We start from the raw sequence: 55161 nt of genomic DNA on the forward strand, positions 1-55161 counted from the left end.
GTCGTCGAACACGTGCCAGCCGTCGACGCCCTCGATGACCGGCTGATCCGAGAGCCAGACCCGCAGATCGGGGCCGTCGCTGGTGTCGAGACCCGCGATCGCCAAGACGCGGGATCCGTCGGGTTGCTGCACCAGGCGCACCGAACCGCTGGTCTCGTGCTCGTGGGTGATGAACGAGCCCCGAGCGAGGTCGGTGTACACGGGGTCTGCGGAAGCGGCCGGCGCCGGAGTCTCCGTCGGCGCAGATGCTGCCGGCTCGGCCGTCGCGGTGGACGTCGATGTCGTCTCTCCGGGCGGAAGCGCGTCGTCGACCGTCGTGTTCGTGAACAGCCGCCACGGCTGGAAGAGCGCAGCGGCCACGACCACGACGGCCACGAGCACCACTCCGGTCGAGGACCAGAGGATCGCTCGCTTACGGGTCATGACCGTCTCCTTCGCTCGCGCCCAGACTAGGCCGCGACGAGGCGGGCGTCTTGTGCGTGCAGAAAACGTCACCGAATCGAAAGAGTCACCGACGGATGCGCGCGCGCGTGCGGGTGACGCTGCGCAGCGTCGCGCGCACCGGCGCGCCGATGTAGAGGCCGAGCGAGGCGCCCACGGCGAGGCTCACACCGATGATGCCCGCACCCACGAGGGTGGTGAGGCCCGTGAAGAGCTCCGCCGTGTTCTCGCCCGACTCCACGACGCCCAGGAGTCCTCGGAAGACCGCGGCTCCGGGCACCATCGGCAGGATCGCGGCGGTCGTGATGGCGACCGAGGGCACGTGCAGACGATAGGCGACGACCACCCCCACGAAGCTCCCCACGAACGCGCCGACCCCGCTGGCGGCGGCGGTGTCGAATCCGATGGCGGATGCGGCGACGTAACCGAACCACGCCAGCAGGCTCAGCAGCGCGCTGACGATGATGATGCGGCTGCGCGCTCCGTTGAAGACGGCCACGGCGATGGCGATGAGGGCGGCTCCGGCGAACTGCAGGCCCACCGGCCCGAGGGGGAGCGCCATGCTCGGCGGTGCCATGCCGAAACCGATGACGCGCGCGGTCTCGAGGCCGGCGAGGATGCCGATGACGACGCCCAGGGTCTGCGTGATGAGTTCGAGGATGCGGCCGGTCGCCGTGAGGGCGAAGCCGTCGATGGCATCCTGGGCGGCCCCGACGACGGTGAGGCCCGCGAGCATCAGCACGATCCCCGAGGCGACGATGACCGAGGGGCGGATGGACTGCGCCATCTCCCACCCGGTCGCGGCGAGGAGCGGCGACAGCGCGGCGAACAGCGTCAACACGAACGCCCCGGCGATCTGGCTGAAGAAGAACGGCACCTTCGCCCGCGCGAGGCCGAACTGCGTGAGGGCGGCAAGGCCGGCGGCGATGAAGGCGAGCAGGATGAGCAGCCCGTTCGCCCCGAACATCACGGCGACGCCGACGGCGAGCAGCGCCTGCGCGAGGATCACCACGGGTGGGCGGTAGCGGAACGGTGTGCGGCGGATCTCGCGGTACCGCGCGACCGCTCCGTCGAGGGCGAGACCCCCGTCGATCTCGGCCACGAGCGCCTGCAGACGCAGCAGCCGCTCGTGGTCGGGCGCCGATCCGCGGACGACCCTCATCAGGGTCAGCGGCTGCGCGGCGTCACTGCGGTGATAGGCGACGGTGATCGAGTTGTACGTGACGTCGACGTGCACGGGGTCGAGACCGTAGACGGCGCTGACGCGCACGATCGTGAGAGTGGTGTCGCTCGCCGTGGCTCCGGAGACCAGCATCGACTCGCCGATGCGGATCGCGAGATCGAGGATGCGCACTCCCAGCGCGTCGTCGATGATCGGGAGCACCGCGGTCATCTGCGCGTCGGACGGGTCGGAGCGGACCAGTCCGGTCAGAGAAGAGAGGAGTCCTCGGCGTCGCTGCTGCACGTGGATCTCCGTTCATCGGGTGGGCGCTGCGCATTCCTCGGCCTCACGAGCGCCGCCGCCTCTCGAGTCTACGAGCCGGATCCGGCATCGAATCGGTCGCCCCCGTCACATGGCGGGCACAGCATGCGGGGCTCCCTAGAATGGCGGGGTGGGCGCAGCATCCGCCCGTTCGTTCCCGGGAGTTCCCTCATGGCGCTGATCGTCCAGAAGTACGGCGGATCCTCCGTCGCCGACGCCGAGAGCATCAAGCGCGTCGCCAAGCGCATCGTCGACGCCCGCCGCGCCGGGCACGAAGTCGTCGTCGCGGTGAGCGCGATGGGCGACACCACCGACGAACTGCTCGATCTCGCGCAGCAGGTGGCGCCGATCCCCGCCCCGCGCGAGCTCGACATGCTGCTCTCCAGCGGAGAGCGCATCTCGATGGCGCTGCTGGCGATGGCCATCCACTCGATGGGGTTCGAAGCGCGCTCGTTCACGGGCAGCCAGGCCGGCATGATCACCGATGCCACTCACGGCGCCGCCCGCATCGTCGACGTCACCCCGATCCGCCTCCGAGAGGCGCTCGATGAGGGCGCGATCGTCATCGTCGCCGGCTTCCAGGGCTTCAACCGCGACACCCGCGACATCACCACGCTCGGCCGCGGCGGCTCCGACACGACCGCCGTCGCGCTCGCCGCGGCGCTCAGCGCCGACGTCTGCGAGATCTACAGCGACGTCGACGGCATCTTCACCGCCGACCCGCGCGTCGTACCGAAGGCGCGCAAGCTCTCGCGCGTCTCGAGCGAAGAGATGCTCGAACTCGCCGCCAACGGCGCCAAGGTCCTCTATATCCGCGCCGTGGAATACGCCCGCCGTCACGGTGTGCTGATCCACGCCCGATCCACGTTCAGCTCGAGCGAGGGCACCTGGGTGCTCGACCGTTCGCGCCACCACGAACTCGTCCCCGAGGGAGAAGAGATGGAAGAGCCCATCGTCGCCGGTGTCGCCACCGACCTGAGCCAGGCCAAGATCACCGTCATCGGTGTGCCCGACGTCCCCGGCAAGGCGGCCGACATCTTCAAGATCGTCGCGAAGTCGGGTGCGAACGTCGACATGATCGTGCAGAACGTGTCGGCGGCGGCGACCAGTCGCACCGACATCTCGTTCACCCTGCCGAAGACCGACGCGACCACCGCCCTCAAGGCGCTCGCCGCCGAGCAGTCCGAGGTCGGGTTCGAGAACCTCGTCCACGACGACCAGATCGGCAAGCTCTCGGTCGTCGGTGCCGGCATGCGCACGCACTCGGGCGTCTCGGCGACGCTCTTCGAGGCCCTGAGCCTCACCGGCGTGAACATCGAGATGATCTCGACCTCCGAGATCCGCATCTCGGTCGTGCTGCGCGGCGACGACCTCGCCGAGGCTGCGCGCGTCGTGCACACGGCCTACGGGCTCGACGGCGACACCGACGCCACGGTGCACGCCGGCACGGGTCGCTGACGCCGCATCCTGCGGTCTCCGGCGTAGGAGAAGCGTCCGGCGTAGGCCGATGCGCCGAAAACCTTCCTACGCTCGGCGCATCTCCTACGCCCGCGACGGCGCTCAGGCGCGCGTGGCTCCGGGGATCGCTCCGAGCAGCTCGCGGGTGTAGTCGTGCCCGGGCGCGGCGAAGATCTGCCGGGCGTCGGCCTGCTCCACGATGCGGCCGTCCTTCATGACCGCGATGCGGTCTGAGACCTGCCGGATGACGCCGAGGTCGTGCGAGATGAACAGGTACGTGAGCCCGTGCTCGGCCTGCAGATCGACGAGCAGCTGCAGCACCTGCTCCTGCACCGACACATCGAGCGCCGACACCGGTTCGTCGAGCACGACGAGCTCGGGGCGGAGCGCGAGCGCCCGCGCGATCGCCACGCGCTGGCGCTGACCGCCCGACAGCTCCGTGGGGCGTCGGGAGAGCAGCTCCGGTGCGAGGCGCACGTCGGCGAGCAGGCCCCGGACCGCCGCGGAACGCTCGGAGCGCGAGACGCCGAACGCCTGGAGCGGCTCGGCGACGATCCGCTCGACGGTCATGCGCGGGTCGAGGGATCCGAACGGGTTCTGGTAGACGACCTGGATGCGGCGCCGCAGCTGCCGCAGCGCCGAACCGGCGAGGTCGGTGATGTCGGTGCCGTCGAACGTGACGGTCCCGGCGTCGGACGAGACGATGCGCGCGACCATGCGCGCGGTCGTGCTCTTGCCCGACCCCGACTCGCCGACGAGCGAGAACGTCGACCCGCGGGGGACGGCGAACTCGACCGCCTCGACGGCGCGCACGGCCTGTGTTCCGCTGCCGTAGGTCTTGGCGAGCCCGACGACCGACAGGAGCGGCCCGTCGCCGTCGGGGGCCTCCGCGGTGCGCGGGGCCACGGTCGGCGTCAGCCGACGCGCGTTGAGTCCGGGGGCGGCGGCCACCAGCCTCTGCGTGTACGGGTGCGAGGGAGACGACAGCACCGACGCGGCGGTTCCGCTCTCGACGATCTGCCCCTTCTCGACCACGACGATGCGGTCGGCCCGGTCGGCGGCGACGGCGAGGTCGTGGGTGACCAGCAGCACGGCGGTGCCGTGCGCCGACGCCAGCGACTGCATCCGATCGAGCACGTGGCGCTGCACGGTGGCGTCGAGGGCGCTCGTGGGCTCGTCGGCGATCACGAGGGCGGGCTCGCACGACCACGCGATACCGATGAGCACGCGTTGGCGCAGGCCGCCCGAGAGTTCGTGCGGGTACTGCCCCGCCCGTCGCTCCGGGTCGGGGATGCCGACCTCGCCGAGGATCTCGATCGCTCTGGCCGCAGCATCCTTCTTCGACAGGTCGCGGTGACGGCGAAGCGTCTCCGCGATCTGTTCGCCGACGCGCATGAGCGGGTTGAGGCTGTGCGAGGGGTCCTGCGGGACGAAGCCGATGCGTGCGCCACGGATGCGGCGGAGCGCGGCCGGCCGCGCACGACCGAGGTCGTCTCCCTCGAAGCGGATCTCGCCCTCGCGCACGCGGGCCTGCGTCGGGAGGAGCTGCACGATCGCGTGGGCGATCGTGCTCTTGCCCGACCCTGACTCGCCGACGACCGCCACGATCTCGCCCGGAGCGATCTCGAGGTCGACGCCGCGGAGGGCGGGTGTGACGCGGCGGCCCTGGCCGTAGTCGACGCGGAGTCCGGTCACGGAGAGCAGAGCGGTCATCGGGTTCCTCCGATCGAGCGCGACACCTGGTTGACCGCGAGCACGATCGCGAGGATCACGGCGCCCGGGAGCAGGCTGAGCCACGGTGCGGTGGCGACGAAATCGCGGCCCGCCGAGACGAGTGCGCCCCACTCGGGCGCGGGAGGCTGCGCCCCGAAACCGAGGAAGCTCAGCGCCGACACCGCGAGGATCGCCAGCGCCAGCTCGAGAGCGGCCATCGCGATGATCGGGCGGGCGGCGTTGGGGAGCACGTGGCGCACGAGGATCGTGGGGCCCCGGACGCCGAGTGTGCGTGCGGCCTCGATGTACTCCTCGCCGCGCACGCGCAGCACCTGCGAGCGCATCACGCGGGCGAACGAGCCGGCGGTGCCGAGCCCCACCCCGAGCGCGATGGACAGCGGACCGAAGCCGAGCGAGGCGACGACGATGAGGGCGAGCAGGATGCCGGGGATGGCGATGAGCACGTCGACGAACCGCATGGCGATGAAGTCCACAGCTCCGCCGACGTACCCGGTGACCAGGCCGATGATCGATCCGACGACCACGCCGCCGACGACGGCCAGTCCGGCGGCGAACAACGACAGCCGTGCGCCGTAGACCACGCGCGAGAACACGTCGCGAGCGAGGTGGTCGGTGCCGAAGAGGTGCTCCGGCGAGGGAGGCGCGAGCCGCGCCGTGCCGACGGAGTCGAACGGGTCGTAGGGGGCGAGCAGCTCCGGCGCGATCAGGGCGGCGGCCGTGAGCGCCAGCACGAGGATCGCGAGGATGAGGGCGGGTTTGCGCAGAACGGTCATCGGGTCGCTCCCTTCCGGCCGACGAGGCGCGTGCGGGTGCGGGGGTCGATGACTCCGTACAGGCCGTCGACGACGAGCGTGACGACGGCGTAGACGAGGGCGACGACGATCACGACGCCCATCACGACGTTGATGTCGCGGGCGAGCACCGCGTCGACGGTGAGGCGGCCGATGCCGTCTCGCGAGAAGACGGTCTCCACGACCGCGGTGCCGCCGGCGAGGTAGCCGATCTGCAGGCCGATGATCGTGATCGAGGGGAGGAGCGCGTTGCGGAGCACGTGACGCACCACGACCGTGCGCTGGGCGAGGCCCTTGGCGTTCGCGGTGAACACGAACGGGCTCGCTCCCGCGTCGAAGACGGCGGCGGAGAAGACCTGGAAGAAGATGGCGGCGGTCGGCAGCGCCAGGGTGATCCCGGGGAGCACGACGCTGGCGAACCCGTTGGTTCCGGATGCGGGGAACCAGCCGAGCCCGAAGGAGAAGACGGTGATGAGCACGAGCCCGCTGAGGAAGGCGGGGATCGCGATCCCCAGCGGCGGGATCTGCGCGACGACGTCGCGCATCCAGGCCGGACGGGCCACGTACGCCCACACGGTGAACGCGAGGGCGATGAGGAAGCCGAGCACGAGGGCGAACAGTGCCACGGCGATGGTGTGCGGGAAGGCGCGCCCGATCATGTCGCCGACCGGCTGGCCGGTCGCGATGGAGGTGCCGAAGTCCCCGCGCACGAGGGCGAAGAGGTTCGAGAAGTACTGCTGCCAGAGCGGACCGTCGAAGCCGTAGCGCGCGCGCAGGGCGTCGAGCTCGGCGGGATCGGTCGAGGTCGCGTCGCCGCCCCGCAGGGAGAGGGCGGCGAGTACCGGGTCGCCGGGCAGCGCGTGGATCAGCAGGAAGGCGACCGTGTAGGTCGCCCAGACCACGAAGAGGCACTGCAGGATCTTCGGGATCAGGAAGCGAGCGACGGACGCCGCCCTGCTTCCTCCGTCCGCTGACGCCACGCGCTGCACCGGCTGTGTCATCAGTCCGAGACCACCGCGGTGTCGTAGAGGTGCAGGCGGGCGGCCGAGTCGAACGTGATGCCTTCGACGCCGGCGCGCGAGCCGTGCAGCTGCACGGTCTCCAGCGTCGGGATCACGTAGGCGCGCTCGGCGACGATCTGCTGGATCTCGTCGACCAGCTCCTGGCGTGCGGCGGTGTCGGCGGTCTGCGACTGCTCCTGCAGCAGCGTCTCCAGCTGGGCGTCGTCGACGATGCCCCAGCGCGACTTCGACGCGGTGGACAGGAGCGTCCGCAGAGCGTCGGGGTCGGTGCGGGTGAGGGCGGCGCCGAGCATGTCGTAGTCGCCCGAGGCGATCGCGCCGAAGAAGTCGCCGGAGGAGACCATCTTCAGCTGCAGGTCGATGCCGACCTTCTTCAGGTCGATCTGCGCGGCTTCGAGCACGTCCTGCGCGTAGAAGGCCGTGACCGTGACGGTGAGCGGCTGGCCGTCCTTCTCGTAGATCCCGTTCGACCCGAGGGTCCAGCCGTCGTCTTCGAGCAGGGCCTTCGCGCCGTCGGCGTCGTACGCGAGCACGTCGCCGAGGTCGGTGTAGCCGGGGGTGGAGGAGGTCAGGACGCTCGTCGGTGCCTGGCCGCTGATCGAGCCCGCGATGATGTTGATCTGGTCGCGGTCGAGCCCCTTCGAGATCGCCTGCCGAACGGCCTCGTCACCCAGCGGACCCCGCGTGGTGTTGATCACGAGGGAGTTGGGAACGCCCGGGTTCGCCTTGGCGTAGAGGTTGTAGTCGCCGGTGCTGAAGCGCGACTCGTCGACGTACGGGACGTCCTGGATGACGTCGTACTCGCCCGACTCGAGGCCGCCGGTGCGCACGCTCGGCTCGGAGATGATCGGGAAGGTCACCGAAGACAGGTAGGCCTCGCCCTCGTGCTGCCGCAGCTGCGACGCCCAGTCGTAGCCGTCGCGGCGGACGACCTTCACCGAGTCGTTCGGCACGTACGAGTCGAGCACGAACGGTCCCGTGCCGGCCACCGAGGCGCACCGCGTCTCGGCGGGCGCGGCCACCGTCTCGGGCGAGAGGATGCCGAGCGAGATCGTCGTGGCGCCCTGCTGGAACTGCACGTTCGGGGTCGAGAAGTTCACGGTGAACTCGGTGTCGCTGGTGACGTCGGTGCCCGCGTATCCCGCGAGGTAGCCGTTCGCGAGCGAGGCGGACGCGCCGAGCGCGACGATGGCGTCGAAGTTCGCGGCCACCGCGTCGGAGGTCAGCGGGGTGCCGTCGCTGAAGGTGACGCCGTCGCGCAGCGTGAACGTGTACGAGGTGAGGTCGTCGCTCACGTCCCACTCGCTGGCCAGCCACGGCACGATCTCGCCGGTGTCGGGGTTCTGGTCGAGCAGCGAGTCGGTGAGCTGGCGTCCGACGATGAGCGAGGTCGTCACGGACGACTGCTGCGGGTCGATGCAGGTCGGGTCTTCCTTGAGCGCGAAGACGATGTCCTGGGCGACGTCGGCGCCGGGCGTGGCGGAGGTCTCGGCGGCGCCACCGGCGCAGCCGGCGAGGGTGAGGACGGCGAGGCCGGCGATCAGAGGAGCGGCGATGCGGCGCGCTCCGCGGGTTCGAGGGGTGGTCACGGGTTCTCCTTCATGGGCGGAACAGGTCAAGTGGTGCGAAATCGTGGGCTCACGCGGGCAGTGCGCCGGCGATCAGCTCACCGCGGGCGACGACGGCGACGATGTTCTCGGCGGTGAGATCGTCGATGTCCTCCCAGGGCTTTCCGCGCACGACGAGGAAGTCGGCGCCCTGGCCGGGGTGGAGGCGACCGACCTTGCCGGCGAGGCCGATGGCGTCCGCAGCATCCGAGGTTCCGGCGCGCATGGCACGCTCGCTGGTCCAGGCGAACGACTGCTTCATGAGGCGGAGCTCCTCGAGCTGATCGCCGAAACGCACCATCACGCCGTTCGCGTCGGTGCCCAGCACGAAGCGGATGCCCGCGGCCGCGGCGCCGGTGAAGTTGGCGTCGCGTTCGGTGACGACGGCGCGGCCCTTCTCGGCGGCGTCGTCGCTGACCGGGATCTTGCGATCGGCGATGGCGTCGTTGATCAGCAGCGTCGGGGCGACGGGAATGTTGCGCTCGAGCAGTGTGTCCCAGTGGCGCTCGAGGATGCCGGTGCCGTGCTCGATCGAGTCGACCTCGAAGCGCAGCGCGATGTCGACGCCCTCGGCGGTGTGCGTGTGGGCGGCGACGAGCATTCCGAGCGCGTGCGCTTCGTCGACGGTCGCGGCGATCTCGGCCTCGGTCTGGTTGCGCCAGCCGACCTTGTCGCCCATGGAGAGCACGCCGCCGCTGGTGTAGATCTTGATGCCGTCCGCACCCGAGCGCGCCCACTGGCGTACCAGGCGACGGCATTCGTCGGGGGAGTCCGCCACGGGCGGACGCTGCGCGTAGTGCGGCGGGGTGAACAGGTCGCCGTGCCCGGCGGTCATTCCGACCGGGCCGTGCACCAGCAGCCGCGGACCGGGGATGATGCCGGCCGCGAGAGCGCGCGCCGCGGAGAACTGCACGTCGCCGCCGCCGAGGTCGCGAAGGGTCGTGACGCCGGATGCGGCGGCACGGCGCGCGTGCGAGACGACATGCAGCGACCGCTCGGAGGCGGGGGTGATGAGCGGCCACGTGAGCCAGTCGTTCGCCGGTGCTCCCGCCGAGGAGTCGAGGTGCACGTGCGTGTCGACGAGGCCCGGGACGACGCTGTACTCCGACTCGCCGGGGGCGGTCTCTTCGACCGCGGTGATGCGGTCGCCCTGCCACGAGAGGGTGGCGGTGCCGCGGGGGCGGTCTCCATCCCACAGGGGCAGGCCGGGAAGGGAATGCAGGCTCGCGGGCATGAGGACTCCTCGCAGAGAAGGGCGTTCGGGGGGACGCCGGGAGGGGAAGTGGACGATGGGTTCGCCGGGGGTGGTGGCAACGCTGGTCCGGGCGCCAGGATATCGGCGCCGACGAGGCCTGCTTCGACAATGGCGGCCGCTACGCCGCATCCTTTACAGAACGGAAACATGGCGCAGGCCGCTCAGAAGGCCTCGGATCCCGCTCCCCGGGCGAGATCCCGCCCGGAATGTAACGATCGTCCATCAACCCGTGTCGCCGGGGTAGGAGAAGGGCCGGAGGTCGGACGATCCGGCCGGAATCCTCCGACCTTCGGCGCTCCTCCTACGCTCGCGACCGGCGGCGTCGCCCGCCGCGCCGATAGAATCGCGGAAACCGACCCGAGCAGCATCCGAGGAACGCCATGACCCGCATCTCCGATTCAGGAATCTCCCTCGCCATCGTCGGCGCCACCGGCCAGGTCGGCACCGTGATGCGCGAGATCCTCATCGATCGCTCGTTTTCGATTCGCGACCTGCGTCTGTTCGCGACGGCCCGCTCGGCCGGCACGTCGATCGAGTTCGGCGGACACGACATCATCGTCGAAGACGTCGCCACGGCCGACCCGTCGGGCATCGACGTCGCGCTGTTCTCGGCAGGCGCCACCGGCAGCCGCGCGCACGCCCCGCGCTTCGCCGAGGCCGGTGCCCTCGTCATCGACAACTCCAGCGCCTGGCGCATGGACCCCGAGGTTCCGCTGGTCGTCAGCGAGGTCAACCCGCACGCGATCGGCGAGGCGAAGAAGGGCATCGTCGCCAACCCGAACTGCACCACGATGGCCGCGATGCCGGTGCTGAAGGTGCTGGATGCTGAGGCCGGCCTCGAGCGACTGATCGTCAGCACCTACCAGGCCGTCAGCGGCTCGGGCCTCGCCGGTGCGCAGGAACTCCTCGGCCAGGTCGAGGGGGTGCTCGCGCAGGGCGACGTCGACCGGCTCGTCCGCGACGGCTCGGCCCTGGACTTCCCCCAGCCGGAGAAGTACATCGCCCCGATCGCCTTCGACGTCATCCCGTTCGCCGGAAACCTCGTCGACGACGGCGACAACGAGACCGACGAGGAGAAGAAGCTCCGCAACGAGAGCCGCAAGATCCTCGAACTCCCCGACCTCCGCGTCGCGGGCACCTGCGTGCGCGTGCCGGTGTTCACGGGCCACTCGCTCAGCATCAACGCCGAGTTCGCGCGTGACATCACGCCCGACCGCGCGCGTGAGGTGCTCGCGAGCGCCCCCGGCGTGCAGCTCGAGGAGGTGCCCACGCCGCTCCAGGCGGCCGGCACCGACCCGAGCTACGTCGGACGCATCCGCGCCGATCAGTCCGCCCCCGAGGGCAAGGGCCTCGTGCTGTTCATCAGCAACGACAACCTTCGCAAGGGCGCGGCGCTGAACGCCGTGCAGATCGCCGAGCTCGTCGCCGAGCGCTTGGGCGCCCACGCCTGATTGTTCGAGGCGGTGCGCACTCGCGATTCGACCCTCTGAATCGCGCCTAGGATTGCCTGGTGAGCCAAGACATCGACGTGCTGCTCATTGGTGGCGGCATCATGAGCGCCACCCTGGGCACGTTTCTGAAGGAACTCCAGCCCGACTGGAAGATCGCCGTCTACGAGCGGCTGAGCGACGTCGCGCTGGAGAGTTCGAACGCGTGGAACAACGCGGGTACCGGGCACGCCGCGCTGTGCGAGCTGAACTACATGCCGCAGGCTGCCGACGGCTCGGTCGATCCCGCGAAGGCGATCACGATCAACGAGCAGTTCCAGCAGAGTCGGCAGTTCTGGTCGTCGCTGGTGGAGAAGGGCGAGCTCGACGCCCCGTCGACGTTCATCAACGCCACCCCGCACATGACGTTCGTCCGCGGTGAGAAAGACGTCGAGTACCTGCGCAAGCGCTACGAGGCGCTCAAGACGCAGCCACTGTTCGAGGGCATCGAGTTCAGCGAGGACTCCCGCGTCATCAACCAGTGGGCGCCGCTGCTGATGAAGAAGCGGCTGAAGAGCGACGAGCCCTTCGCAGCCACCCGCGTGCCCGCGGGAACCGACGTCGACTTCGGGTCGCTCACCCACCAGCTCTTCGCGAACCTCAAGGAGAAGGGCGTCGAGGTCGTCACGAACCGCGAGGTGCGAAAGCTCAAGCGCGACGGTAACGGCGGCTGGCGGGTCACCACCCGCGAGACCTTGGGCCGCACGCCCGGTCATATCACCGCGAAGTTCGTCTTCGTCGGAGCGGGCGGCTGGGCGCTGAAGCTTCTGCAGCGCTCGGGGATTCCCGAGATCAAGGGCTACGGGGTCTTCCCCATCGGCGGGCAGTGGCTGAAGACCGACAACCCCGCGCTCGTCGCACAGCACAAGGCGAAGGTCTACTCGCAGGCGTCGGTCGGCGCCCCGCCCATGTCGGTGCCGCACCTCGACACCCGTGTGGTCGACGGGCAGACGTCGCTGCTGTTCGGTCCGTTCGCGACGTTCAGCCCGAAGTTCTTGAAGAACGGTTCGCCCTGGGACATCGTCTCGCAGGTGCGCCCGCACAACCTGCTGCCGATGCTGAAGGTGGCCATCGACAACCCGGGCCTCATCAAGTACCTCGTGGGTGAGCTGTTGAAGACCCACGCCCGCAAGGTCGACAGCCTCAAGACGTTCGTGCCCTCGGCGGAGGGCAAGGACTGGGAGCTGCTCGGGGCCGGTCAGCGCGCCCAGGTCATGAAGCGCGACCCGAAGAAGGGCGGCGTTCTGCAGTTCGGCACCGAGGTCGTCACGGCGAAGGACGGCTCGATCGCCGGTCTTCTCGGCGCCTCGCCGGGCGCGTCGACCGCCGTGTCGATCATGCTCGGTCTGCTCAAGACCTGTTTCCCCGACGACATCGCTCGCTGGGAGCCGCGCCTCAAGGAGCTCGTGCCGAGCTACGGCGAGACCCTCAACACGCGCCCGGAGGTCGCGCGCGAGGAGCTCGCGAAGACCGCCGGCGTACTCTCGATCTCGGTCTGACACGGGCTGTGGCCAAGCTCTACTTCCGCTACGGGGCGATGAACTCCGGCAAGTCGACCGCGCTCCTGCAGGCGGCCTACAACTACGAGGAGCGCGGGCAGCGAGTGCTCCTCGCCAAGCCCGAGATCGACACGAAGGGCGCCGACCAGATCGAGAGCCGCCTCGGCGTCTCGCGTACGGTCGACTTCCTGGTGTCGCCCGATGCCGACGCGCGCGAGGCCCTTCGGGCTGCCGCCGGCGAGGCCCCGGTGGCCTGCCTCCTCGTCGACGAGGCCCAGTTCTTGACGCCGGCGCAGGTCGACGACCTGCTGCGGATCGCGGTGCTCGACGACATCCCGGTGCTCGCGTACGGCATCCGCACCGATTTCCGCACCGAGGCCTTCCCGGGCTCCGCGCGCCTGCTTGAACTCGCCCACAGTCTCGAAGAGCTGAAGACGATCTGCCGCTGCGGACGCAAGGCGATCTTCAACGCCCGGCTGATCGACGGACGCTTCGTGTTCGACGGCGATCAGGTGGCGATCGATCAGGGGCTCACGACCGGCGAGGTCACCTACGAGTCGATGTGCGCCGTCTGCTACCTGACCGAGTCCGGCGGGCGGCTCGACGGGCGCTGAGCGACGCGAGACGGCCCCCGCAAGTCGGTAGCCTGGAGGCATGCGCGTACTCCTTGCCGGCGGTGCCGGTTACGTCGGAACCCACACGGCGGTAGCCCTCCTCGACGCCGGCCACGAGGTCGTGCTGCTCGACGATCTGTCGGGCACCCAGGCGGTCGCCGCCGCCCGCGTGGAGCAGATCACCGGAAGATCCGCCCCGCTGGTGGTGGGGGATGCTGCCGACGACGCGGTCGTGGAGGCCGTCTTCGCCGAGCACGGCCCGATCGACGCGGTCATCCACCTCGCCGCGTTCAAGGCCGTGGGGGAGTCGACGCAGCAGCCGCTGAAGTACTACTCCAACAACCTCGACACCACGTTCGCGCTGCTGCGCGCCGGGGTGGCTCACGGCATCCGTTCGTTCGTCTTCTCGAGCACGGGCACCGTCTACTCCGACCCCGCCGACCTCCCCTTCACCGAGGAGGCGACCACGAGCGTCGACCTCTCGAACGCCTACAGCAAGTCCAAGCGCATGAACGAGGTCGTGCTCGCCGACGTCGCCCGGGTGAACCCCGAGCTGAACGTCACCGTGCTGCGCTACTTCAACCCGGTCGGCGCCCACCCGAGCGGTCTGATCGGCGAAGACCCGTCGGGCATCCCCAACAACCTCATGCCGTACGTCTCGCGCGTCGCGATCGGCACCCTCGACCGCATCGGCGTCTTCGGCAACGACTACGACACCCCCGACGGCACGGGCCTGCGCGACTACATCCACGTCGTCGACCTCGCCGAGGGCCACGTCGCGGCCCTCGAGAAGGCCGAGCCCGGCTTCGCGATCTTCAACCTCGGCACGGGGATCCCCGTGAGTGTGCTGCAGCTCATCGCCTCCTTCGAGGCGGCGGTCGGTCGCGAGCTGCCCACCGAGATGCTCCCGCGCCGCGCGGGCGACGTCGCCGCGACGTACTGCAACCCGTCGAAGGCCGCGCGCGACCTCGGTTGGCGCACGCGCCTGGGCATCGACGACGCGTGCCGCGACTACTGGAACTGGCAGAGCACGAACCCCCAGGGCTACAGCACCGCCGCCGCCCCCGCCTGAGTCACGCGAATCGGCCGAGACACACCGCCAGGCGCGTTGTCTCGGCCGATACGCGCGTCTCACGCCCCCGCCCGCCCCGGCAGCGGGCTATCGTGGGGACTCCTCCGGAGGTGAACATGCCGAACACGGCACCGCGTGCCTGGCAGGTCGTGCTCGAGAAGATCGAGGGCGATCTGCTTGCCGGCCGTCTCGGTCCGGGCGACAGGCTCCCTCCCGAGCGCGACCTCTCGGTGCAGCTCGGCGTCGGACGCTCGAGCGTTCGCGAAGCCATCCGCGTGCTCGAGGTGCTGGGGCTCGTGCGCACCGGTACGGGATCCGGGCCGACGTCGGGCGTCACGATCGTAGCGACGCCCCGCGGCGGTCTGTCGGCGCTGCTGCGACTGCAGGTGGCCGCGAACGGGTTCGACATCGCCGATGTCGTCAGCACGCGCGTCACCCTCGAGTCGGCCGTCGTGGAGGCGCTCGCCGCCGCCGACGCGCCCGACCTCACGCAGGTACACGCCGCCCTGCACGAGATGGAGGGGCCGGAGCTGCCGATCGCGGAGTTTCTCGCACTCGACCGGGCGTTCCACGTCGCGCTGTCGGAAGCATCCGGAAACGCGGTCGTCACCGCCATCATGGTGGGTCTGCGCACCGCGATCGACGCCTACGTCGAGGCGGGGGCACTGCGCGTGACCGACTGGGACGCCACCGCAGCACGACTGGTGCGCGAGCACCGCGCGATCGTCGGCGCGGTCGAGCGCGGTGACGCCCCGGAGGCGCAGCGGCTGGTGCGAGCGCACATCGCGGGATATTACGCCGAGGCCGTCACGGCCTGAGCGGACGGCTCAGCGGACGGGGAGCGTGGGGATGAGGGCCTCGAGGTATTCGGCGGTGTCTTCCCAGCCCTCGACCGCGTGGCACTCGACGCCCATCGCGAGCACCGGGTAGTCGTTGCCGTCGGGGTCGAGGCGATCGCCGACGAACAGCATGTCGTCGAGCGAAATGCCGGTGGCGTCGGCGAGCTGGTTCATGCCGTAGGCCTTGTCGATGCCGCGGTGGGTGATGTCGATCGACGTCGACCCGCCCGAGCGCACCTCGAGGTCGGGAATGCGTGCGGCGACCGCCTCGCGCAGGGTGTTCTTCTTCTCTCCGGTCGGGTCCCACGCCTTCTTGGCGTCGAGCGGGGCCTTCTGTCCGAGCGCGGAGAAGGTGATCTGCGATCCGCGGTCTTCGAGGATGTCGCCCCAGGTCTCGCTGGCCCACAGTCCGAGGCGTTTGGCCTCCTCTTCGACCGCCGCGAGGGCGCGGGTCTTCTCGTCGTCGGTCAGCGAGTGCGCGTAGACGGTCTCGATGCCGGCCGGTGTGAGCAGGTAGTACTGCGTGCCGCACGTCGGCAGCAGGTGCACGTGGCTGAGCAGCTCGGCGGATGCTGCGGGCAGCCGCTCGACGACCTGCGTGCGGAACTGCGCGAGTTGCCCACCGGAGATGATGGCGACTTCTACGCGCTCGGCGAGGGCGATCAGGAGGTCGCCGATCCGCGGGTCGATCGCGGTCTTCGAGGGGGCGAGGGTGTCGTCGAGGTCGAAGGCGACGAGGCGGGGCGTGAGGTCGGGCACGGGGCTCCTGTACGAGACGTCCAATGAATGAAAGAAGGCTCCGTTAGGCGACGGGGCCTTCTCGCTCATGATATCCAGTGGACCCATCTACCTCTGTTCCACTCATTCGCAGTGCCGATCGTGCTCGGATCCTGACTCGGTACCAAAACGGGGAGCCGTCGACTGCACGGGCTACGGAGGTTGGTGTCGCGAAGACGAGCGCTCTGGGTGTGCTCCGTGAGAACAACGCAGTGATGCGTCGCCAGTCCCTGACGCCAGCACAGGTCGCTGCAGCCGCCGAGCTGCACGGGACAGGCTCTTCACTCTCGCGAGTGGCCGCCGAGCTTTGCCCCAAGCAGGACACGATCCGGCTCGCATGGAAAGCTGCGGGTGTGGTGCTCAGACCACCGACGGGCCGAAAGGTCCCCAGCTAAGCAGTTGTTCCCGTTCCCGGACATCACATCTAGCTGCTGCTCGAGCACCTGTACTCATGAAGTATCAGAAGACTGGATCAGCCAGCGACGGCTTTCAGCGACGAGGATAGTTCAGCAAGTCGGTTCGACATTTCCGCCAGCCCGATTGCCGCCGCATCGAAAGAAAGAGTCGCGGCAACCTCACCGGCTCGACGGAGCGCCTGTGGGTCTTCCCAGGTAGTCGAGCCTGCGAGCAAGGCCTGGGCATCGTCAATTTCCGTCAAGAGAACCCACGTCTGCTCGTTGACGATATTCGATGCGAATGCCATTGGAGGTAGACGGGAGGTGCCTAGAAGACGCTCGGATTGCCGAATGATGCGGTTCCGGGAGATAGAAGAAATCACCATTTGGTCAGCCACCGCCCGAGCTAACGCACGTGAACGACTCTTCGCCGTTGAGGATGTCGTCGAGCGTCGGCGGCTGGTTCGCGGATAAGGGTCGAGGTCTTTCAGAATGGACGATTTCACCCGTATCGTCCGAAAGGCCTCGACGTGCATCACGCGAACTTCGTTCGCCCTGATGCGTCCACGTTCGAGAAATGCTCATAGCACTTTCCTCACCTCGTGGTAGGGCGAGCTCGAGTACCCGGCACGTCACCGAGACGGGAACACCGTCAGCGGCGAGCTCGGTCACGAGCGGGTAGAGCCTCTTCCCGGGGAGTTGGGCTCCATTCCCCGGAGAAAAGCACGGGAGCCCCCCGCAGTCCTGCGGAAGGCTCCCGTACTTTCACTCTTGGACGGAATGTTTCGTCCAAAAGGTCTGTACATCCTTGAATTGGTCGGGGTGACAGGATTTGAACCTGCGGCCTCGTCGTCCCGAACGACGCGCGCTACCAAGCTGCGCCACACCCCGGAGCAACCACACGAGTCTACCCCGTTCTGAGGGATGGTTCGAACCGCGGACGCAATGAGATGGCCGACCGCCCGCCGACGGCGTGAGGGGCGCGCATCGGCGGACGGCGGCGTTCGGGGAGGTCAGGGGGATGCTGTGGCTCGCCGCCGCTGCCGAAGATGCGCGAGAAGAGCGATTCCGAGCATCAGCGCGGCCCCGCCGGCTCCGGCGATGCGCGGCGTGAGAGCGTCGCTGCCGGTCGCGGCGAGCGTGCGCGTGGGTTCCACCGGATGCTGCGCCGCCGGGGGCTGCTCGGGCTTCGGCTGCTCGGGCGGGGGAGGAGCTGCCACGGTCACCATCTGCGTGGCGACACCGAAGTTCTCCGTCCACGAGAACCCGGGAGGCAAGTGAGGGGCGGTGGCGGGGTGCTGCTCGTTCGAGTCGATCTGCCAGACGGCGGCGTAGACGCCCGGCCCGGGCAGCTCCCATTCGGAGGTGACGCGGTAGACCCCGGACCCGGTCGCCGGGTCGCTCTGCAGCGCAAGGTCGCCCACGTGCTCCGCGTCGGCGGGTACGGCCTCGGTCTCGGGCAGGACGGCCTCGGTGCGGTAGACCTTCGCGGTGGCGCGGAGCACCACGAACGTGCCGTCGGCGGCGCGCGGCCACGCGCCCTCGATCGAAGAAAGCGTCACGTCGTCGACGAACGGGCCACCGTCGATCTCCGGCTCGGCGACCCGCGTGGTCAGACCGGGGGTGAAAACGACCGGGCGGGGCGCAGCATCCGTCGCCTCGGCGGTGAACTCGATGTTGCCCCCGGGACCAGCCGTGTCCTGACCGCCGGGAGTCGTGACGTGGCGGACGGCCGGAGCGAAGGCCGCCGAACCGTGTGCTCTCGCGTGAACGCTGAAGGGTGTGCCGTCGTCGGTCGGGGCAGTGGCGACAATCGCGTACTCGGTGCCGGGGGCCGCGTCGGCGCGCTCGGGCGAGCCCGTGTCGGCGAACACGGCGTTCGTGAGGGCGATGCTTCCCGCCGCCGAGGCATCGAGCTGCACGGTGCCCCGCCGCGGATCGGCGGTGTCGGTCGTCAACGTCAGGGTCGCCGAGCTCGATGGCACGGTCACGGCCATCCCCTCGGCGTAGTAGGCCTCGGCGAGCGATCCCACCCCGGCGCTGTGCTCGGGAGCGAGCTTGGAGAACGTCCAGTGCACCGCCTCGGCGAGCGAGTCTCCGCGGTACCCCCACGCGTGCAGGGTCGCGTCTCGATTCGCGATCGACTTGACCGCCCATCCGACGGCTGCCGCCTGCACCGGGTCTGTCGTTTGCCCGTACGTGGTGACGATGAGGTTGATCCCGGCGAGCTGATGCGGCGTGAGACCAGCCGCCGAACCGCTCACTCCGTGGTCGACCGAGGTGCCGGTCGGCAGGGGGAGTCCCGGGATGATGCAGTAGGTGTGAACCCCGCCGACGAGCATCGAGCCGTGCCAGCCGTGCGCCGACAACGGCGCCCACGTTCCGAAGCCCGTCCCCTGATCGGCCGCCCGAGCGGGAGGTGCGGTCCACAGCGCGCCGACGAGGGTGAGCACCAGGCACAGGACGAGCGCCGCGGGGGCGCGAAGACGGAGGAGAGAGACGGGCACGGTGGGCATCGCGGCATCCTTTCGACGGGGTATTCGTCGATCGTGCGACGCGAGCGGATGCTGCGGAGCCTGCGGGGGAGCGGATGTGGAGAAGTCGCGCGGAAGCCGGGCTGGGGAGGAGAGGCGTGATGTCATGGATTCCGTGAAACCACGACGCCACCGCCCTGCGCTGTTCGCCGTGACGCTCGCTGTCAGCGTGCCCCTGGTGGTGCTCACGGCCTGGCCGCAGGCGTTCGGGGCGCAGACGGCACCGGTCGTGGCGCAGGTCATCGCGTTCCGCGGGCCGCTCGCAATCGCCTTGCTCACGATCGCCCTGGTCACCTCGATCATCGCGGTCATCAGACGTCGGTGGTCGGTCTCGGCGGCTCTCGCGATCGCCGTCGCAGCTGCCGCAGTGATCAACGGCGGCGTCGTGCTCGCGCGCGCAGGGGGCGCTGAGAGCACCGGCGGTGAGCTCACGGTCGTGGCGTGGAACACGCAGGGCGGCGCCGCCGCACCGTCGGCCATCGCCCGATTGGTGCAGGAGACCGGGGCTGAGATCGTGAGCCTCCCCGAGACCGACGCGGACGCCGCTGCCGAGGCCGTGCGGATGCTCGCCGAGCGGGGCGTGCACATGTCCACGGACACCACGTACGGCGGGACGGGGTACTCGCCGATCCCCACGTCGATCCTCATCGCCGGCGAGCTGGGCGAGTATCGGGTGGACGCGTCGGCGGGATCGACCCCTGGCCTCCCGAGCGCCGTCTGGCGGCCCGTTTCGGGTGAGGGGCCGACGATCGTCGCCGCACACCCCATGCCGCCCCTCCCGGGAAGCCTGAACCAGTGGCGCGAGGGTCTGCGCTGGGTCGCTGACCGATGCGATGCGCCGAACGTGATCGTCGCGGGCGACCTCAACGCGACCGTCGACCATCTCTCCGGAACCGGGCGCGGCCCCGCACTCGTCGGAGCGTGCGCCGATGCCGCTTCGGAGGTGGGCGCCGCCTCGACGGGTACCTGGCCAGCCCGGTTTCCCGCCTGGCTCGCGTCGCCGATCGATCACGTGCTCGTCGGACCGGCCTGGTCGGTGCGAGGGTTCGACGTGGTGACGTCGTTCGACGATGCCGGGAGCGATCACCGCCCCGTCGTCGCCGAACTCGAGAGGCGCTGAGCCGCGACCTGCCTACGCCAGTTCGGTGACGAAGCCGATCTTGTTGCCGTCGGGATCGATCAGCTCGAAGAACTCGACCACGCCTTCGAAACGCTGCATCTCGCCGACCGTCAGGCCCCGCGACTCCAGGTCGCGCCGCAGCGCCGTCGCGTCGGCGACGCTGATGTTCACCGAAATGCCCTCGCGGCCCGCAAGATCGGGGGCGGCCGCCAGCTGCAACCAGAAGGGGCCGAGGTCGAACTCGACGAGACCGTCCAGGGGAATCTGATCGGGCTCGCCGAGCGAGAGCGCCGTTCGGTACCAGTCGGTCGCACGGTCGATGTCGCGGACGGGTATGCCCACCGTCACGGCTTTCGCATCCATGCCGTCACGGTAGCGCCAACCCGGACCGATGCTCCAGAGCAGAAACCGCAGGCCGCGCGGCCGCCACGGCGATCAGCGCGGCAGGAGCGTGAGGAGCGTGACCTCGGGGCGGCAGGCGAACCGCACCGGGGCGTAGATCGAATGCCCGAGGCCGGCGCTGACGTTGAGCGGCGCGGTGCGTCCCTCGTGCGTCCACTCGCTCAGACCGCGGGCCTGGTCGAGTGGGATGTCGCAGTTCGCGACGAGTGCATCGCGGCTGCCCGGGATGCGAACCTGTCCGCCGTGGGTGTGGCCGGCGAAGATCACGTCGGCCCCGAGATCGACGTACTCGTCGAGCACGCGGCGATAGGGGGCGTGGGTGACGCCGAGCATGAGATCGGCCTCGCCGAGCCCGCCGATCGCCGCGGGGAGCACCTCGAGGTCGTCCCAGTCGCGGTGGGCATCGTTGACGCCGAAGGCGTTGATGCGCACTCCGCGAACCTCGAGCGACGTCGCCGCGTTGTCGATCAGCGTCCACCCGAGGTCGTCGGTCAGGTAGCCGTCGAGAGCGTCGACATCCATCTGCTCGATATCGGGGCGGCGCTGCGACGGCCCGGTGAAGTAGCGCAGCGGGTTGCGGAACGACGGTCCTTGGAAGTCGTTCGATCCGTGGACGAACAGTCCGGGCACGCCCGTGAACGGCTCGAACGCCTCGCGCAGCCCCGTCAGGCCGTCGCGGTGCCCGATGTTGTCACCGGTGTTGACGATGAGGTCGGGCTCGAGTCGGGCGAGACCCGCGATCCACTCCTGCTTGCGGTGCTGCCACGGCGCCATGTGGGCGTCGGAGATGTGCAGGATGCGGAGGGCATCGGCGTCACGCGGCAGCACCCGCAGGGCGTGATAGCGGACGGTGAAGAGGTAGCGCTCGATTCCCATGCCCCAGGTCGCGGCGCCCGCACCGACCGCCCCCACCGCCGCGACGGCGGTGAGGGCGGCCTTGGCCGCAGGTGCTACCACTCAGCAGGCCTTCGCGGTGTACGCGACGGTGATGGCCGTGCCGCGCGAGGTGACGGTGCCGGCGCTCGGGTTCGTGCCCGAGACGAGACCCGCGTCGGGCGCGGCAGGGTCGGCCGTGCAACTGCCCGACAGCTGGGTGAAGCCCGCCGCCTGCAGTGTCGCGACCGCCTGGGCGGGCGCCGAACCCGCGACCGAGGGCACCGACGTCGCCTGACCGTTGCTGGGGCTGATCGTGATGTTCGCACCGGAGGGCGCGCGGTTCGCGCTTTGCGACACGACGATATCCGTCGGCTGATCGGAATCGACGGGGCTACCGACAGATACCGAGAAGCCTGCGGCCTCCAGCGTCGAGGTCGCCTGGTCGACCGACTGACCCACCACGTTCGGCACGTCGCGCTGCACCTGGCGCACCAGGTTGTTGTCGGGCCGCGGGAACGCGTCTCCGCCATACGCCGCATTGGCCGCGCGCTGCACGTCTTTCGCGATGAAGTAGCGGATGTTCTGCAGGCCGTTGCCTCGGTAGCTGTTCTTGAAGACGTCCAGCTTGCCGTTGGCGTTACCTGCCCAGACCGCGGTGGCGACCTTCGAGCTCGACTCGACCATCCAGGTCTGCCACTCCTGGTGCGTTCCCGTCTTTCCGATCAGCGCGGTGCCGTCACCGGTGTTCGCTCGTGAGCCGGTTCCGCCGCCCGCCATGACGCCCTGCAGCGCGTACGCCGCCGTCGCCGCGACCTCGGGCGTGATGACCTGCTCGCAGGTGGTCTCGGGGATGGGGAGTTCCTCGCCCTTGGAGTTCGTCACACGGTCGATGACCTTCGGCTGGCAGTAGATGCCGTTGTTCGCCACCGTGCCGTACGCGCCGGCCATCGCCATCGGCGAGACGGCGCTGGGGCCGATGATCTGCGTCGGGTACTCGACCTGGATGGGCTCGCCGTTGCTGCCCATCACGCCCATCCTTGCTGCCACCTTTCCGATGTCGCACAGGTCGAGCTGCGCGGCCATGGCGACGTATCCCGAGTTCAGCGAATCGCGGGTGAAGGTCATAGGCGTGCCGTAGCCACCGCCGGTGCCACCGAAGTTGCCCGGTTTCCAGGTGTTGCCGACGATGTTGCCGGTGCAGCTGTTGGTGAAGCGGCTGATCGCCACGTCTCGACCGTTGACCGACTCGTTGACCGAGTGCCCCTTCTCGAGCCAGTCGATCAGGGTGAAGAGCTTGAACGTCGAGCCGGCGGAGAACCCGTCGGACCCGCCGTTTTTCTGCGTTCCGGCATAGACGATCGACGAGTACGCCGGGTCGCTCGCGGCCAGGTTGCTGTCCTCCGTGAACTTCGTGTTCTGGGCGATCGCCAGAACGCGCCCGGTCGTGGCTTCAACGCTCACCGATGTCGCACCGTAGCTCGTTCCGGGCACGGACTCGGGCGCGTATTCGGCCATGGCGTCCTGCGCCGCGCTCTGCACGCGCCAGTCGAGCGTGGTGTAGATGTTCAACCCGCCCTGCTTCAGGGCGCGCTCACGGTCGACGGGCTCGGCACCGAAGGCCGGGTCGCTGCGCACGACCGAGACGACGTACTGGCAGAAGTACGCGGTCGCGCCGGTTGCGGAGCATCCGGTCTGCGCGGGAGTGATCGCCGGGGTGATCGGCTCGGCCACGGCGGCGTCATGCTGCTCTTGCGTGATCTTGCCGTCTTCGAGCATGCGGCCGAGAACGTAGGTCTGACGCGTCTTGGTGAGCGCGTATCCGTTCGCGGCGCCGTTCGACGCGTTGTCGGGCTGATCGATGCGGTACGTGTTCGGGTTCTGCACGATGCCCGCGAGAACGGCGGCCTGGCCGACGCTCAGATCGGCCGCTGACACGTTGAAGTAGTAGCGGGCCGCGGCGTCGATGCCGTAGGTCGTGCCGCCGAAGTTGGCGATGTTCAGGTAGCCGAGCAGGATCTCGTCTTTCGAGTACTCCTTCTCGAGCTGGATGGCGAAGCGCATTTCCTGCAGCTTGCGCTCGTAGCCGTCGACGCCCGACGCCTGGGTCGCCTCGAGCCAGCAGCTCTGAAGGGCTTCGTCACGGGTCTTGATGGTGGTGACGGTGCCGTCGTCGGCGGTTTCGGTCTCTGCCTGCGCGTCGCGCTCGCACCGCTGGATGAGCACGTTCTTCACGTACTGCTGGCTGATCGACGAACCACCCTGCGTCGCACCGCCCTGAGCGTTGCTCAGAAGGGCGCGGGTGGTGCCGATGAGGTCGACGCCGCCGTGCTGGTAGTAGCGGGGGTCTTCGCTGGAGAGGATCGCGTCGTACGCGACCGGGTTGATCTGGCCGAACTCGACCGGGGAGCGGTTCTGGTCGTAGAACGACGTCAGCTCCACCCAGCCATCTTCGCCCGCGTTCGTGTAGATCGTCGTCGGCAGCATGAGCTCGTCGATCTCGAGGTAGCTCGGCATGTTGTCGAAGATCTTGATGGCGCTGGAGGCGGCGGCGCCCGAGACGGCGATGGCCGGGGTCACGGTGGCGGTGATGAGCACACCCGCGACGACGCTGAGGCCCACGAGTCCGAGAAGACCCCCGAGCGCGCCAGTAGGCGTCCGTTTCTTGTCAGGCATAGGCTTGATCGTAAGGGAGAACCCTGGGCGATGGCTCGACAGCCCCGCCGTTTCCGTAGGCCGCGATTCCCGCGCCGACCTCGACGATTCCGGAGCCGCGATGACCACGTGGGAGTACCTCACCACACCCCTTCTCATCCACAACACCGCCGCCATCCTCAACAACTGGGGCAAGCAGGGCTGGGAGCTCGTGCAGGTGGTGACCGGTCCGGAGGGCGGGCTCGTCGCCTACTTCAAGCGCCCGACGGGCGCCGGCTCCGCGAACGCGGGGCTGGATGCTGCGGCCACCGCCGCTCAGCAGTTCGGGGAGTCTTCGTGACCGCGTCCGCCATGCTGGCCGAGCTCGGCATTGATCTGCCGAGCGTCCCGCAGCCCGCCGGCGCCTACATCCCTGCGAAGGTCTTCGGCGATCTCGTCTTCACCGCGGGGCAGCTGCCGCTCGTCTCCGGCGTGCTCCCGGCGACCGGTAAGGTCGGCGAAGGCCGCGACCTCGTCGACCCCGCCGACGCCCACCAGTACGCCCGGCTCTGCGCACTGAACGCGATCGCCGCGGCGGCGGCCGCCGTCGGCGACGTCGACCGCATCACGGGTGTTCTGAAGGTGACCGGGTTCGTCGCCTCGATCCCGGCCTTCACGGGCCAGCCCGGTGTCATCAACGGTGCGAGCGAACTGCTCGGCCACGTCTTCGGCGATGCCGGGCGTCACGCCCGATCCGCCGTCGGCGTACCAGTGCTCCCGCTCGACAGCCCCGTCGAGGTCGAGGTCGTCTTCACGCTCGCCTGAGCCGCAGCATCCGCCCCGGGCGCTTCGACAGGCTCAGCGACCGGGGCGGCGGTTGGGAGACTCTCCCATCGGTGCGAGCAGCGCCGCCCCGGCGATCGCACTCAGACGATGGTGACCGATCACGATGATCGCGGATGAGGCCATCGCCATCCAGACGCCGAGCACGGGTACGAACCACCGAGTGCGAAACGCTGTCGTCATCTCGTGCCGGTGACTTGACCGGTGATCGTGCTCATGACCATCGTGTCGGCGAGCGTCGTGGTGTCGCCGACCTCGCGGCCCTCGGCCACGTCGCGCAGCAACCGCCGCATGATCTTGCCGGATCGCGTCTTCGGGAGCTCTCCGACGATGTAGATGTCGCGAGGCCGGGCGATCGGGCCGATCTGCTCGCCGACCCAGCCGCGCAGCGTCGAGGCGAGGCCCTCGGCGGAGTGCGCCTTGAGGAAGCTCTGCTTGATGATGACGAACGCCACCACCGCCTGCCCGGTCGTCTCATCCGACGCTCCGACGACGGCCGCCTCGGCGACCGCCTCGTTGCCGACCAGGGCCGACTCGATCTCGGCGGTCGACAACCGGTGCCCCGAGACGTTCATGACGTCATCGACGCGGCCGAGCAGCCACACGTCTCCGTCGTCATCGAGCCGCGCGCCGTCGCCGGCGAAGTAGTAGCCCTTGTCGGCGAACTTGTCCCAGTACGTCTCCTTGAAGCGCTCGGGGTCGCCCCAGATCCCGCGCAGCATGCTCGGCCACGGTTCGGTGATCACGAGCAGTCCGCCGTTGCCGTGACCGACGGGCTCGCCAGCGTCGTCGACCACGTCGACCGTGATGCCCGGAAGGGGCACCTGCGCCGAGCCGGGCTTGGTCTCGGTGACGCCCGGAAGCGCGGAGATCATGATCGCGCCGGTCTCGGTCTGCCACCAGGTGTCGACGATGGGGGCGGCCTCGTCGCCGATGATCGTGCGGTACCACATCCACGCCTCGGGGTTGATGGGCTCTCCCACCGATCCGAGCAGCCGGAGGGACGACAGGTCGAACTTCTGGGGCACCTCGCGGCCGATCTTCATGAACGACCGGATCGCCGTCGGCGCGGTGTAGAACACGGTCACGCCGTACTTCTCGATGACCTCCCACCAGCGTCCGGGGTGCGGGGTGTCGGGGGTGCCCTCGTAGAGCACCTGCGTCGCGCCGTTGGCCAGGGGGCCGTAGGTGACGTAGGTGTGCCCGGTGATCCAGCCGATGTCGGCGGTGCACCAGTAGACGTCCGTCTCGGGGTGGATGTCGTGCACGACGCGGTTGGTGAACGCCGCCTGCGTCAGGTATCCGCCCGAGGTGTGGAGGATGCCCTTCGGCTTGCCCGTGGTGCCGGAGGTGTAGAGGATGAACAGCGGATTCTCGGCGGGGAAGCCCTCGGCCGCGTGGTCGGGCGACGCATCCGGCACCGTCTCGTGCCACCACAGGTCGCGCCCCTCCTGCCAGTCGACCTCGTTGCCCCCGCGGCGCACCACCAGCACGTGCTCGACGGTCTCCTGCACGCCCGACCCGTTGCGGTCGGCGAGGGCCATGTCGACGGCGGGCTTGAGGGCCGACACCTTGCCCTTGCGGTAGCCGCCGTCGGCGGTGATGACGAGCTTCGCGCCGGCGTCGTCGATGCGCGCGCGCAGGCTGTCGGCCGAGAAGCCGCCGAAGACGACGGAGTGGATCGCTCCGAGGCGAGCGACGGCCAGCATCGCCGCCACCGCCTCGGGGATCATCGGCAGGTAGATCGCCACGCGGTCGCCCGCACCGATTCCGAGGCCCCGCAGCACGTTCGCAACGCGCTTGACCTCGTCAGTGAGCTCGGCGTACGACACGCGGCGCTCGTCGCCGTTCTCGCCTTCCCACAGCAGCGCGAGCCGGTCGCCGTGACCGGCCTCGACGTGACGGTCGAGGCAGTTGTAGGCCACGTTCAGCTCGCCGTCGGCGAACCAGGTCGCGAACGGAGGATTCGACCAGTCGAGGCCCTGCGTGAACGGCGTGTGCCAGTGCAGTTCGCGCGCCTGATCGGCCCAGAACCCCTCGCGGTCGGCCGCGGCCCGCTCATAGAGGTCGGCGGCGCCGACGGCCGTGGCGGCGAAGTCGGCCGACGGCGCGAAGCGTCGCGTCTCCGAGAGGAGGTGATCGATCTGGCTGCTCATCGGGGCGCGCTCCCTTGCGTGGCGGATGGGAGGGCGGATGCTGCGCATCGCCCGCCGGACAGGCTCAATCTAGCCACGGGTCGGAGGTGCGACTACCTCCGATAGTTGGTCGGTCGTTCGTGCGCGTCGATCGCGTTCCCCTCGGATTGGGCATAGTATCGATGCCAGCCGAACTTCGATTCTGGCATTCGCGGCGCGCGCACCCCCCCAATCGTGCGTGCTGCGTGGCGGCACCTCATACCCCCCTATGAGGTGCCGCCTCCTCTTTTCCCGGGCGCTCCTCCCCAGCGCCTCGGCGCTGCGTCTTCTCCACCGCCGACCGCGATCGACGGCGACGAGCAGACGCTTCTTCCTACGGTCGACGAATGGTCGTCCCCTTCGTCGTCACCCCGCGTCCGCACCATCCGCGCGCCGAGCCGGCCGAGCCCGCCTCGCTCGTCCCCGTCGTCGTCCCCGCGGCCCGCGACGAGATCGCACCCATCGACGAGGGCTTCGTGTCGCGGCATCCGGTGCTCCAGTCGTTCGGACGCTACCTCGACGATCCCGACGTGACCGACCTCTTCGTCAACGGCGACGCCGGACTCTTCGTCGATCGCGGCGACGGGCCCCGACGCGTGCGGGAGTGGCACGCGGGCGAAAGCGACGTGCGCGACCTCGCGGTCGCGTTGATCGGGCTCGGCGGCCGGCACATCGACGACGCGACGCCGTGCGTCGACGTGCGTCTCGGCCGAGGGCTGAGGGTGCACGCGGTGCTCGCTCCGATCGCGCAGCGTGGCACGTCGATCTCGATCCGCGTGCCGAGGATGTCGTTGCCCGATCTCGACGACCTCGCCCGCGGCGGCATGGTCGACGCGGCGGGCGCCGCAGCGCTCGGCCGGCTCGTCGCCGACCGCACGAACGTTCTCATCACCGGCGCCGGCGGGGCGGGCAATACCACATGGCGGATATGACGCCAGTAGCGACTATCGACGACCACACGCTGATCGGCGATGAGCGGCTGGCGTCGAAAACTAAAGTGATGTGGTAGCTTCTCTGTAGGCGGATGAAGGGAGCCTCAGGTGGCGATCGACGAGGGACGTGCATGGGCGTTGCGGACGCTGGGAGCCGATGGGGTGCTGGTGCGGGAGCAGATCTCGGCCATCATCCGCGACTGCCACGAGAAGATGGCGAACGCGCAGGCGGAAGCCGACATGAAGCACACCGGCGTGTACGGGCAGATCTGGCGTAAGTGCCTAGATGAGTTTGTGGCGGTGCTCGGGCGGCTTCCCTCGGCTGAGATCATCCCGCGGCGGGGCTACAAGCTGGTCTCGTTCAACGGCGTGGTCCTCTTCCCGTGGCGCTTCGCCCGGGAGCGCTCCACGGACATCGGATCGCGTCCTTTCGCGGTGTCGGACACGCGTATCTCCCTCTTCAGGCAGGAACGGGATCTCGCGCAGCAGCGCCTCGACATTGAGTACGAGCACCCGGAACTGACCGAGGAGGAGCGGGAGCTTCTCGACGCCGAAGCCAAGGCGCTCGAAGAGACGCTGACGTCTCACCGTGTGGTCGTCGTGCCCTACGCGAGCAACCCGTCTGCGCTTCACAGCATCGACTGGGGCGAGGCGACCCTGGGAGCCGATGGCTACCTCACCTTTGCATCGATGGAGTCGTTGCTCGACGTCGGATCGGACTCGTTGGTGGATGTCGAGCCTGCGGAGGAAGAGAGCTTCTCGAACGGCCCTATCCCGCGCCCTCAGCTGGGGGTGAAGGAGGAAGAGGCAGACGGAGGCGCTCATGGATGACCGGGACACCCTGTTCTCCCTGGTCGAGCCATCCGATCGCCCTGACCTCGGTGCTGTCGCGGGCAGCTTCGACCCTGCACGCCTGACGCAGGCGCGCTTCGCAGCAGGTCTGTCGAAGGCCAAGCTCGCTGATCTCATCGGGGTGACGCCCGCGGCCATCGGCCAGTACGAGTCACAGTCCTCCACACCGCGACGTGACCTCCTGCCCGTGCTCGCACGGGCGCTGCATGTGCCGGTGGGCTACTTCGCAACCGGCCGGCCGATTGGTCGAGTGGACGGGTCACAGGCGCACTTCCGGAGCCTGCGTTCGACGTCCGCGCGGGACCGCGCGAAGGCGATCGCGTTCATCGAACAGGTGTGGGAGCTGACATTCGCGCTGGAGAAGAAGGTCCGCTTCCCGGAGGTCGATCTGCCACCGATCGACCGAGGGCACGCGGACCCGCTTTCGGCCGCTCAAGCTCTCCGTGCGCAATGGGGGCTCGGCGTGAAGCCGGTGAAGCATCTGGTCGCCCTGGCGGAGTCACACGGCATCGTTGTCAGTCTGCTCACGATGGCCAACGCGGACGTCGCCCGTGTTGGCGCGTTCTCTACGTCGCACCTGGCAAGGCCGGTCATCGTCGTCACCCCGGAGCGGGCGAAATCCGTGTTCGTGTACCGGTTCACGATCGCGCACGAGCTCGGACACGTGCTGCTGCACGGCGAGGCGGCGCCTGGTGACAAGCAGCAGGAACGCGAAGCGGACCAGTTCGCGGCCGAGTTCCTTACGCCGCGCTCCCAGATTGTGAACCTGCTGCCACGCACGGTGAACTTGTCGCGGCTGGACGAGTTGTCGCGACACTGGGGTGTCTCCGTCGACTCGCTGCTGCTGCGGATGAAGGAGACCGGCGCCGTCTCTGACGCGTCGATCCGGCGCGGGTACCAGAAGCTGAACCAGTTGCGTAGTTCGGGACTGGAAACGCCCGAACCCGTGAACGCCTACCCCGGAGAGGTGCCCTCGATGCTCGCGCAAGCGGCCGAGCTCGCCGATCAAGCAGGTTACGGGCAGGCCGACCTTGCACGAGAGTTGAGATGGCACCCCGCGCGGGTGCGTGAGGTACTCGGCGCGGAAGACCCCCGGCCTGCCCTACGACTCGTGAGCGAGCCACCTCAGTCATAGAGCTCGAGTCCCGTCAGGCGCGAGGACGCAGCTCGATGCGGGAGTCGAAAGACTCGCTTGGGCGCCCGGGCTGAATGGTCAGGCATGAGACGGGCGCGTCGATAATCGTGCGCTGGTGGCCGACGGCCAAGACGTCGATGGTTGACGCAGCGTCTGGGTGCTGCCGGAGGAGTTTGACTCGGAGATGCCTGCGGAGATCGGTGTCCGCCTCGGCGATGATCGACGTAGAGCGACGGCGTCGGCGAAGGAACACCTCGTGCGTGATCTTTCCGGCACCGTACTGCTCCGCGGCTGTGATCATCTCTGTCGATGCGGCTGTGAGCATCGCGAGAAGCGTTGCGGGCGTGCATACCGGGAGGCGCGTTGACGCTGAGGACTGAAGTCGTGCGACCTCACTGATGACCGCTCGATCAGTCCGCTGCATGTCGGCGGCGACGCGGCCACACGAGGTGGATTGTGCCCGGCACCGATACACGCGTTGCCCTTTGCTGGTGACCGCGCTCACCAGCCGGTTACCGCACCTGCCGCAGCGTGCCATCGCGCCGAGCAGCGTCGCGGATGAACGAGTGGCATCGCGTCGAGGTCCGAGTGGAATGGCGCGGATCAGCGCAGACTCGTCGGGCGTAATAGCCCTTTCCCATCTCCCTTGGTGGGCTCCGCGTTGAGCGTGAAGCCGACTGCTGGTCAAGATCGCTCGCACGGTCGTTGCACCCCACGAGGTTCCACCGGCAGGGGCAGGGATGCCGGCGTGGGTGAGCTGACGGGCGATCAGGGCGACGGATAGGCCAGCGAGGTAGCTGTCGACGATGCGCCGTAGCGTCCAAGCCTCGGGCGGGTAGAGAGTTCCATTGTCGAGGTACCCGTAGTGGCGTCCTCCGTGGAGTAGCCCGCGCGTCGCGCGTTGCTGTTGAGCTCGGGCGACGCGGGCGCCTTTGTGAGCGGATTCGTAGTTCGCGAACGCCACGAGTTGACGGGCGAACAAACGTCCCTCGTGCCGGTTGAGGTCGAAGGACCCGCCCTGCACTGACTCGACGCGGATGGGGCGGACGTCGAGGAGGTCGAGAAGCTGTTCGAGTTCGCGGGGTTTGCGGTAGAGGCGGTCCAGGTGCCACACGACCACGGTTCCCGCCTCGGATCCCTCGAGTTGTCGAAGGAGCTGCTGGTAGGCGGGGCGTGCGCGGTCTTGGTAGGCGGAGACGGCTTCGTCGACGAACTCGACCGTGCGCACGTAGCCGAGCCGGGCGGCGAGAGCGGTGCAGTCGGCTCGCTGCTGCTCGATGGAAGCGTGTTCGCTGGTGCGGTTCGCGGAGATTCTGAGGTAGGTCAGGGCGGTCGTCGTTGCGATGAGGCACTCCGATGCAGCGCAGCCCGCACGCCAGCCTCGCAGGCGCGCGATGGCCGCGCGGGGCCGCGGACGGTGACAGTCAGGGGCGGTAAGCGATGCGGACCCGACCCGGGTCAAAGCGGCGCCCAGGCCGGCCAGGAGCGATCCGGAGTCGGGCGATCAACGTGGTGACCACCGCGCGCCGGTCGGTGACATCGAGACCATCCCACCACATCTCCAGCGCTTGCCGGTTCCCAATCGGCGCCGCGTAGAGCGCGATCGCCCCGTTGGCGGAGACCAGGCGCCGCTCGACGTCACGGAGCGCCGTGGTGGCGGCCTCGACACCGCTGCGGTGTTCCCGGCGGGTGATGACACGGTCCTGGTAGTCCTGGTCGAGCTGACCGATCCGGGTGTTGATCTCCGCGACCTGCCGCAGCAGCCCGCTCGTCGACGCGCTGTCCGCGCCGGCCCGCGGACGGCTGAGGCGGTGCAGAATGCGTTCGGTGACGTAGGCCTCGAGGTGGGCGGCGTTGATGCTCAGGCCACCGCGCTCCGGACGGGAGGGGTCTTTCTGGCAGGTGTACCGCTGCGTGTTGCCGGTGGGGGAGAGCTTCCCGCTGATGGTGAGGCCGGCGCCGCACTTCCCGCAGTGCGCGATCCCGCCCAACAGGGTCGGACGTGCCGGGGTGGCGCGGTGCCGGGCGGGATTGGCGAGGATCGCCCGGATCTGCGCGGTCTCCTCCGGGGTGATGATCGGTTCCCAATCACCCGGGCCGAGGATCTCCCTCCCACCGGCGGGATCCGCCCGGGTGTCGGGAGCGTAGGCGCGTTGCCCGGAGATGCGGGCGGAGGACAGCACGCTGCGCACCGTGTACGGATGCCACAGCCCGGACGTCCCGGAACCCGCGCGCAGGGGCGGGATGCCGGAGCGGTTGAGCCACGCGGTGATGGAGCGGAGCGACTCGCCGGCGAGGAACCGGTCGGCCATCTGCCGGATGACAACGGCCTGCTCCGGGATGAGAACGCCGCCGGGTCCGTACCCGTAGCGGGCGGGGCCGTGCCATGCGCCTTGCTCGGCGAGGCGCTTGTTGGCGCGTTTGACGCGGTCGGACTTGTGCCCGGACTCGTACGCGGCGATCGCGACGAGCTGGCGGGCCATGAGCCGACCTTCGGTGGTGTTCAGGTCGAACCCGCCACCGCGGACGGCCTCGATCCGCACCGGGTGCTGCTCGACCAGATCGATCAGGTCCTCGAGCTCGCGCGGCTGCCGGTAGAGGCGATCGACGTGCCAGACGATGATGTGCGTCACCCCGGCCCGCTCCTGGGCCACGAGCGCGTCGTACCCGTTCCGTCGGCCACCATCGAACGCGGAGACGTCGTTGTCGATGAACACCTGCGGATCGGTGAAACCGAGTGTCGCGGCGTGAGCGAGGCAGTCTTCTTGCTGGCGTTGGATGCCGGCTTGCAGGCCGGTGCGGTCCTGCGAGATCCGCAGATACACCGCCGCGTCCATCCGCATCTCCGATCTGAGTTCTTGCCAGGCTACGGGCCGCTCAATAGGGGCCGCGCGGACGACGGTGTCGAGCGGTCACATCGCTGTGTCGGGGGAGCGGTCGACAATGGATGCGTGGACACGATGACCCCCGAGTTTGCTCGTCGGTTCTGGAAGAGCCTGCTCGACAACGCTTCACGGCTCATCACCGACGCGAATGCCCTGCTCGACGCCGGTTCACACGGACGCGCGAGAGCACTGACCGTACTTGCGCAGGAAGAGCTGGGAAAGGCCCTGTGGGTCTATCAGGAGTTCGAAGGCGCTTGGAGCGAGGGCACCGAGAGTCCACGCGCCGTGGGCAGGCTCAACTCTCACGGGCGGAGCCATGTCGCGAAGTACCTTGAGGCAATCGAGTTCGGCAGCGAGCTCGAAGCCTTCTGGGGCGACTACCCGGAGATCGAAGAACCAGCCGACGGAGAGAGCTGGGATGACGTCTTCGCTCGTCGTCGCGCACGAGCGGATGAGGCTGCGAAGGCCGCCAACCAGGACAAGCAGTTCGGCTTCTACGTGGACCTTGACTCCACCGGCGGAATCGTCACGCCGCAGGATCTGCCGGCGGATCGCGTGGCAGAGGACCTCCAACGTGCTGCACGCGTCGTCGAGATGCTCCTCATTCGTGACCACACGAGAATGAAGCACGATGCCGTCACCGAGTACGACAGCACCGGCGAGATGCAGTGGCGACTGATGCCGATCTCGCACCCGGAGGAGTTCACGGGCTTCGTTCAGGCTGTACGGGATCGTGACGGCAATGACGAGGGCGAACCCTCTCCTCGGGACGACTGATCACGCGGCACGCAGCAGGAAGCGCCGAATGGTTGTCGTCACCGTCAGGTCATGTTCGGCGCGGAGGATTGACGCATGGCGCGTATCCCTCTGAATGACTTGCAGCTAGAGATCCTCACCTGGATTCGTGACGGCACACCCGACGGTGTCTACGAGGACTACCGGCCCCGCATCGTTGCCCGCGCGCTTCACAACCGCGGCCTCGCCGATGTGTCCGGCCACGGCAAGAACTGGCAGGCCACGCTCACGGCCGACGGCGCCCACTACCTCGAGCACGACGACTATCCGCCCAGCGATGACGACCAGGGAGTCGCGTCACCGCCCCATCCAACACCGACAGCCAGGAAGCCCGCTCCCGCGCCGAAGGCAGACGCGGAGGCGAAGCCGCGCAAGCCGCCACGGGTGGGACCGACGGACGCGATGATGAACGCCCTCACCGCCGCGGAGGACCATCGGATCGAGATCGAGTACGACCAGGCGCAGCGCTACCGGCAGCTTGCGTTGACCGCGGTCCGGTTCAAGAAGATCCACGACGGAATGCAAGTCACCGTCAGCAGCGACCACCGCACCCGCACCGCCCACGTCACCCTCGAACCCCTCCCGGAATGGCGCACCCGCATCCTGGACCCTGTCCCGGTGCCGGGCGCTCTCCGCGACCCCTCCGACGTCATCAAGGCGCTCCGCACCCGCGACGATCTCGACATCCGGACGGCGGAGAAGAACCGAGCCCTGCGCCTCGTCGAAGCGCTCGTTGTGGAAGCGCGGCGCCGCGAGTACACCACCACGGCGATTCCGGCGCCGAGGAAGGATCGCTGGGGGTACGTGCAGCGCACCGAGGAGAACACCGGGCATATCAAGATCGCGCTCGGACCCGACGAGTACCGGCTCAGCATCTACCAACTCACCGCGAAGATCGAACACGTCGCCACCAAGAGCGAACTCGCTCGCGCCGGCAGGGGATATGCACTCCCGAGATGGGACTACGTCCCCACCGGTCGCCTCGGCGTCCGCATCGATAGCAAAGGCGGCACCTTCTGGGGTGACTCCTGGACCGACCGCGACGACCGGCCCCTAGACGACGCCCTCGCCCAGATCCTCCAGGAACTCGAACTCCGCCACGACGCAGCCGTAGATCGGAGACTCGAAGAGGAACGGCAGCGTCTTGAACGTAAGCGCCAGTGGGAAGCCGCCCGGGAAGAGGCCGTTCAAGCCCTCACCGACAGTCACCGTGCTGAGATCCTCCTCGACCAGGTCAGCAGGTCACGTGACGTCGCCGCAATCCGCGACTATGTCGCCTGGCTCGAACAGCACATCGACGCCGTGCTCGAAGGAGAAGCGGAAGCAGACGCCCGCGAGTGGGCGCAATGGGCGCTGGAGTATGCCGAGCGAATCGACCCGCTTCGCCAGCGACTCCTGCTCCCGACACCACCCGAACCCACCGCGACAGCCCTTGCTCAGTTCATGGGCCGATGGAACCCGTACGGCCCCTACTAGGAGACGGGGTGCTTTAGGCTCTCGCCGCCTCGGTCAACAGCTGTCGACCCGCATCCGTCATCGAGAGCCAGTACTGCTCCGTCCTCTCCACCGGTTGGTCCCAGTGGCGGTAGCGGGCCATTCCGAAGTGAACTTCAAGCAGCCCCTCGGCGCGAAGCTCCTCCGCGTACGGGTCGGTCCCATGCCATGGCGTCGATGCGGACCAGAAGTATGGTCCGCCGCGCTCTTTCCAGATCTCAAGCAGGCGTCGACCAGTGTCCCTCGTCCCCGCAGCGACGTCAGGGGATTCCAACTCGTCCACGACTCGAAGCAGATCGAAGTGTTCGGGCGTCATCTCCACGAGACACAGCGTATGAGGGGGTGCCGACATCACATTCCGATGATCAACCGTGCACATTGGCGAGAAGTCAAGTTGGTGCTCGACGGTAGTGCCCCGCGTCTACTCGTCTGGGTCCGGCTCACTGGACCGTTTGATGTCAGGTTGCCGCACCGAGAACTCCGTCAGTGCGGCAGCGTCCCGCGGATCGAGCGCTTGGACAGCATCTGCTTCGTCGAGATGGCCGCTCGCCGCGAAATGCTGTGCCACAGCCTGCTGCTGGGCCTGAGCCGACAACGCCCGAATCGCCTGAGCATTCTGTATCCGCAGCGCTATCAGCTGCTGCTCGGCCATCTCGTTCTCGAGCCGAGACCGCCGCAGCTGCTCCTCTCGCAGCTCCCGATCAGTGCGCGACATGGCGATTCGATCCTCGACCGTTTCTTCTGCCACTTTCGCCTCTGCGCGCTTGATTTTGCGCCGAGAGCCCAGCGTCGCCGCGGTCTCGATAACGCCTGCGGTCTTGCTCAGCGCTTCGACGCCGGTGCCGATCGCCGCCAGCTCCTCGCCGAACGGATTACGGTAGGTCAGCTCGCGGACCGCAATGGCGCTCGGCGCTCCAAGGGCAACAAAGTCGCCGACCAGGGCCGCGTACAGCTCAGGATCCAGAACATCGAGGCCGACGTCGATGGCAAGCCACCAGGGCGTGATGGATCCATCGACTATCCGCTCGTAGTTTGTCCGACTGACACCGCCTTGCTTGGCGTCAAGACGGCCCGGGACGCGACGCCAGAAATAGTCCGGAGGAGAGTCGTGAAGATTCTCGCGGAGGTTCCGTCGGGTTCGTGCGAAGTCGGTTGCACGGTAGGAGAGGCTCGACTCGGATTCTTGTGGCAGCCGCTCGCTCGCCGCACTCAGTTCAGAGTCCGTCGGGTACTTCATTCGCTCCGACGCGGTGCGTCTGAGCGCGGAGAGCATCGCCGTCGTCCCAACATCAGCTGACACTCGGACCGCCCGGACAAGTGCCTCCAACTCTGCCGGCGAGCTGGAGGGTCCCAGGTCCACGTTGATTCGCACAATCTCCACGTCGCCACCGTAGCGGTGCGGCGCTGTCTACAGACGACAGATAGTGGCATTCGTGCTGATGGTGACCGACGCGCTAGAACGAGGCCGGCCGTGCGATTCGGCTATCGCCCTCCCCGGTGCATGATCGGTCCCGATACACGCACCTGAGGAGCGGTCGGGGCCGGGACACGGCGATTGCCATAGCCAACCACGGAACTTGTCGGGACGTTAGCCTTCAAACGTGCCTGATGTCGACCGTGCTTCCGCCGTTGTCCAGGAGACGATGGATCGGTTCGATGACCCTGCCGTAACGGTCGCCGCACTCACGCGGCGGTGTCAACGTGTCGCGTCGCTGCGGGGCGACGCTGTGGCGCTCGCCTGGCTATCGCTTGAGTCGACGGATATCGCCAACGAGTTCAAGAACAAATCGGAAGCGACGCGCGAGACCCTCGCGGCTCGCTTGCTCAAGACGATTCCGAGTCGTGAGGCCAGTGTGAAGTGGAAGGCGGAGTACGACGGCTACATCCGGCGGAGGACGCTGCCCGACAAGCAGGAGGCGAACCTTCGCAGTGTCCAGCAAATCGAGGAGCTAGCACAGATGCTGCGGGAGCAGGAGGCGGCAACGCTCGTCCCGCCGCCGCACGGGATGCACAGTTACGATCTCGGCAAGCATGTGGCCGAGCAGGCGCAGGGCCGTGCGCGTCTGGTCGAGTCACGTATTCCGCTGGAAGCTGTGCTTGCCCGCATCAAGGACCGCCTCTGGGAGTTCCTGACTGAAACCGAGTACGAGCTCACGTTCGGGGAGGCGACGGCGGAGACGTTCGACCGGCTGCGGTCATACGTCGACAAGCAACTGACGACGATCGCGCCCCCGGCCCTCGAACAGTTTCAAGCAGCGTATCGCCGGCTGAAGGACGGGGGCGACGAGGACCGGGCTCACGCGCTGACGTCCTGTCGGCGAGTACTGAAGACTCTGGCAGACCAGCTTTACCCGGCTAGTTCGGAACCGGTCACAGGCTTCGACGGGAAAGCCCGGGTGCTTGACGACGCGAAGTTCGTGAACCGGCTCGTGCAGTATGTCGCGGAGACGGTCGGCAAGCATGAGAACGGCGCTGTCGTTCAGGCCGCGCTCGAAGATATCGGTGCACGCCTCGGCGCGCTCAACGAGCTTGCCAGCAAGGGCGTGCACGCCGAGGTGACGACGTATGAAGTCGACACATGCGTTGTCCAGACCTACTTGGTGGTCGCGGATGTGCTGCGCATCCGTGAGCGCGCCGCCCCTCCGGAACGAGGAGGCACAACGTGAGCAGCGTCGAGACACACCTGCGCAGCATTGACGGCGTGATCTGCAACAACATCACTGCGCTCTCAGACGATCGTGCCTTGCTGTCGCAGAACATGCTGTCCCAGCTGCGAAACCTGGTTGAAGGCGTCGCCGTGCTACTTCACACGAAGGACGGCTCCACAGAACACGACTACGCCGCCATCGAGGCTGGCCTCGCGTTCCTCAAGACGCAGGGCAAGCTCAGCTTCCTCAGCCGTTTTTACCGGCTGCTCCAGCCAAGTACTTCTCACTACACCTTTGACGGTGACGGCTCCGAGCGGTTGATGCTCAAGTACTACGAGTATCTCCACCGCGTCCGCGACCTCCTCAGCAGAACTTTTGAGCTCGACGTGTTGCACAACTTGGAGGACTTTCCGGTCGATCTCGACCCTTCGCTCCGGGAGTACCACCAGAAGATCGCCGAACGTGTCCAGGCCGCCCGCGACGCGACATCACCCCGCGACCGCTCATCGCGCTACTACGTCCTCAAGACACGGCCATTCTTCACTGGCGGACGGATCTACTACGAGGTGACCTTCGCTACCCCCTCGGACCGACCCAGCATCAGCAAATTCGACCACGTCATCGCCTTCACCGAGCACGACATCAGTGACAAGCACGCCGCAAGCCTGACGCTACGCAATGACGAGATCGAAGTGCTCGGCCAGACCATGCCGATCATCCTCGTCACGGCGTGGGAGGTGTCCATCCGCGGTTGCGAGTTCGAGAACTTCTCCCGTTTCTTCGGACCACGCTCGCGCGTGAGCACGACCAGCAACGAGTACAAGAACCTCATGCGCTACCTCACCCGGACCGGGTCAACGTTGTTAGACGTCATCGACCTCCCAGACACCGACTACGAACGCATCAAGGCGTGGGTACTGACAGACACGAAGACACCGACCATCTACCCGACGCTCGACGACGCACGCCGCATCATCCAAGACACCCGACCCGGCTACCTGCTCCTGCGCTACTTACTGCTGTCCATGCGCAACGTCGTCATCCGCAAGCAGTACAACCCAAACGTTTGCGGCAAGCTATCCAACCTCCATCTCCAATGGGGCTGCATCCCGTTCGAGCAGATGCCGTTCTGCACCTACCCGATGGGCCACCGAGCACGCTTCTGGGACCTCTTGGAAGCGATCGACCCGACCGACCGCGCCCACGAGATGCTCGCCCGGCGCATCAACAACAACGTCGATCGCCGCGGCATGCTCTATACCCCGCTGTCCGAACTCGATGACTTCGGTGATGACGTCATCTCGCTCATCGACCAGCACAACGCGCTTCTCTACAACAATCCGCGACATCAGGCCCGCTGGCTGGAAGTCCAGAACGGGCACGTCTTCATCCGCGGCTACGAGAACGACGTCGTCCAGATCGTCGAGAAGCTGCAAAGCCACACCACCAGCGGCGTGGGGGGATGGGAATCAGCGCTCTCGAAATGGATGAACGAGCTTCAAACCCCGCTTGATGATCCAACGAAAGCCGCCGCGCTGAAGTCGCTCTACACAGAGTCACGTGTCGCGCTGGTCTACGGCGCCGCCGGGACAGGCAAGTCGACGATGATCAACTACATCGCCAACTACTTCAACGGCAAGCCGATGCTGTTCCTCGCGAACACGCATCCGGCCGTCGACAACCTTCGCCGCCGGGTACAGACCCAACACGCCGAGTTCCGCACCATCGCAAGCCACAACTGGAACTCAGGATCCACGACGGAGTACGAAGTCCTCGTCATCGACGAATGCAGCACCGTCAGCAACGAGGATCTACTCGAGGTGCTGGGCAACACAAAGTTCAAGCTGCTGCTTCTCGTCGGTGACGTCTACCAGATCGAGTCGATCCAGTTCGGCAACTGGTTCAGCATCATGCGCTCGTTCGTGCCGCCCTCGTCGGTCTCTGAACTGGACAAGCCGTGGCGTTCCGACAACCCTCAGCTGCTCGCCCTGTGGCAGAAGGTCCGCGGTCTCAGCGAGGACATCACCGAGACGATGACGCGCGGCCATTACTCGACCCCGCTCAGTCCGGAGCTGTTCGGGCGTCGGCGGGACGACGAGATCATCCTCTGCCTCAACTACGACGGGCTCTACGGCATCAACAACGTCAACCGATTCCTCCAGAGCAGCAACCCTAACCCGCCGATCGACTGGGGCCCGGCGACCTTCAAAGTGGGCGACCCCATCGTCTTCAACGACAGCGAGCGCTTCAAAGGGCTGATCTACAACAATCTCAAGGGCACCATCGTCGGCATCGACCGACAACTCGGTTGGATCCGCTTCGAAGTGGAGCTCGCCCGCACCGTCACCGAACTCGACGCCTGGGGCCTGGACCTCACCTGGCTGCATGACTCGGTTGTTGCCTTCGACGTGTACGAACTAGCGAACAGCGACGATGACGACGCCGCCCCGAACACCTCGGTGCCGTTCCAGGTCGCCTACGCCGTCTCAATCCACCGTGCTCAAGGCCTTGAGTATGAGTCCGTGAAGATCGTCATCACCGACGCGAACGAGGACGCGATCACACACAACATCTTCTACACGGCGATCACCCGCGCTCGCGAGTACCTGCAGGTCTTCTGGACCCCGGAGACAGAGAAGGCGATCATCGCGAAGATGGAGCCGAAATCGACCGCCAAAGACGTGAACCTCCTGACCACCCGCCGCGGCCTGGTGCGGGCGTAGCCGAGTTCGACCCACGAAGCTCCTCACTCCGCAACCATCATCGAACCCGGTGTCGGGTGAATGGCGGAGCGAGAGCGGCGCATCCCGCAAGCACCACAGAGGCTGGAAGAATACCTACTTACCGCAGTAGCGCTCTCCGACGGGACGTGACGCCCCGCAAGATTCTTAGCGAGTCTGGCGGTAGTCGAACACGGCTAAGCGCAGTTTGTCGAACCAGTTGGCCGTGTGGATGATCCGATCAAACTCGCCTTGACGTGAAGCGAGCAGTTGCGAGCGGGACAACTGGCTGAGCTCCTGCCAGTCACCTCGGAGGATGTACAACGCGTTCCCGACCCTGGGGTTCTCGAACGCCACGAAGTCGGGACCGAACTGGTAGCCGATATAGCGCTGCAGACCCGTCGTGCCGACCATTCGCTGCTCTGGCCGAAGCGACTGCACTCGCACGAGCCTGTCGATCATGATGTCGATCTCGTCCCGTGACGTACGCGGCCCGAATCGACGCTCCAGCAGCACGCGGGTCTCCTCGCGAGTTCCGTCCGGCAGGAACTCCCAGCCAAAGGTTGAGTCGGGGATCTGGGGGACGCCAGCCTCATCCAACGGCAGGACTGAGACGCTGCCGAACCATGTCCTCGCCAGCGAGGCGGCATACAGGTACTCGTCATCGTTCGCAGGGTCATAGGGTCCCCGGAGTTCGAGCAGAACCGTGCCGACGAGGGTGGCGACCGGCTCATCCACCAGGGCCACGGACGCCTCGATCTGTCGCCCATACAGCCGTTGCTTCTGAAAGACCTCGCGACCGAACGAGACCGTGTGAGTCCCGCCCCCTTGGAAGTCGGGAGCCTCGATGCTCCACGAGTGCCAGACCTTCGGAAGATCCCGCCTCACCTTGAGCCGGCCCGTGATGTTCCACTTCGACCAGCGTCCCGTGCTGACGCTTGGCACACCCATCCATTGCGAGTCATCAACCTCATCGAGGCCCAACGCGTCGACCCACGCTGCCTGCTGCTCGGGGCTATGGCGACGTGCCGCACCGAACACGAATCTGACGTCGCCGATAGCGTCGATCTGTGCCTTGATCTCCGGCGGAAGTGTCCTGAACCCTGATCCCACTGCCAACCTCCTCGACGTTGAGAAGTCCGATGAAGAGAGCTTCAGCCTAGGGCCTGGCTACAACTTCGAGGCGGACTGCTTGGTTCCCGGTCGAGCGTCGACGTAGACCACTTCGAGCGTCCATCCGCTCTGCTTGCGAAGCGTGGCAAGGGTGTCCTCGATGGGCTTAGTGCGCTTCGGGTCGAAGTCCGCGTCCGAGTACCCGACGCAGAGGTAGACGCCGATAGTGGCCCGCTCGCTGGTCATGTACTGCGGCAGTTGCTTCGACGCCCCCGAGAAAAAGTGCGTGCTCGGGATCAACTTCACTTCGAGCAGCGCGGACTTGTCCCAGCCCTGCGAAAACTTGAAGTCGACCGGTCCACGCCCGATGTTGCTCTCACGGGTAAGGCTCACGTCGGCGTAGCGGCAGTGAGCGGCGAACAGCGTGGATGCGATCGCCTGGACAATTTTCTCTGGTAGCGGCTTCGTCCTGCCCTCGTTCCAAAGCGCCATCCACAAGTCGGTGTGCTCCACGGCGTGCTGGAACTCCTCAGCGAGCGCTACCACCCACCTGGCGAAGTCGTCCTTCGTGGTCGGGGCCGACAGAGGCTCCTGCTTGGCGGCGGCAGCGCGCCCGATCTCCGCCCACTTGACGAGGCTCTTAGGGTCGACGTCCACGTCGTAGGGGTGGTCATCCTGCGCGGCCACGCCGTTGAGATAGTCGACCACGAGGTCAGGGTGCTTCCATGCCGCCCGGTGCCCTGCCGCCTGCTTTTCGGTCTTGGAGAGCGTGATGTTGAGTTCGTAGTTGAGTTCTGCGCGAAGATCCGGCCCGACATTGGCGTCAGCCCACGTCCAAAACGAGTCAGGCGTGACGACCGGGATGTCCTTCAGGAATCGTTTCGGAACGAGGAGGACGCCCTCTTCGGTGACAGGGCTCTTCGGCAGCTCAACGCGCAACATGTCCCAACGCCCGGTCGTCTTGCCCCATCGTGCTGCGCGCATCGGGACTTCCTCGATCTTGACCCCGTGGCTCGTGGCCATCGCCTGGGTGTACTCGACGAACTTGCCCTTCACAATGTCACAGAAGATGTCGCTGATCCGGTCGACGCCGAGCCCTTCGCAGAACAGCGAGAAGGTTTGGATGTGCTCTAGCTTGTCGATTCCACGGCTCGCGAGTAGGTCGAGTGCCTCGGTCATTCTGCGTGCGTACTTGAACCCGGCACCTGAACCTTTCGGGTGCCCCATTGACAGGCCCAGCGCGAACTCGCTTGGCTCGGGGAATCGCAGCATCCGCAAGGCCTTCAGCCAATGCGGCGAGGTCTCGTCTCCTTCCGCCAGACGCACGAAGTTGAGGGCCAGACTGAAGAACGCGACCACGATGTCGCGCGTCTCAGCCCAGAATGCGTCCTCGTCCTCGAACACCAGGAACGGGTCGACATACAGTGGCGTGTCAGTCGAGAGTTCGCAGTCGAACCAGTCGTCGGCGGCCGTCTTGGTAACGCCGAAGTGGCTACTGAATCGCACGAGATCTCCCCGGGGTCGCGCGCGGGGCACACGTGCCCGCTGATCGCGACCTTAGCGTGCACTAGCGGCCGACGAGGCGATCGACCGACCTGAGATGTCACGTTGTTCGGCGCGAACGAGTGATGCGCCGACGCTAGAAGTGGCAAAGCAGCGTCGCGACCGACCGGCGCACGCATGTTCAGTGAGGAGATTGGGGTACATCACATCTGATCTTGGTCAGTGCTTGGCCGGGTGAGGGCTTGGAGCTGGCCTGACAGCCTCAGACTTCGTCGACTTGTTCACTCTCACCGTCGCCTGACTGTGACATGTCATTGAGGTCCCAGTTCTTCATCTCGTTGAAGCCCTTGCAAGGCCCGAGATCTGCGTCGCAGTTGAGGTTGCCGTGTTTGGCGGCATCGCGCAGGCGGGGGTCGTCATGTAGGGGCCCCATATCTTTCGATTCTTCGACGATCCTGGCCAGCGGGTATCTTGGGCGGGCCACGAATGAGACCTCGGCCGCTCTGATGTTCAACGCGTTCGCGTGTGCTCGGACGAGCAAGATCTCGCCCTCAGAGTGCTCGCAGTGGACAGAGTCACAGATGGTGCACGTGCCCTCGTCGGTGCGTGAAGCAACCTTCGGGTAGAGCTGACCCATCTGGTGGTCGCAGTCCTCGACCAGCTCCCCGCATATCGAACATTCGAAGTCGCTGACGAGCCCAGCGGATACGCCCATCCGAAGATGCGAGATGTTGATTGGACAGTCCGTCCTGTACTCGTCGTCGCGAAGCAGGACCGGACAGCCGAAGAGTCCGCGTTTGAGGAACGCCGCGCGATGGATGGCTGCATGCGCTACCTCCATGAGTTCGTGATCTTCGAGGTAGTTCAAGGCGTCCATCGCAGCGTTGACCGACTTCTTGATGTGCGGTTCGACGGCGTCGAGCGTCGACTGGTTTGTCTCCGACCAGAACTCGATCCATTGCGCCCGCTTGTCGCGTTGAATGGCGCGGCGCGCATCCTCGTCAGGTTCGATAAGCGCGAAATCTAGCGAGGGTATGGATGGAGCACGGTCACCCAGTAGTTCGATGGCGGCGGCGTACTCGGAGGCTGCGACCTCAAGCGCTTCTCGGCCGTGGTGGTCCAGGTACCTCTCCCGTAGGGGACCGCCTGACGGCGGGATCGGCCCGGCCTGCATGATCAGCATCTTGAATCTGCCCCCGCTTCGTTCAGCCACGTCAGCTCCCCTGGCTTCCGCCCCCGCCTTGTCCCTGCTGGAGTGCCTTCAGCGCCTCAACGACCTCGGCGCCGCGGCCTTCGATCTCGTAGTTGCGGCCGGTCGACGTTTCGGCCACGGTCACTCTCAGAGGAAGCTGACTGGCTTCCTCCTGCTTCCATCCCTGAGAGTCCGCGCGATAGCTGATGAAGAGCGTGACGGTGAAGATGAGCCAATCGCTCGCCATCTGCAGGCAAGCCAGGCCGAGCGACCACATCTCCGGGTCCACGCTGTACTCCGCGAGATACTCGCGAGTGCCGCTCGGAGTGGCGAACTCCACGGGCGCGCCCGCTGATCGCGCGACTTTAGGCAGGTACCTCACCGTGTCGGTGTAGCGAGGTATGTCGCTACCTTGTGTGGGTGCCCGCGTCGGGATCACATACACGGTGTCAGCGTTGACGGTGTCGGGCAGTGATCCAGGGAGCGGAGCCCACTTGCCCTCGGTGATTCGGGCTGTCATGAACGGAGTCTAGCCGCGGACATCTGGAGCCGGTGCATCGCGAATGTCGACTCCAACGGCGCGAGCATCGCGAAAATCCGCACCAACACTATGGACAAGAATACGGCTGTGGAAGCAGACGAGGTCCCTGATGAGGTCGCGATCCTGCTCGGCCGTATCGTGTTCTATGGGGGGCGCGTAGACACTCTTCTGGGCAGGCTCGTCCCGCCGAAAGGTGAGCAACCAGGTTCGCGAGGCTTGAGCGGGAAGCAGCTGACGGGGGCGCTGGCCGACCACGCTTCCAACGACCCCGCACTCGCCGCGGTGCTCGCAGGCTACGAGGAGCAGTATGAATGGCGCAACCGCATCATTCATGGTGCGCTCTCTCTTGGCGCCGCCGCCCTCTGGATCTGGCACATTCCAATCGGAGGTCGCGGCGCAGCAGCACAGAGCTTTCAGCTCCGGATCACCGACCTTGAACGCCTCGCGGAGAGCTGGCGCAATCTCGCCGACGCCGCTCATGCGCTCCTCCACCGCAACCAGCCTGACGGCCCCGCCGACGGTTGATCGTAGGAACGTTACGGCTGTGGAAGAGAGAGTCGTCTCCGACTGCACGGCCGTACTGATCGGCGCCGGCATTCGTTTGGCTCGAGTTCTGGCGGCGCTGCATTCTGCCCACAGTGCGCCGTGGACCCCTAGGCGTATCTGGGTCGAGGAGCGGTTCCCGCCATGTCGTCCGGGGCCTCACGCGGCCGAGGTCTCGTCCAAGTGGACGATTCGTTTCGGATGAAGAAGACCAGATCAGGAGTATAATTTGACGATCAAAATGTAGGGGGATTGCAGCGAATACCACATGCAAAGAATGACACCGCTATTGGTGGACCGATCTTCGGGACTAGCGTCGAGAGTGTGAGCATGGGCATACGGAACATCGGCGTCCAGGCCGGGATCGCGTCGGCTCTGCTGTTCGGCGCGGGAACGCCGGTCGCCAAGTTGCTGCTCGGAGAAGTCTCTCCGTGGCTGCTCGCGGGCCTGCTCTATGCGGGCTCCGGTCTGGGGCTTGGTCTTTACCGGCTCGTGCGGCGGCTGCCAAGGGTGCGGCTTCAGCGGCATGAGCTTCTGCCGCTTGCGGGAGCGGTGTTCTTCGGCGGGATGCTCGCCCCGGTGCTGCTCATGTTCGGACTGTCGAACATGCCCGCCTCGGGCGCGTCGCTGCTGCTCAACGCCGAAGGGGTCTTCACCGCGGTCCTGGCGTGGGTCGTGTTTCGCGAGAACGTGGACCGCCGGATCGCGCTCGGCATGGGCACGATTGTCCTCGGCGCCGTGGTGCTGTCGATCCCGACCGGGCAGGCGCAGCTCGGTGAGGTGTGGCCGTCGCTGGCGGTTCTGGCCGCGTGCCTGTGCTGGGGCATCGACAACAACCTCACCCGGAAGGTCGCGCTCACCGACGCGACCTGGCTGGCCGCGGTCAAGGGAGGTGTCGCCGGCCCCGTCAACCTGGGCCTGGCATTCCTGCTCGGCGCGACCCTGCCGCCCGTGTGGAGCATCGCCGCCGCAATGGGAGTGGGACTCCTCGCCTACGGCGTGAGTCTCGTGCTGTTCATCGTCGCCATGCGCCATGTGGGGACGGCACGCGCGGGCGCCTACTACTCCGTGGCCCCGTTCTTCGGTGCCGTCGTTGCCCTGTTCATGGGGGAGGCCATCACGATCCCGCTCCTGATCGCCGCCGTCCTGATGGGCGTTGGCGTGTGGCTCCACTTCACCGAACGGCACGAGCACCAGCACACCCACGAGCCCATGACGCACGACCATTGGCACCGGCACGACGACGAACATCACGACCATGAACACCCCGAGCCGACCTCGGCGGGAGTCTGGCACCGTCACGAGCACGCCCACGCAGCCGTCACGCACTCGCACGAGCACTTCCCCGACGCTCACCACCGGCACACGCATTGACGCGCGTGCAGTAGCCGCGCCGTGGCCGGCTGGCTGACCGCGAAAATGTAGGTGGGATTGCAGCGAATACCACATGGAATCTCTGACGCACAGACCATGAGCGTCGAGGGGAGTGGGTGAGGTGACCTCGCCGGAGATGGCTGAGGGGTGGGCGGCTATGCCGCCCACCCCTCAGCTTGCTGGTTGTCTACGCGCCGATGGCCTCGAAGCGGGCCGACTTCATGGCTTCGCTTTGTCGGCGCACGCGGCGTCGCTCGCCAGCCTCTTGGATGTGGACGCGGAGCAGGACGATGAGGCTGACCGGACCCATGACGATGAACTTGAGCGCGTTCCAGATGAACAGGATCACTAGCAGGTTGAGCCAGCCGGGGCCACCGTCTGCGATGAGGTTGGTGCAGATGCTCGCGGCGAGCAGGTACGGGGCGGCCAGGAGCATCGCCGGGACACCCCACTTGAGGCCGCGGCGAGTGCGGATCAGGTCGAGCAGGATGTTCGTCGGCATGTAGCGGCGAAGGAAGTAGCGGGTGTGGATGCTTGCCGCCCAGAGCAGTCGAAGCATGGTTGGGCCTCTCATCAGACGTGTTTCTCCGTCGAGGAGGCAGAACATGATGAGTGGCCCCGAAGGGACTGTCCCGAAGGACCCGCAGAGGATTGGAACGCTGCCTCCCTCCTAGGGTACGACTTCCGGGCGACATTCGTAAGAGGTGCACGCTTCGCGCCTGACTCCGAGCGCGCACCTGCCTGGCACAGTCTGATGGGAGCCGGGCATGGTCACGATCACCTCTCTCGCCAAGGACGAGCGAACCGCCAGGGTCGCTCTCGCCGCCACACTGGAGCCGGATGACTCGGTGACGGGCACGCTCGTGGCCGCGGTCGGCGCGGCCGAGGCCGTGCGCCTGGCCGCCGGCACCGGCGCGTTCCCGAAGAAAGTCGATGCGGTCGAGGGCGAGTTGTGGCGGAAGAAGGTCGCTCCTCGCCTTGATGTGCGCACCATCACGCGGGCGCTGTCCGAGACCGACCGGCTGGGGCTCCGCATCATCGTTCCCGGTGAGAGCGACTGGCCCAGCGGCCTGAACGACTTGGGCGACCGCACGCCGACCGCATTGTGGGTGCGCGGGGCCGATTCGTTTCTGACCACACCGCTTCACGATCGGGTTGTGACGATCACCGGCGCCCGCGCAGCCACCGGGTACGGCGAGCACGTCGCCGTCGAGCTCGCCTCCGATCTGGCAAGGACCGAACGGATCGTCGTCGCCGGCGGTGCCTACGGCATCGACAGGGCCGCCCACAGCGCCGCCTTGGCTGCCGGAGGGCAGACGATCGCGGTGCTCACCGGCGGCCTGGACCGTCTCTACCCGGCAGGCAACCACGAGCTGCTGGAACGCATCGGGGACGTTGGCCTACTCGTCAGCGAGATGGCCCCCGGTGCCGCGCCGACCAAGTGGCGCTTTCTCGCCCGCAACCGCATCCTGGGCGCCATCTCGGGCGCGACCGTGATCGTGGAGGCCGGCTACCGCTCGGGCTCGCTCAACGTCGCCGCCCGCGCCGCCCAGATCGGCCGCCCGGTCGGCGCGATCCCCGGCCCGGTAACGAGCGCCGCGAGCTCGGGCACTCACCGACTGCTCCGCGAAGGCATCGCCTCCCTCATCACCGATGCCAGCGATGTCAACACCCTCACCCGCCCGACCGCCGCAGCCAACGGGCGAGGGGTTGAGCCTGACGCCGGGGTCGGCCGCTCCGCGCGTCGTCCGGGACGATCCTTGTAGTTGCGTCAGGACCGCGGCGCGGGTCCGCAAGTCTCGGGCGATGTCCTCGCGCATCCCTACGCTTGGAACATGACCTTCACCGCACTACACCGCGCCCTCGGGGTCGCACCGGGGCCGTTGACCGATGAACTGCTCGATGCGGCGGTGAGCGGCGGCGTGGTCGAGGCGAACGACCTGGATTGGAAGTCTGAGCTGCCGCCGGCGAAGGGGCTGCCGCAGACGGACTTCCCCAAGGATGTCGCCGCGATGGCGAACAGTGGCGGAGGAGTCATCGTCTTCGGCGTGCGGGAGTCGCAGAAGGCCGCGACGGAGCGGGTCGACGTTGGTGAGTTCGATGAGGCGCACGAGCGGTCGCTCCGCAGCGCCGCGATCACCGCCATCTCCCCGCCGGTATTCGGGCTAAACGTGCATCGGCTCGGCAATGAGGGCAAACGCGCCGTCGTGGTTGAGATCCCGTCAAGCCTCGACGGCCCGCATCTGATCTACAGGAACGACTACTTCGGTGCGCCCGTGCGCAACGACTCGGACACCGTGTGGATGAAGGAGCGGCAGATCGAGGCGATGTATCGAGCGCGGTTCGATGAGCGACGCCACGCCACCGAGGCACTGAACAATCTGTTCACCGAAGCCGCGGGTGGGCGCAACTCGGGCGAGCGCGCCTGGCTGATCGCCGTCGCCCATCCCCGTGTTCCCCGGTTCCGGGATCGGCTGACTCGGGACGAGGCCCGTGCGGTGCTGACCAAGACCGAGGGACTGGCCCTGACCTACGCAGGCCGAGGTGGGGTGCATCCGCTGGAGAGCGTCGACAGGCACAACCCTCGACCTGGCCTGCGGCGCTGGGTCGCGGTCAACACCGCGACAGGCGAGCGGTCAACGTGGAGAGAATCGTGGATGAGCATTCACCACGATGGCTCAGTCACCCTCGCGACAGCGGTAGGCGGGCATCGCATGAGCAGCGACAGCTACTTCGAGGGCTCGCAGGTTCAGTCGACTGGCCTTGAATGCGGCATCGCGGACTTCATGGGACTCCTCCGCGCCACCGCCGAGGCGACCGACAACGACGAGTACGACATACGAGTTGGGATCGAGTGGACCGGTGAGCAACCACTGACCATCCTGACCACAGACAACTTCGGTCAGACCTTCGACGGTGTCTCGACCCCGCTGCACTACTACACCCCGGTCGAGACCACCGTGAACGCGGTCGAGCCCGCGCTGGACTACTACTGGCACGTCCACGACCTCGCCCAAGACTGCGTGAACCAGGGCGGCGTCTCGAACGTGCGGATGATCCAGCCCCCGGAGCGGACCGACCAGCAGTAGCCGCAGGCTGCTGTGCTTAGAGCGATGGCCCAACGCCGCGCTGAGTCCCTGTGCGCCGCGTGCTTTCCTGCTCTCGCTGCTCGGCCTGGGTGAGGTTCTGTGCCCGGTCGAGCGCGGCGCGGGCGCGGGCGGCGTCGACCTTCTGAGCATCGCCCTCCGCAGGTGCGCCAAGCGGGAGCGGATCGGCGATCCCGTAGCGATCCCGATACGCCGCGACGGTGCGTGCGGCACGCCGCCACATTTGCGCTGCTCGTTCGTGCTTCGGCTGCTTCCCGAGCACCACGATCCACTCCTTGCCCTCGCTGACTGCGGCATCGAGGAGCGCGGTGGCGCGGGCTTCGATGAGGTCGCGTCGCTCGGTGAGCGCCTGCCGGAACTCGGGGCTCATGGTTCCCGTGGCCTCGGGGATCAGCCCGGCGATCAGTCGCGGCGCCTTGCGGGCGCGCCCGGAGCCTGCGGGTCGCTCGGTGGCCTTGGCGACGCGGTAGTGGAGGACGGCGGCGATGTCGTCGGCGTCGGTGAATCGTCGTGCTCGCACGAGGCGCGGGAGCAGCGTCTGGGTGTCGTGGTGGTTGGCCTCGGCCCGGCGAAGCTCGGCGGTCAGCGCGCCGAATGCCGGGGAGTCGATCGCGGCTTCTGCCTCCTCGTCGGTGAGTCCCGACGCACGGACGAGGCTCGCCCAGCGATCGCGTTGCGCGGCAGCGGCGATCGTCTCGTACTCGGCGGCGAGCTGACCGATGTTCGCCCATGCTTCCTGCTCGGCGGTGATCGTCTCGTGCGCGGAGAGCTCGGCGCCGACGTGCTGCAGAACCCCGAACAGCACGCTTCGTGCGGTGGCTTCGATGTTGTCTCCGGGGTGCGGACCCTCGTGCGAGTCGTCGGGCTTGTCGACGGCGACGTAGGCCATGTTCGCCTGACGGCCGCGGGTGAGGGCGACGTACAAGTTCTCTCTCGTCATTGAGGCGTCGACCAGGACGTGCGCTGTTTCCGTCGTGATGCCCTGCGCGCGGAAGGAGGTGACCGCGTAACCGAGGTCAAGGTGTTCGGCCACGTACCCGGCCGGGAGCACGACCGACCCGCCCCAGCGGTTCGCAGCGCGGCGGAGTGTGAGGGAGCCGTCGTCGCGGACCTCGGTGACTGTCCACCTGTCGCCGTTGCGGACCCAGCCGCGGCCGGCGCGCAGGCGTCGGTTGTTGTGCCGGGTGATGACCGAATCCCCGGCCGCGGCCCTCGTGCCGTCGTGCAGTTCGACCTCGCCCAGCGCGTTCACGGTGCCGTCGAGGATCAGGTCCGTGCGGGCGCGCTGGTTGAGCGCGAGGACAGATTCGTTCGAGTCAGTGACCAGCACGGTCGCGCGTCCAGCGATCCAGTCGGCACGCCACGCGGCGTAGGCGGTGTTGATCATCGCCTCAGTCTCCCCACCGTGGATTCGGCCGTGCTTCGTATAGGTGTCGATGACCTCGGTGCGCCCGTGCCGCAGGCCGACCGAGGCGGCCTTCTCCCACTCGTTCGTGAACCTGTGGACGTCGACCAGCTCAGGAGCGTCGTCCCGGTCATGCACGAGCAGCGAGAAGGCCCCGCCGGCGTCGACCGACTGGAGCTGCGCGTAATCGCCCACCAGGAGCACCTTCGCGCCGCCCTCGGCTGCGAGGCTCGTGATGCGGTCGAGGGAGAGCGTGCCGGCGAGGGAGGCTTCATCGAGGATGACGAGCTGGCCGGTGAGGAACGTCTCGCCTGTGCGCTCGTGGGTGTCCCACCACTTCGCCGTGTTCTCGGTTTGGATGCCGAGGTCATCGGCGAGGACCTGCGCCGCGACCGCGGAGGGCGCGAGCCCGACCACCGAGCCGGGGCCGTGCTCGGCCTCCCACGCTCGGCGAAGCGCGTTCATCGCGGTCGTCTTGCCCGCCCCGGCGGGACCTACGAGGACATCGACGATGCGGCCGGAGACGGCGACTTTCGCCAGCGCAGCGGCCTGATCATCGCCGAGCATCTGTCCTTTCCGGTCGGGTCTCGCCGCGATCCGCTCGACCGTCGCGAGCGGCACGGTCGGGCCGGTCGTGGTGCGGGCGCGCTCGAGGAGGCGGTCTTCGGCCGCCAGCAGTACCTCGGAGGAGAACACGGTCGAGTGCTTCGGCCGGAACACGCTGGTCCCGTCTGGTCGCTGGAACACCGCGGGGCTCGATGCGAGGTCGGGCGGCGTCAGCCGCAGCGACGCGGCCTCGGCCGCGTCCACGACCAGGCCGACGATCGCCTCCCGATCCTCGGTGGTCGCGAACCTGTAGCGCATCGTCTGGCGTGCCGCCTCGGCGGTGAGGTTCCACCGCCGCCAGGTTGAACGCTTCTCACCGACCGCCTCGACCACGCATCCCCCGAGCGACGCGATCACGTCCAACGGCACGTCATCGGCGCGCAGCAGCAGCGGCTCCTCGTTCGCCGCAACCCCGCGCGCCCACGAGGTCGCATCCGATCCGAGGACGCGGTCGGCGCGCTGCCGCCACTCGGCGGTGAGGTCCGCGAGGGAGTGGACCTCCTTCTCCGGCCGCGTGGAGAGGGTGGCTTGGGCGCGGAGTTTCATGATCGTCGCCGGAGCGGGTCGCCGACCGTGTTTGGTGACGTACTGCTCGATGAGGCGGTCTGTCTCGACGTCGATGTGCCGCGACCTCGTGGAGAACTCGGCCACCAGCTCCTCCGGCACACCCGCGATCGCCCACGCCGGGTTCCGATCGCGGCCCATGTCGCGGGCTTCCCACTCGACCCCGAACATGCGGGTCAGGTGGTCGGCGAACACGGCCTCGTGCAGCTCCGACAAGGCGACGGTCGCTGCGTGCATCGGCCGCCCGTCCAGCGAGCGCCATTTGCCGTCGAGGATGGTCTGCACCTTGTTCGAGATGACGACATGCGTGTGCAAGTGCGGATCGCCCGCCCGGCTGTCGTAATGGTCGTACCCGGTTGCGATCAGCCCGTGAACGTCTACCTGCGCAACCGCGCCGTTGCGCCCGGTTGCGCCCGTGCGGGTGGCTGCAACCTCCCGCTCCATGAACGCAACCACCTCCGCAACCGCCGCATGATGCGCCTGTCCGATCAGGGATTGCGTGCCCGCGTCCGCGACCGCCCACAGCACCGAGGCGGACTTCGGGATGGAGAAGGTGAAGTCGTATCCCGCAACCGCCCGCCGCGTGCCGCGCTCGGCCTCCTCGGCCTCGATCGCGGCGACCGCCTCCGCCCGCGAGACCGGCCCCAGGGCAGGGTCAAGGTCCGCGACGCGCTCAGCGACCCGCTCCGCGACCGGCTGGTACGCGGGGTAGGCACGGCCCAACGGCTTGCCGGTGATCGGGTCGCGGCCCATGCCGACGAGGAGCTGGAGCTGGGCTTCGGAGACCTGATCGCCCTCCACGATCTGGCCGCCGCCGAGGCCGGCGACACCGGCGCCGAGCCACCTGCCGGGCGGGGTGCCCTCGGCGTTGTAGTACCTCGTCAACGGCGTCGAGAGCGACCTGTCGCCGTCACCTGCGGCGACCGTGCGCAGCAGGTACTTGTAGCCATCGCCCGCCGACATGACGCGCATCGAAACCGTCACCGTATTGCCTCCGCCCGCTCGTAGGAGAGGTGAGCGACCGCGCGCCCGACGGGCGGGCGACCTCGATCTGCAAGAGGCGTGGTGGCTCAGAAGCGAGGTGGACACGACGACTTCGGACAGGGCGACCTCGGCGCGCACGGCTGGTCGCGGGAGATGCGCCGAGCACCTGGCAGGTGACCAGCCCGGCATCGAGTTCACGAGTGGGCGACAGCCGGGGATCACCGATCCGCCGGAGTCCTCATGCACGAATCGAACGGAGAACACGACAACCGCCGTCTGCGGGTCGGGTCGCTGTTCTCCGGCTACGGCGGACTCGACCTCGCCGTCGAGCAGGTCTTCGACGCCCGCACGGTCTGGTTCTCAGAGATCAACGATCCCGTCGCCCGCGTCTTCGCCCACCACTGGCCCGACGCCCCGAACCTCGGAGACATCACCACGATCGACTGGAGCACCGTCGAGCCGGTAGACGTGCTCTGCGGAGGCTTCCCCTGCCAGGACGTCTCCACGGTCGGCAAGCGCGCTGGCCTCGCGCCGGGCACCCGCTCGGGACTGTGGGCGCACATGGCGACAGCGATCGAGGCGCTGCAACCCGAGTGGGTTGTCATCGAGAACGTTCGCGGGTTGCTCTCCGCGCCCGCGATCCGCCCCAGACCGATAGGAGACGACGATGAGCGACGCAACCCCGACACCGCAACCCCCGGCGGCGCAACCCTTCGCAGTGTGGAACCGACCCGTGGGGTCTGGGAGACGAGCCAGCCCGACCTCTACGGGCGCTTGGCGCCGTACTCGGAGACCTGGCCGACCTCCGGTACAACGCACGATGGATCGGCCTACCCGCTTCCGCGATCGGCGCACCCCATCCCCGATTCCGCATCTTTATCGGCTCATCGCATTCCAGGGTGTAGCGCGGGTCTGAATCCTCCGCTCTCGAGGAGTGATCTGGCGATGTAGTTCGTGAGGTTGCGGAAGCCGAGGGCGGAGCCGCGGAGGTGTTCGAGGCGTCCGTTGATCGCCTCGGTCGGGCCGTTGGAGGTGCCGGGTCGGTCGAAGAACGCGAGGACGTCGACGGCGCGTTGTTTCAGGGTGCGTCCGAGGCGTCGGATCTCGACGAGCGCGGCGGGGACGCCGCTGCTGACTGCATCGATGACGGCTTGCATCATCTGCTTGCCGAGCTTCTTGTCGGGTTCCCGGTACGCGGCGACCATGCGCTGATAGACGCCCCAGGTCGCTTCAACCTCGACGTGCTCCTCGATGGCGAATACCGCCTTCAGGCGTGCGGACTGCTTGTCGGTGAGCAGGCTCGCCCCGGTGTGCAGGGTGCGTCTCGCTTTGTAGAGCGGATCGCTGGCGCGACCACGATGCCCGAGGGTGGCCTGCTGGACGCGTTGCCGGCACCGGTCGAGTGCCTCGCCAGCGAGCCTCACGACGTGGAACGGATCCATCACCGGGACCGCGTCGGGAAGCTCTTCCGCGGCGGCGGTCTTGAACCCGCTGAACCCGTCCATCGCGACCACCTCGATCTTCTCCCGCCACTCTTTCGGGCGCCCGGCAAGCCACTGTTTGAACACCGCCTTCGAACGCCCCTCGACCATGTCCAGCAACCGTGCAGGACCGGTCCTGTTCCGTGTCGGGGTGAGGTCGATGATCACCGTCACGTACTTGTCGCCGAACCTGGTGTGCCGCCAGACGTGCTCATCGACGCCGATCGTGGTGA

Annotated in this window: 47 protein-coding genes and 1 tRNA gene (1 of these 48 running past the window's edge); 21 read left to right on the forward strand and 27 right to left on the reverse strand. The window is 67.6% G+C overall.

Going from position 1 to position 55161, the window contains the following annotated elements; genetic code table 11:
• On the reverse strand, positions 1 to 423 hold the 5' portion of the coding sequence (locus DEA06_RS10295; protein WP_116647888.1) for a DM13 domain-containing protein. Its footprint begins 156 nt before the window's first position; only the first 423 of its 579 coding nucleotides appear in the window; its start codon is at positions 421 to 423; its stop codon lies off the left edge, out of view.
• An 85-nt stretch (positions 424 to 508) separates the two neighbouring features.
• Positions 509 to 1906, reverse strand: coding sequence for a threonine/serine exporter family protein (locus tag DEA06_RS10300; protein WP_240606904.1), 1398 nt, complete (start codon positions 1904 to 1906; stop codon positions 509 to 511).
• Positions 1907 to 2095: 189 nt separating this feature from the next.
• On the opposite strand from DEA06_RS10300, the gene DEA06_RS10305 reads away from it, so the two are divergent.
• Positions 2096 to 3382: an aspartate kinase gene (locus DEA06_RS10305; RefSeq protein WP_116647889.1), complete on the forward strand. Its 1287-nt coding sequence runs from the start codon at positions 2096 to 2098 to the stop codon at positions 3380 to 3382.
• Positions 3383 to 3484: 102 nt separating this feature from the next.
• Here the strand turns inward: DEA06_RS10305 and DEA06_RS10310 are convergent, their stop codons facing one another.
• From DEA06_RS10310 to DEA06_RS10330, 5 genes are read right to left on the reverse strand one after another with little or no spacing between them, the layout of a single operon-like run.
• Complete coding sequence (locus DEA06_RS10310) at positions 3485 to 5095, reverse strand: ABC transporter ATP-binding protein (protein WP_116647890.1); 1611 nt, start codon at positions 5093 to 5095, stop codon at positions 3485 to 3487.
• On the reverse strand, positions 5092 to 5889 hold the full coding sequence (locus DEA06_RS10315) for an ABC transporter permease (RefSeq protein ID WP_116647891.1): 798 nt from the start codon (positions 5887 to 5889) through the stop codon (positions 5092 to 5094). The genes DEA06_RS10310 and DEA06_RS10315 overlap by 4 nt, the downstream gene beginning before the upstream one ends.
• Positions 5886 to 6908, reverse strand: a complete 1023-nt coding sequence (locus tag DEA06_RS10320) for an ABC transporter permease (RefSeq protein ID WP_116647892.1) — start codon at positions 6906 to 6908, stop codon at positions 5886 to 5888. The genes DEA06_RS10315 and DEA06_RS10320 overlap by 4 nt, the downstream gene beginning before the upstream one ends.
• Positions 6908 to 8518 (reverse strand): ABC transporter substrate-binding protein, encoded by a 1611-nt coding sequence (locus tag DEA06_RS10325; RefSeq protein WP_165817970.1) that lies wholly within the window; start codon positions 8516 to 8518, stop codon positions 6908 to 6910. The genes DEA06_RS10320 and DEA06_RS10325 overlap by 1 nt, the downstream gene beginning before the upstream one ends.
• 49 nt (positions 8519 to 8567) lie before the next feature.
• Positions 8568 to 9770, reverse strand: coding sequence for an amidohydrolase family protein (locus tag DEA06_RS10330; RefSeq protein WP_165817971.1), 1203 nt, complete (start codon positions 9768 to 9770; stop codon positions 8568 to 8570).
• A 401-nt stretch (positions 9771 to 10171) separates the two neighbouring features.
• Between DEA06_RS10330 and DEA06_RS10335 the strand changes: the two genes are divergently transcribed.
• The 5 genes from DEA06_RS10335 (at position 10172) to DEA06_RS10355 (ending at position 15281) form a co-directional block, all read left to right on the forward strand.
• Positions 10172 to 11242: an aspartate-semialdehyde dehydrogenase gene (locus DEA06_RS10335; RefSeq protein ID WP_116647895.1), complete on the forward strand. Its 1071-nt coding sequence runs from the start codon at positions 10172 to 10174 to the stop codon at positions 11240 to 11242.
• A 59-nt stretch (positions 11243 to 11301) separates the two neighbouring features.
• Complete coding sequence (locus DEA06_RS10340; protein ID WP_116647896.1) at positions 11302 to 12777, forward strand: malate:quinone oxidoreductase; 1476 nt, start codon at positions 11302 to 11304, stop codon at positions 12775 to 12777.
• Between the two features lie 8 nt (positions 12778 to 12785).
• The gene (locus DEA06_RS10345) at positions 12786 to 13391 is read left to right on the forward strand and encodes a thymidine kinase (RefSeq protein WP_116647897.1); all 606 of its coding nucleotides are present in this window, start codon (positions 12786 to 12788) and stop codon (positions 13389 to 13391) included.
• Between the two features lie 40 nt (positions 13392 to 13431).
• On the forward strand, positions 13432 to 14463 hold the full coding sequence (galE, locus tag DEA06_RS10350; RefSeq protein WP_116647898.1) for a UDP-glucose 4-epimerase GalE: 1032 nt from the start codon (positions 13432 to 13434) through the stop codon (positions 14461 to 14463).
• Between the two features lie 116 nt (positions 14464 to 14579).
• Complete coding sequence (locus DEA06_RS10355; RefSeq protein WP_116647899.1) at positions 14580 to 15281, forward strand: FCD domain-containing protein; 702 nt, start codon at positions 14580 to 14582, stop codon at positions 15279 to 15281.
• A gap of 9 nt (positions 15282 to 15290) precedes the next feature.
• Here DEA06_RS10355 and DEA06_RS10360 read toward each other — a convergent pair whose 3' ends face one another.
• From DEA06_RS10360 to DEA06_RS10375, 4 genes are all read right to left on the reverse strand, one after another.
• Entirely contained in the window at positions 15291 to 16061 is a 771-nt protein-coding gene (locus DEA06_RS10360; RefSeq protein WP_240606905.1) for an HAD-IIB family hydrolase, read from the reverse strand.
• A gap of 490 nt (positions 16062 to 16551) precedes the next feature.
• Positions 16552 to 17013, reverse strand: coding sequence for a hypothetical protein (locus DEA06_RS16375; RefSeq protein WP_133241742.1), 462 nt, complete (start codon positions 17011 to 17013; stop codon positions 16552 to 16554).
• A 275-nt stretch (positions 17014 to 17288) separates the two neighbouring features.
• Positions 17289 to 17365, reverse strand: a tRNA-Pro gene (locus DEA06_RS10370).
• Between the two features lie 122 nt (positions 17366 to 17487).
• Positions 17488 to 18990 (reverse strand): hypothetical protein, encoded by a 1503-nt coding sequence (locus DEA06_RS10375; RefSeq protein WP_116647902.1) that lies wholly within the window; start codon positions 18988 to 18990, stop codon positions 17488 to 17490.
• A gap of 124 nt (positions 18991 to 19114) precedes the next feature.
• Here DEA06_RS10375 and DEA06_RS10380 point away from each other — a divergent pair, with 124 nt between their 5' ends.
• Entirely contained in the window at positions 19115 to 20128 is a 1014-nt protein-coding gene (locus DEA06_RS10380) for an endonuclease/exonuclease/phosphatase family protein (protein WP_116647903.1), read from the forward strand.
• A gap of 12 nt (positions 20129 to 20140) precedes the next feature.
• Here the strand turns inward: DEA06_RS10380 and DEA06_RS10385 are convergent, their stop codons facing one another.
• From DEA06_RS10385 to DEA06_RS10395, 3 genes are all read right to left on the reverse strand, one after another.
• Complete coding sequence (locus DEA06_RS10385; RefSeq protein WP_116647904.1) at positions 20141 to 20491, reverse strand: VOC family protein; 351 nt, start codon at positions 20489 to 20491, stop codon at positions 20141 to 20143.
• A 72-nt stretch (positions 20492 to 20563) separates the two neighbouring features.
• Positions 20564 to 21487, reverse strand: a complete 924-nt coding sequence (locus DEA06_RS10390; protein ID WP_240606906.1) for a metallophosphoesterase — start codon at positions 21485 to 21487, stop codon at positions 20564 to 20566.
• Positions 21488 to 24079, reverse strand: a complete 2592-nt coding sequence (locus DEA06_RS10395) for a transglycosylase domain-containing protein (RefSeq protein ID WP_116647905.1) — start codon at positions 24077 to 24079, stop codon at positions 21488 to 21490.
• Between the two features lie 100 nt (positions 24080 to 24179).
• On the opposite strand from DEA06_RS10395, the gene DEA06_RS10400 reads away from it, so the two are divergent.
• Both DEA06_RS10400 and DEA06_RS10405 read left to right on the forward strand, forming a co-directional pair.
• Positions 24180 to 24398 (forward strand): hypothetical protein, encoded by a 219-nt coding sequence (locus DEA06_RS10400; RefSeq protein WP_116647906.1) that lies wholly within the window; start codon positions 24180 to 24182, stop codon positions 24396 to 24398.
• Positions 24395 to 24862 (forward strand): RidA family protein, encoded by a 468-nt coding sequence (locus DEA06_RS10405; RefSeq protein WP_116647907.1) that lies wholly within the window; start codon positions 24395 to 24397, stop codon positions 24860 to 24862. Before DEA06_RS10400 ends, DEA06_RS10405 begins: the two co-directional genes overlap by 4 nt.
• 33 nt (positions 24863 to 24895) lie before the next feature.
• Here the strand turns inward: DEA06_RS10405 and DEA06_RS16570 are convergent, their stop codons facing one another.
• Together DEA06_RS16570 and acs are read right to left on the reverse strand one after the other, a co-directional pair.
• Entirely contained in the window at positions 24896 to 25063 is a 168-nt protein-coding gene (locus DEA06_RS16570) for a hypothetical protein (RefSeq protein ID WP_165817972.1), read from the reverse strand.
• Positions 25060 to 27036, reverse strand: coding sequence for an acetate--CoA ligase (acs, locus tag DEA06_RS10410; RefSeq protein WP_116647908.1), 1977 nt, complete (start codon positions 27034 to 27036; stop codon positions 25060 to 25062). Before acs ends, DEA06_RS16570 begins: the two co-directional genes overlap by 4 nt.
• 365 nt (positions 27037 to 27401) lie before the next feature.
• Here acs and DEA06_RS10415 point away from each other — a divergent pair, with 365 nt between their 5' ends.
• From DEA06_RS10415 to DEA06_RS10425, 3 genes are all read left to right on the forward strand, one after another.
• The gene (locus tag DEA06_RS10415; protein ID WP_116647909.1) at positions 27402 to 27986 is read left to right on the forward strand and encodes an ATPase, T2SS/T4P/T4SS family; all 585 of its coding nucleotides are present in this window, start codon (positions 27402 to 27404) and stop codon (positions 27984 to 27986) included.
• A 108-nt stretch (positions 27987 to 28094) separates the two neighbouring features.
• On the forward strand, positions 28095 to 28817 hold the full coding sequence (locus DEA06_RS10420; RefSeq protein ID WP_116647910.1) for a hypothetical protein: 723 nt from the start codon (positions 28095 to 28097) through the stop codon (positions 28815 to 28817).
• The gene (locus DEA06_RS10425; protein WP_116647911.1) at positions 28810 to 29973 is read left to right on the forward strand and encodes an XRE family transcriptional regulator; all 1164 of its coding nucleotides are present in this window, start codon (positions 28810 to 28812) and stop codon (positions 29971 to 29973) included. Before DEA06_RS10420 ends, DEA06_RS10425 begins: the two co-directional genes overlap by 8 nt.
• A gap of 13 nt (positions 29974 to 29986) precedes the next feature.
• On the opposite strand, the gene DEA06_RS10430 is transcribed toward DEA06_RS10425, so the two are convergent.
• Both DEA06_RS10430 and DEA06_RS10435 read right to left on the reverse strand, forming a co-directional pair.
• Entirely contained in the window at positions 29987 to 31435 is a 1449-nt protein-coding gene (locus tag DEA06_RS10430; protein ID WP_116647912.1) for a recombinase family protein, read from the reverse strand.
• Positions 31398 to 32810, reverse strand: a complete 1413-nt coding sequence (locus DEA06_RS10435) for a recombinase family protein (protein WP_165817973.1) — start codon at positions 32808 to 32810, stop codon at positions 31398 to 31400. The genes DEA06_RS10430 and DEA06_RS10435 overlap by 38 nt, the downstream gene beginning before the upstream one ends.
• 123 nt (positions 32811 to 32933) lie before the next feature.
• On the opposite strand from DEA06_RS10435, the gene DEA06_RS10440 reads away from it, so the two are divergent.
• Complete coding sequence (locus DEA06_RS10440; protein WP_205781260.1) at positions 32934 to 33635, forward strand: AbiV family abortive infection protein; 702 nt, start codon at positions 32934 to 32936, stop codon at positions 33633 to 33635.
• 75 nt (positions 33636 to 33710) lie between these two features.
• A complete protein-coding gene (locus DEA06_RS10445) occupies positions 33711 to 35129 on the forward strand; it encodes a hypothetical protein (protein WP_116647915.1) in 1419 nt (472 codons plus the stop codon).
• A gap of 13 nt (positions 35130 to 35142) precedes the next feature.
• Here the strand turns inward: DEA06_RS10445 and DEA06_RS10450 are convergent, their stop codons facing one another.
• Positions 35143 to 35469, reverse strand: a complete 327-nt coding sequence (locus DEA06_RS10450) for a hypothetical protein (protein ID WP_116647916.1) — start codon at positions 35467 to 35469, stop codon at positions 35143 to 35145.
• A gap of 99 nt (positions 35470 to 35568) precedes the next feature.
• Positions 35569 to 36420 (reverse strand): hypothetical protein, encoded by an 852-nt coding sequence (locus DEA06_RS10455; RefSeq protein WP_116647917.1) that lies wholly within the window; start codon positions 36418 to 36420, stop codon positions 35569 to 35571.
• A 328-nt stretch (positions 36421 to 36748) separates the two neighbouring features.
• On the opposite strand from DEA06_RS10455, the gene DEA06_RS10460 reads away from it, so the two are divergent.
• Together DEA06_RS10460 and DEA06_RS10465 are read left to right on the forward strand one after the other, a co-directional pair.
• Entirely contained in the window at positions 36749 to 37813 is a 1065-nt protein-coding gene (locus DEA06_RS10460; RefSeq protein ID WP_133241745.1) for a hypothetical protein, read from the forward strand.
• Positions 37810 to 40518, forward strand: a complete 2709-nt coding sequence (locus DEA06_RS10465; RefSeq protein ID WP_116647919.1) for an ATP-dependent RecD-like DNA helicase — start codon at positions 37810 to 37812, stop codon at positions 40516 to 40518. Before DEA06_RS10460 ends, DEA06_RS10465 begins: the two co-directional genes overlap by 4 nt.
• Positions 40519 to 40683: 165 nt before the next feature.
• On the opposite strand, the gene DEA06_RS10470 is transcribed toward DEA06_RS10465, so the two are convergent.
• The 4 genes from DEA06_RS10470 to DEA06_RS16380 form a co-directional block, all read right to left on the reverse strand.
• A complete protein-coding gene (locus tag DEA06_RS10470) occupies positions 40684 to 41628 on the reverse strand; it encodes a hypothetical protein (RefSeq protein ID WP_116647920.1) in 945 nt (314 codons plus the stop codon).
• A 57-nt stretch (positions 41629 to 41685) separates the two neighbouring features.
• The gene (locus tag DEA06_RS10475) at positions 41686 to 43134 is read right to left on the reverse strand and encodes a hypothetical protein (RefSeq protein ID WP_116647921.1); all 1449 of its coding nucleotides are present in this window, start codon (positions 43132 to 43134) and stop codon (positions 41686 to 41688) included.
• Positions 43135 to 43393: 259 nt separating this feature from the next.
• Positions 43394 to 44344: a hypothetical protein gene (locus tag DEA06_RS10480; RefSeq protein ID WP_133241746.1), complete on the reverse strand. Its 951-nt coding sequence runs from the start codon at positions 44342 to 44344 to the stop codon at positions 43394 to 43396.
• A gap of 1 nt (position 44345) precedes the next feature.
• Positions 44346 to 44843, reverse strand: a complete 498-nt coding sequence (locus DEA06_RS16380; RefSeq protein ID WP_133241747.1) for a hypothetical protein — start codon at positions 44841 to 44843, stop codon at positions 44346 to 44348.
• Between the two features lie 108 nt (positions 44844 to 44951).
• Here DEA06_RS16380 and DEA06_RS10490 point away from each other — a divergent pair, with 108 nt between their 5' ends.
• Both DEA06_RS10490 and DEA06_RS10495 read left to right on the forward strand, forming a co-directional pair.
• Positions 44952 to 45389 (forward strand): hypothetical protein, encoded by a 438-nt coding sequence (locus tag DEA06_RS10490; RefSeq protein ID WP_116647924.1) that lies wholly within the window; start codon positions 44952 to 44954, stop codon positions 45387 to 45389.
• 348 nt (positions 45390 to 45737) lie between these two features.
• On the forward strand, positions 45738 to 46781 hold the full coding sequence (locus DEA06_RS10495; protein ID WP_116647925.1) for a DMT family transporter: 1044 nt from the start codon (positions 45738 to 45740) through the stop codon (positions 46779 to 46781).
• 187 nt (positions 46782 to 46968) lie between these two features.
• Here the strand turns inward: DEA06_RS10495 and DEA06_RS10500 are convergent, their stop codons facing one another.
• Positions 46969 to 47340 (reverse strand): sulfate permease, encoded by a 372-nt coding sequence (locus tag DEA06_RS10500; RefSeq protein ID WP_116647926.1) that lies wholly within the window; start codon positions 47338 to 47340, stop codon positions 46969 to 46971.
• A 208-nt stretch (positions 47341 to 47548) separates the two neighbouring features.
• On the opposite strand from DEA06_RS10500, the gene dprA reads away from it, so the two are divergent.
• Both dprA and DEA06_RS10510 read left to right on the forward strand, forming a co-directional pair.
• Positions 47549 to 48547 (forward strand): DNA-processing protein DprA, encoded by a 999-nt coding sequence (gene dprA, locus DEA06_RS10505; protein ID WP_116647927.1) that lies wholly within the window; start codon positions 47549 to 47551, stop codon positions 48545 to 48547.
• A 69-nt stretch (positions 48548 to 48616) separates the two neighbouring features.
• A complete protein-coding gene (locus DEA06_RS10510) occupies positions 48617 to 49870 on the forward strand; it encodes an ATP-binding protein (protein WP_116647960.1) in 1254 nt (417 codons plus the stop codon).
• A 16-nt stretch (positions 49871 to 49886) separates the two neighbouring features.
• On the opposite strand, the gene mobF is transcribed toward DEA06_RS10510, so the two are convergent.
• Positions 49887 to 53435: a MobF family relaxase gene (gene mobF, locus DEA06_RS10515; protein ID WP_116647928.1), complete on the reverse strand. Its 3549-nt coding sequence runs from the start codon at positions 53433 to 53435 to the stop codon at positions 49887 to 49889.
• A 252-nt stretch (positions 53436 to 53687) separates the two neighbouring features.
• Here mobF and DEA06_RS10520 point away from each other — a divergent pair, with 252 nt between their 5' ends.
• On the forward strand, positions 53688 to 54398 hold the full coding sequence (locus DEA06_RS10520; protein ID WP_240606907.1) for a DNA cytosine methyltransferase: 711 nt from the start codon (positions 53688 to 53690) through the stop codon (positions 54396 to 54398).
• Here DEA06_RS10520 and DEA06_RS10525 read toward each other — a convergent pair.
• A partial coding sequence (locus tag DEA06_RS10525; protein ID WP_116647929.1) for an ISL3 family transposase occupies positions 54332 to 55161 on the reverse strand: 830 nt, incomplete at its 5' end. The genes DEA06_RS10520 and DEA06_RS10525 overlap by 67 nt on opposite strands.

This window comes from Microbacterium sp. Gd 4-13 (assembly GCF_003095395.1).
Lineage (GTDB): Bacteria > Actinomycetota > Actinomycetes > Actinomycetales > Microbacteriaceae > Microbacterium.

Bases quoted from the DNA above. Each gene is read 5' to 3' on its own strand.
- DEA06_RS10305 (WP_116647889.1), top strand. From the start codon at position 2,096: ATGGCGCTGATCGTCCAGAAGTACGGCGGATCCTCCGTCGCCGACGCC.
- DEA06_RS10310 (WP_116647890.1), bottom strand. From the start codon at position 5,095: ATGACCGCTCTGCTCTCCGTGACCGGACTCCGCGTCGACTACGGCCAG.
- DEA06_RS10315 (WP_116647891.1), bottom strand. From the start codon at position 5,889: ATGACCGTTCTGCGCAAACCCGCCCTCATCCTCGCGATCCTCGTGCTG.
- DEA06_RS10320 (WP_116647892.1), bottom strand. From the start codon at position 6,908: ATGACACAGCCGGTGCAGCGCGTGGCGTCAGCGGACGGAGGAAGCAGG.
- DEA06_RS10330 (WP_165817971.1), bottom strand. From the start codon at position 9,770: ATGCCCGCGAGCCTGCATTCCCTTCCCGGCCTGCCCCTGTGGGATGGA.
- DEA06_RS10335 (WP_116647895.1), top strand. From the start codon at position 10,172: ATGACCCGCATCTCCGATTCAGGAATCTCCCTCGCCATCGTCGGCGCC.
- galE (WP_116647898.1), top strand. From the start codon at position 13,432: ATGCGCGTACTCCTTGCCGGCGGTGCCGGTTACGTCGGAACCCACACG.
- DEA06_RS10355 (WP_116647899.1), top strand. From the start codon at position 14,580: ATGCCGAACACGGCACCGCGTGCCTGGCAGGTCGTGCTCGAGAAGATC.
- DEA06_RS10375 (WP_116647902.1), bottom strand. From the start codon at position 18,990: ATGCCCACCGTGCCCGTCTCTCTCCTCCGTCTTCGCGCCCCCGCGGCG.
- DEA06_RS10380 (WP_116647903.1), top strand. From the start codon at position 19,115: ATGGATTCCGTGAAACCACGACGCCACCGCCCTGCGCTGTTCGCCGTG.
- DEA06_RS10385 (WP_116647904.1), bottom strand. From the start codon at position 20,491: ATGGATGCGAAAGCCGTGACGGTGGGCATACCCGTCCGCGACATCGAC.
- DEA06_RS10395 (WP_116647905.1), bottom strand. From the start codon at position 24,079: ATGCCTGACAAGAAACGGACGCCTACTGGCGCGCTCGGGGGTCTTCTC.
- DEA06_RS10400 (WP_116647906.1), top strand. From the start codon at position 24,180: ATGACCACGTGGGAGTACCTCACCACACCCCTTCTCATCCACAACACC.
- DEA06_RS16570 (WP_165817972.1), bottom strand. From the start codon at position 25,063: ATGACGACAGCGTTTCGCACTCGGTGGTTCGTACCCGTGCTCGGCGTC.
- acs (WP_116647908.1), bottom strand. From the start codon at position 27,036: ATGAGCAGCCAGATCGATCACCTCCTCTCGGAGACGCGACGCTTCGCG.
- DEA06_RS10415 (WP_116647909.1), top strand. From the start codon at position 27,402: ATGGTCGTCCCCTTCGTCGTCACCCCGCGTCCGCACCATCCGCGCGCC.
- DEA06_RS10425 (WP_116647911.1), top strand. From the start codon at position 28,810: ATGGATGACCGGGACACCCTGTTCTCCCTGGTCGAGCCATCCGATCGC.
- DEA06_RS10435 (WP_165817973.1), bottom strand. From the start codon at position 32,810: ATGGACGCGGCGGTGTATCTGCGGATCTCGCAGGACCGCACCGGCCTG.
- DEA06_RS10440 (WP_205781260.1), top strand. From the start codon at position 32,934: ATGACCCCCGAGTTTGCTCGTCGGTTCTGGAAGAGCCTGCTCGACAAC.
- DEA06_RS10445 (WP_116647915.1), top strand. From the start codon at position 33,711: ATGGCGCGTATCCCTCTGAATGACTTGCAGCTAGAGATCCTCACCTGG.
- DEA06_RS10455 (WP_116647917.1), bottom strand. From the start codon at position 36,420: ATGCTCTCCGCGCTCAGACGCACCGCGTCGGAGCGAATGAAGTACCCG.
- DEA06_RS16380 (WP_133241747.1), bottom strand. From the start codon at position 44,843: ATGACAGCCCGAATCACCGAGGGCAAGTGGGCTCCGCTCCCTGGATCA.
- DEA06_RS10495 (WP_116647925.1), top strand. From the start codon at position 45,738: ATGGGCATACGGAACATCGGCGTCCAGGCCGGGATCGCGTCGGCTCTG.
- DEA06_RS10500 (WP_116647926.1), bottom strand. From the start codon at position 47,340: ATGCTTCGACTGCTCTGGGCGGCAAGCATCCACACCCGCTACTTCCTT.
- dprA (WP_116647927.1), top strand. From the start codon at position 47,549: ATGGTCACGATCACCTCTCTCGCCAAGGACGAGCGAACCGCCAGGGTC.
- DEA06_RS10510 (WP_116647960.1), top strand. From the start codon at position 48,617: ATGACCTTCACCGCACTACACCGCGCCCTCGGGGTCGCACCGGGGCCG.
- mobF (WP_116647928.1), bottom strand. From the start codon at position 53,435: ATGCGCGTCATGTCGGCGGGCGATGGCTACAAGTACCTGCTGCGCACG.
- DEA06_RS10520 (WP_240606907.1), top strand. From the start codon at position 53,688: ATGCACGAATCGAACGGAGAACACGACAACCGCCGTCTGCGGGTCGGG.